This window comes from Devosia epidermidihirudinis, assembly GCF_000971295.1.
GTDB lineage: Bacteria > Pseudomonadota > Alphaproteobacteria > Rhizobiales > Devosiaceae > Devosia > Devosia epidermidihirudinis.
On record NZ_LANJ01000019.1, the window covers coordinates 1 to 56,662 of the forward strand.

Sequence of the window (56,662 nt, forward strand, 5' to 3'; positions counted from 1 at the left end):
ACCTGCTCCCGCCAGCCCCCCACCGCCGCCTGCGGCGTCACAATGTGAGAATGGCCGTGATCATCGTAGTCATGTCCATGATCATGGTGGTGGTCGTGATGGCGGTGATCATGGTCGTGCTCGCCCTCATGCAGATGCGCGCGCGCCTTCTCTGTCATGTCATGGCTGTGACTATGCCCCCAGCCAAAAATCTTGCGGGCAATCAGCCACAGGCCGAGCAGCGCCACCAGCGCATAGGAGGCAATACCGATCCAGTTGGCCGCGTCGCCCATGGCAATGCTGGTCATTCCGAGAATACCAGCGGCAATCAGCACAAACACCACCGCCACCAGCGACTGCATCATTGCCGACAGCACGCTGAGTGTTACGCCCCGGCGCAGCTGGGTTTCATTGGCCAGCACGTAGGACGAGATCACCACCTTGCCATGGCCCGGACCGGCGGCGTGGAACACGCCATAGAGGAAGCTCAACCCGCCCAGCAGCCAGAACGCCGTCCAGTCCTGCTTGAGCGAACCCAGCGCATTGTTCATCGCGCCATAAAAGTCGCGCTGCTGGTTTTGCAGCCAGCCAAAAAATCCGGTGCGCGGCAGGTTGAGACCCGGCTCCACCGGCGGCCCACCAAAGGGCATGGTTGGACGGGCCTGCGCCACCTCGGTCACAGCATCCAGCGCGGTCGTTGCGGCAACATGCGGCGCGGGGGCGACACTGCCATCGCAGGTCACGACGATCATACCCTGCGTGCCGCGCATCGCGGCGGCCAGATCGGGTGGCAGTTCGGTTACATCGGCGCCCAGCGCATAGAGGCGGTTTTGCAGCTCCTCGCTCATTTCCTGGGGCGGCACCAACGTCACGCCACACGCGTCCGGCGCGTTCTCCAGCGTCACATCACTTTTGTCGGCGACCGAAATGGCCACGTAATACTCAGGATCGTAAACGCCCAGCTCAAACGCCTTGCCCACGGGAATTGGGTTCACGGCCTTCAGCGAATAGCTCAGCGTGGTCTGCTCGTTTTGATAGACCATGCCCTGGTCACCCACCGGGGTGAAATCCATCATGTCGCCTTGCGAGCCGGCAAAGGTGTAAAAGCCGAACTCTCCCAAGCCGTCCATGTTTTCGTCAGCCAGCGGCTGCAGCTCTTCCGGGCTGGTCGTGCCGTCGCCATTGGTGTCCAACCCCTGTACGACCCAAGCCGAAAATGCGCGGTCAAAGCTCCAGTTCTGCCGGAGGCCGATGATGTCACCGGCATCGTCGAAAACGATGGTCACCTTGGCGTCGATGAAAATATGCGGGTGGGCAAAGGCGGGCGCGGTCAAGCCGAGCAGGCCAACAAGGGCGGCGCCGAAACGGCGTCCAACAGTCCGAAAATTCACAAGCTACCCCTAGCTAATCGGATGCGTCGCAAACCAGTCGACCAGATGGTCGATCAATGCCCGAACCTTGCCCGCGAGGTGACGGCGATGCGGGTAGACCGCCTGCAACGTCTGCCCTGTCGGCAAAAAGTCGGTCAGCACTGGCACCAGTTCGCCCGTCGCTACCATTGGGTCGGCCAGATAGGACGGCAATATGACAAATCCGAGACCCATCGTGGACGCCTTAAGCGCGGCCAGTGGAGAATTGACCCGCAGCGGGCCATTGACCGGCACCGAAATGGTTTTGCCATCTTCGATAAACCGCCAGTTCGATTGCCCCTGCAAATTGACGTCGATGATGCAGGGCATATGCCTGAGATCTTCGGGATGCTTTGGCGTGCCAATGCGCTTGAGCAGATCAGGCGATGCGCCGGCGATCACATGCATATCGGCGATCTTGCGGGCGATCAGCGAGCTGTCGGCCATGGTCGAGATGCGCAGGGCAACGTCGATGCCTTCATCTACGAGATCGACGTAACGATCCTCGAGCCGCAAATCGAGTGTCACCTTCGGATTCTTGGCGAGGTAATCAAAGATCGCCGGAGCCAGTGTCGACTCCCCGAAATTGCGCGGTGCCGACACTCGCAGCAAGCCACGTGGCTCAGCGGTCTGGTCGGTAATGGTCGCGTCGAGATCGTCAAGCTGCTGCAGCAGGGCGCTGGCTTCGCGATAGTAGGCTTCGCCCGCCTCGGTCAGGCTGAGCTTGCGGGTTGTTCGGTTCATCAGACGGACCCCGAGATAGTCTTCGAGGTCGGTTACATATTTGCTGAGCAACGCCTTGGAGCGGCCATGCTGGCGCGCCGCCGACGAAAATCCGCCGGAATCGAACACCTGAACGAAAGCACGAATGCGAGCGAGGTCCTGCGTCATGGGCACTTCCGTTCACGAGAGCATCGTAATCGACGCATAACTCATCTGCGCAAAGTGAACAATAACGCCCCTTGGTCGTTCCACGATTAACGATAGGATGGGATGACCAATCGACGAGACCAAGGAGTTCGGACTATTTTCCCGCCCATGTCCAAGCCCTCCTCGCGTTCCACGCTCTATCGGCTGATCGAAGCTGGCCAACTCGCCCACAAGGCGTTGCTGACGCCATTAGTCGAACGCGGCCTGGAACCGGGAGACGATGCCATCCTGTTCGAGCTTGGCCGTTCCGGCACGACAGAAGCCCAACTCGGCAATGAACTCGGCCTTAGCGACGAAGCTCTGGCCTGGCGCCTGTCGCGCCTAACCGAGCGCGGCCTCGTCACAGCCCAGGCCGTTGGCCCCGAGCTCGCGCCGGGCATTGCCCTGACCGAGCGCGGCGCCCGCATTCGCAACGGTCTGGCCGATCACTGGAACCAGTTGGAAGAAGCCCTGATGGGCGAATTGAAAAACAAGCAGCGCAAGAAACTCGGCGCTGCTCTCAAGCGTTTCGTTGATCTGCTGCGCCTGTGATGGGAACCTGACCGAACCATTCAGCTTCGGTTCATGCCAAAAGGTGTTTTCTCTCCTCACAGGCAATTAGTGCCCAACAGGGATAAGGAGATCAACAATGGCTTTGAGCAACAAACTCATGGCAGCTGGCCTCGCAGCTCTGGCGCTACTGGCGACCGCAGGTGCCGCAATGGCTGCACCAGCGTATGCCACCAGCAACGTCAATGTGCGTTCGGGCCCAGGAACCGGCTATGCGGCCATCGATACGCTGCGTCGCGGCGAACAGGTCGATGTGCAGTACTGCCGCGGCAGCTGGTGCTTCGTCGACAAGCGCGGCCCTTCGGGCTGGGTGTCCTCGAGCTACCTGCAGCGCGGTGGCAATCCAGGCTGGAATGACCAGCCAAACTGGAACAGCCCTCCAATCTGGAATGCGCCTCCGCGTCCTCCGGTGTGGAACCCGGGTCCCCCACCACGTCCACCGCACTGGAACCCAAATCCACGCCCGCCACACTGGAATCCCGGCCCACCACCACGGCCATATCCAACCCAGCCAGGCGGCAGTGTCTGCTTCAACGGTCCTAACGGCTATATCTGCATGGGCAACTAGCCCAAACAAAACGCCGCCCCTCGGGGCGGCGTTTTTCATTCGACAGTGAGACGATCCACATCAATGCCGCGCGCTTCCAGCGGCTCACGCATCCGCCGCGCCAGAAATTCGTTGAGGCCATAGGTCACGACGGCACCAACGACCATGGCAATGCCAAAGCCGCGCATGCCATCCTGTGTCGCTGCGACAATAGCCGAAAACAGCGTCACACCGGCCGCGCCCAACAGCGTCCAGCCCTTGCGCTCAGCCGCCACCCGCAGATTACGCGCCCCTGAATACAGCACATCGCGCAGTTCGCTGTCGCTCATTGCCGCAAGCGCCACATTGGTCCGCTCGCGCCGGATGGTTTCGATATAGGCATCGACCCGCCTAAGGGTCAGCGCCTCGCGTTGATCAGTCCGGCGGCCGCGCGACAACAGCGTCCAGCCGCCTCCAACGAGCAGCAATACCAGCGCCAGTTCGATCAGCCAGATCATCGTCACCTCCACACAGATGGCGTTGAAATGACCACAAACGCAGCCAAGTTCAAGACAAAGCGTCCGCTGATTACTGCCCGGGCATGGTTGGGTCGGCTACAATCCGCACCCGCTTGTGGCGTTCACGCGCCATCACCACCAGACCAGCCGCCACAATGATGGCGGCACCACCCAGGGAAATTGGGTCGATCAAGTGCCCGAACACCACCGCGCTCAAAACAATCGCCCACGGCAAAGAGAAATAGTTGAACGGCTGCACGACGCTGGCAGGCGCCATCGACAGGGCATAGATCATCACGCCATGGCCGGCGCAGGTGGTACCAGCAATCACCGCGACGAGCGCCACATCGCCCCAGCCCATCGGCTGCCAGAAGAACACGCCGACAGCAGCAGACAAGGCCAGCCCTATCACCGCAGTATAGAGCAGGCTGGTAGCCGCGCTATCGAACTGACTGACCTTGCGCGTGATCACAATATAGACGGCATAAAGCGTTGCCGAGAGCAGCGCGAAGCCCACGCCCCAATCGATCGGCAGCCCACCGGGCCGCACGATCACCAGCGCCCCGACAAAGCCAACGCCAACCGCAACAAAGCGGAACACGCCAACCTTCTCGCCCAGAATAGGGATGGCAAACAGCGTCACCAGCAGCGGATAAACCACCGTGATCGCCTGCAGCTCGCCCAGTGGCACGGTGCGCAGCGCCAGCCCGAAAAACCAGATGTCGGCCATCAGCAGAATGCCGCGCAAAATTTGCCACCACGGCACCCGCGATGCGAAGGCCGAGCGCAGCGGCGCCTGCCGCGCCACCAGGATCAGCGCAAAAACAGCAAAGCCCCAATAGCGCATCATGGTGATCTGGAACGGCGAATAGGTCTGAACCAGAACCTTGGAGATCGCGTCCTGAACGCCAAACACCCCAATGGTGATGAGCGTCAGCACAATGGCGAGGCTCACATTGTCGGTGCGCGAATGGGCAGTGGCGTCGGACATGGGACATTACAGCGCTTGAATAAGAAAACGCCCCGATCCGCTTGGGAACCGGGGCGTCCAATGCGCTATCGCAAAGCTCAGGACTTGGCCATAGCCGACTTCACAGCCCCGACTATTGCGGTGAGAATGCCGCCGCTGACGAGGCCCGTTGCGCCCTGCCCGACGAGTGCTCCAAGATCGATCCCGCCTGCGGCACCGCCGGTGGTGGCCGCCGCGCCGATCAGCGAGTCGAGGCCAGGGATCATGCTGGCCAACCAGGTGCCGGCCACGCCACCAAGCGCACCGACAATTGTATTGCCCGCAGGACCAAGATTGAGTGATTTGATGACCTGCGCCAGAACATTACCGCCGGCACCGCCAGCGATCAGTTGGACGAGAATAGGCACGATGGCTTCCATTTATGTCCCCCTTCCTGAAACACCGTGGGCAGCAGCCTCACGATTCCGTGACACGTTACTGCCGAACCGATTTCAACAAAAGGACAAGGCTGCTGTCTGAAACTGTCAGCATCACGCCCTAGATAGTGCTGAGATCTGACCTGTTGCGCGCCTGCGCGGCATTGAAGATGCCAGCCAAATCCGCCTATGGTCCCGACAAAGGCATAACATCGCCAAGCCATGACGAATCACACACATCCAGACCAAGCCAGACCCGTCGCCCTCGTAACCGGTGCCAGCGATCGCATCGGCGCTGCCATTGCGCGCACGCTCGCGCAGTCTGGCTATGCCGTGGTCATCCATTATCGCTCCGATGCCGATGGCGCGCGCGCCATGTGCGCTGAGATCACGACCGCTGGTGGTGATTGTGCCATCCTGCAAGCGGACCTTACCGACAGCCCCCAGCGCAACACGCTGATTGCCCGCGCAGGCGAGCCATTCGGCCCGCTGACGGTACTGATCAACAACGCCTCGACCTTCGACCCCGATAGCGCCCACGATGTGGATGAAGAGCTCTGGGACCAGCATTTTGCCATCCACGCCAAGGCGCCGGTGTTCCTCGCCCGCGACTTCGCCGCACAGCTGCCCGCTGGTACCGATGGCAATATCGTCAATATCGTCGACGAGCGCGTGCTGCATTTGTCGCCAGCCTATTTCAGCTACACGCTGTCCAAATCCGCCCTCTGGGCCGCCACCCGCACCCTCGCCCAATCGCTGGCACCGACCATCCGCGTCAATGCCATCGGCCCCGGCCCCGTACTCCCCCACTCCCGCCAGAGCCAGGAAGAGTTCGACCGTTCCGTCGCTGCCCTGCCCTTGCAGCGCAATGCCGGTCCGTCCGCCATCGCTGATGGCGTTCTTGTCCTGTTGCGGACCCCATCCATGACTGGCCAAATGCTGGCGCTGGATGGCGGCGAGCACCTCGAATATGCGCCCCGTCAGGCGCCGACACCGCGATCATGAGCGACACACCTCCCGCCAGCGGACACGAGGTCATCCGTGACTTCGTGCGCACCCTGCCCAATGCACCCGGCGTCTATCGCATGCTCGATGCGGAAGGCGAGGTCATGTATGTGGGCAAGGCCCGCAGCCTCAAATCGCGCGTCACCAATTACACGCGTCCCGATGGGCTTGAGGTGCGCCTGCAGCGCATGATCGCGGCCACCACGAGCATGGAGTTCGTGGTCACCGAGACCGAGTCCGAAGCGCTGCTGCTCGAAGCCAACATGATCAAGCGGCTCAAGCCGCGCTACAACGTGTTGCTGCGCGACGACAAGAGCTTCCCTTACATCCTGATTGCCACCGATCACGAAGCGCCCGAGCTGACCAAACATCGGGGCGCGCGTCGTCGGCCGGGCCACTATTTCGGCCCCTTCGCCTCGGCAACCGCCGTTGGCCGCACCATTTCGAGCCTGCAGAAGGCCTTCCTGCTGCGCAATTGTTCGGACAGCTTTTATGCTGCCCGCACACGCCCCTGCCTGCAATTTCAGATCAAGCGCTGCGCCGCCCCCTGCACTCGCGAAATCAGCCTCGAAGGCTATGGCGAGCTGGTCGACGACGCCCGTCAATTCCTGTCCGGCAAGTCGCAGGGCGTGCGCGATCACCTCCAGCGAGACATGAACGAGGCCGCCGAACAGCTTGATTTTGAACGCGCCGCACTCATCCGCGACCGCCTGTCTGCACTTGCGCTGGTCCAGTCGCAGGGCGACGGCACGGCCAAGACCGTGGAAGAGGCCGACGTATTCGCCATCCACCACGAAGGCGGTCAGTTCTGTGTTCAGGTGTTTTTCTTCCGCGCCTTTCAGAACTGGGGCAATTACCCCTATCGTCCACGCGCCGACGCCACCCTCACAGATGCCGAGGTGCTGGAAGCATTTATCGGCCAGTTCTATGAAAACCGCACGCCTGCCCGCCTCGTCCTGATCAGCCATGAACTGGCCGAGCCAGACGTGATGGAAGAAGCCCTCTCCAGCCGCGCCGGTCGCAAAGTCTACATTGAACAGCCCAAGCGAGGCGAAAAGCGCGATCTGGTCAATCACGCGCTCAACAATGCGCGCGAAGCACTGGGCCGTCAGCTGGCCGAAGGCGCCACCAACCGGACCCTGCTTGAGGGCGTCGCCGAAACCTTCGGCCTCAAGGAAGTGCCGCGCCGCATCGAAACCTACGACAACTCGCACATCTCGGGCACCAACATGGTTGGCGCCATGGTGGTAGCGGGCGAGGAAGGCTTTGCCAAAAAGTTCTACCGCACCTTCAACATCAAATCCGACATCGCCGCCGGCGACGATTTCGGCATGATGCGTGAAGTGCTGACGCGTCGCTTCACCCGTCTCGCCAATGAAAGCGACAACGACGCCGAAGACGACAACACAGGCATGCCCGATTGGCCCGACGTCGTCTTCATCGACGGCGGCGCCGGCCAGATGAGCGCGGTGCGCGGCGTCATCGACGAGATGAACCTGCCCAAGGAAGTGACCTTTATCGGCATCGCCAAGGGTGAGGAACGCGACGCGGGCCGCGAAAAATTCTTCATGGAGGGCCGCGAAGCCTTCATGCTGCCGCACCGTGATCCCGTGCTGTACTATGTGCAGCGGCTGCGCGACGAGGCCCACCGCTTCGCCATCGGTACGCACCGCGCCAAGCGCAAGAAAGACCAGATCAAGAATCCGCTCGACGAAATCGAAGGCATCGGCCCGACTCGCAAGCGCGCGTTGTTGCAGCATTTTGGCTCAGCCAAAGCCGTCGGTCGCGCCAGCCTTGTCGACCTGGGCAGTGTGTCAGGGATTTCGAGCCAGATGGCGCAGTTGATTTACGATCACTTCAATCGCAACGGTTGAGGCAAGTATTCGATTGCCCAAAAGTCGGAGTCGACAGACCCGGTTTCTCGAGCTACATATCATGCCATGATCCGTTCCATCGCCACCGTTTCGTTTTGGTTTAGCTATCCGCTCCCGGCGGAGGCTACCGCGCGCTTGATCTGATCTCACAAGGATACGACCAAACCCGAAGCCAGCCGCCCCCTACGAGGCGGCTTTTTTGTTGGCCCCCTCGCTCAAAATTCTCGAGGAGACCACAAGTGCTCAAGTCCACCGACGACCTTCGCATCACCGCCATTAAACCGCTGACGACGCCCATCGAGGTCATGCGCCAGCATCCGCGCACCGACGCTGCGACCCGCACCGTCATCAGCGCCCGCCACGACTTCCACAACATCCTGACCGGCACCGACGACCGCCTGGCCGTTGTCGTTGGCCCCTGCTCCATTCACGATCCAGCCGCCGCCGTGGACTATGCCCGCCGCCTGGTTACGCTGCGTGAACGTCTCGGCGATCGCCTTGAGATCATCATGCGCGTCTATTTCGAAAAGCCCCGCACCACCGTTGGCTGGAAGGGCTTGATCAACGACCCCAATCTCGATGGCAGCTTCGATATCGATCAGGGCCTGCACACCGCGCGCGCGCTGCTGCTCGACATCAACAATCTCGGCCTGCCTGCCGCCTGCGAATTCCTCGACATGACGACGCCGCAATACATTGCCGACCTCGTCAGCTGGGCCGCCATTGGTGCCCGCACCACCGAAAGCCAGATCCACCGCGAACTCGCGTCAGGCCTCTCCTGCCCGGTCGGCTTCAAGAACGGCACCGACGGCAACTTGCAAATCGCCCTGGACGCCGTGAAATCGGCTGGCCAGCCGCACCATTTCCTCGCCGTCACCAAGGACGGCCGCTCGGCCATTGCGGCAACCACCGGCAATGAAGACTGCCACGTCATCTTGCGCGGCGGCAAAGTGCCGAACTATGACGCCGCAAGCGTTGATGCCGCTGCCAAAGCCGCCGAAAAGTCCGGCGTTGCGCCGGCCCTGATGGTCGACGCCAGCCACGCCAACTCATCCAAGAAGCCCGAGAACCAGCCCATCGTTCTGGCTGAAATCGGCGCTCAGCTGGCCGCTGGCGATCGCCGCATCATTGGCGTCATGGTCGAATCCAACCTCGTCGCCGGTCGCCAGGATCTGATCCCCGGCAAGGAACTGGTCTATGGCCAGTCGATCACCGATGGCTGCATCGATTGGGACACGACTGTCGTAGCGCTCGAGGCCCTGGCTGACTCCGTCACCCAACGCCGCGCCGCAACCAACCAGCAGGTGGCGTAAACGCAGCACCGCCTCACCTCTCCCCTGAGGGGAGAGGTCGACCCAAAGGGTCGGGTGACGGGTTCAGAGGCTGAGGCAGCCGCAATGGCATAACCAACCTCTGACCCCCTCACCTTAGCCCTCTCCCCTCAGGGGAGAGGGGACGAAGGGACCAGCAGTCCGCCCCCACCAAACCCTTGACCCTCAACGTCCATTCCTGTTCTGTCACCTCATGGCCAAGAACCCACTGCTCCTCGTTCCCAACATGATCACCATCGCCCGTATTCTGGCGATCATCCCCATTGTCTGGCTGGTGATGCAGGGCGATCTCGTGCTGCGGGGCGTGGCACTGGCCATCTACATTGTGGCCGCTGCGAGTGACTGGGTGGATGGCTATCTGGCCCGTGCCTGGAACCAGTATTCCCCGCTCGGCCGCATGCTGGACCCGATTGCCGACAAACTGCTCGTCGGCATTCTGATCACCGCTTTGGCATGGGACGGCAGCCTTTCTGGTTGGGATATGATCCCGGTCTGCGCCATCCTGTTCCGTGAGTTCTTCATTTCCGGTCTGCGCGAATTCCTCGGCAACACCAAGGTCGTGCTGCCAGTCAGCCAGCTAGCCAAGTGGAAGACCACCATTCAGCTGGTGGCTTTGGCCATCATCCTGCTCGAACGCATCATACCTGGCCTTGGCCTCGTCAGCGACATCGTGCTTTGGGTCGCCGGTATCCTGACCCTCTGGACGGGCTGGCAATATCTGCGCGCCAGCTGGCCTCATCTTTCCAGCGACTCACCGTGAAAATCCTCTACTTCGCCTGGCTGCGCGAACGCCTCAATCGCGGTGAGGAAGAGGTCAGCTTGCCACCCGGAGTCGCGACCGTCGGCGACCTGATCGATTGGCTTGCATCCCGCGACGAAGCCGCCGAACTAGCCTTTGCCAAGCGCAGCCTGATCAAGGCAGCAGTCGATGCCAAGCTGGTCAATCATAGCGCTCCGATTGCAGGTGCAAGCGTCGTCGCCCTGTTCCCACCGATGACGGGAGGCTGAGATGGGTGTTCGCGTCTCCACCGGTGCCTTCGACCCCGGCGCCGAAACCAACGCCTTCCTCGCCGCCGGCAATGGCGCTGGCGCGGCCGTGACCTTCACCGGTGTCGTGCGCTCCAAACCCGACGCCCCGATCACGGCCCTGACGCTTGAGTGCTATCCGGATCTAGCCATCAACCAACTCACCGCCATCGTCGCCGCCGCCACCGAACGCTTCGGCCTGTTGGCCGCTACTGTGATCCATCGTTATGGCACGCTCGGCCCGGGCGAGCCGATCGTACAGGTGATGACGCTCTCCCCCCACCGCGACGCTGCCTTCAAGGGCGCAGAGTTCCTGATGGACTACCTCAAAACCGACGCCCCATTCTGGAAACAGGAAACTGGACCGACCGGAACCCATTGGGTCGAGGCGAAGGCTGAGGACGATGTGGCGAAGGCGCGCTGGGAGTAGCGCCCACCCTGCTCGCTCTCCCCCAAAAACAAAAAAGCCGGGCACTGGGCCCGGCTTTTTCAATTCATCGCCTTCAACTTATTCAGCTGCAGCGCGCTTGGGCTGAACTTCAGCCGAGTAGGCGTCGATCAGGGTGCGGCAGCCTTCGGCTGGCGTGAAGCGGTATTCACCGATCTCGCTGACAGGCGTCACTTCAGCGGCAGTGCCGGTGAGGAAGCACTCGTCGAACTGGCTCAGCTCTTCGGGCATGATATGACGCTCGGTAACCGTGTAGCCATTGCGCTTGGCAAGCTCAATCAGCGTCTGGCGCGTAATACCGTTCAGGAAGCAATCCGGCGTTGGCGTCGTGATGTCCTTGCCCTTGATGAAGAACACGTTGGCGCCAGTGGCTTCTGCCACATAACCACGATAGTCCAGCATAAGTGCGTCGGCATAGCCGTTGGCCATAGCCGCGTCCTTGGACAGGGTGCAGATCATATAGAGGCCAGCAGCCTTGGCCGAAGACGGAATCGTCTCTGGCGATGGGCGCTTCCACTTGCTCCACTCGAGACGAATGCCCTTGAGCTTCTCCTCGACCGAGAAATAGCTCGGCCAAACCCAGGCAGCGATCGCCAGATGCACGGTGTTGTTGCGCGCCGGAACGCTCAACTCTTCAGAACCGCGCCACGCAACAGGACGCAGATAAGCATCGACAAGGCCGTTCTTTTCCAGAACCTGGCGCTTGGCTTCCTCGATCTGCTCAACCGACCAGGGCATGGGCATATCAAGGGTAGCCGCCGAACGGATCAGCCGCTCGGTATGTTCGCGGGACTTGAAGATTTCGCCGCCATAGGCGCGCTCGCCTTCAAACACCGAGCTGGCATAGTGCAGCCCGTGCGTCAGTACGTGAACCTTCGCGTCCTTCCAAGGTTTGAACTCGCCATCAAACCAGATCCAGCCTTCACGCTGGTCCATAGGCACGCCTGCCATGATCCTCTCCCGGATACATATGATATAGGCTCACCGCTTCGGCGAACCACTTGGCGCCGATCATGCCCCAGGCCCAAGGCCTTGGCAAACCACAAAGGCTGAGGGATAAGACGAAACGGCGTCCCGATGGAAAGACAATGGCAGCCCACCAAATAAATGTCAACATAGCTGACATAAATTCCGCCTTGCCTGGCGACAAAGCCCTGCCACTCGACATCATGGGCTTGTTCTTTTTCGCCTATCGAGATTTTACCGGCGATGCCGACGCCATGCTGGAGCGTCAGGGATTTGGCCGTGCGCACCATCGTGTGCTGTATTTCGTCAATCTGCGGCCCGGCATGCCCGTGGCCGACCTGCTCGACATTCTCAAGATCACCAAGCAGAGTCTGGCGCGTGTGCTGCGCCAGCTGATCGACAACGGATATATCGAGCAAAAGACCGGTCATTCCGATCGTCGCCAGCGGCTGCTCTACGCGACCGACAAGGGGCGTGGGTTCTTTTCGACCCTGTCCGCGACCCAATCGAGCCGCATCAATGCCGCCATAGCCAGCTTGCCCCCGGACTCGCGGCAAATCGTGACCCGCTTTCTTGCCAGCATGGTCGATCCATCCGACCACACTGTGCTCGATCGCCTGAACCTGACCAACGGAATCTAACGCTAGACCGGCAATCCGGTCCGCGCCTTTACGGTGCGGATGCTCATGTTGGAATGGATGCGCGCCACACCCGGCAGACGCGCGCTCAGTCGCCGGTGCAGCCTTTCGAAATCGTCGTGGTCCTGGCAGACAACGCGCAGGATATAGTCGGATTGCCCCGCCATCAGGTGGCACTCGAGGACCTCGGGAATATCCTGCACGGCGGTTTCAAACGCTTCGAGCGCCGTCTCACTCTGGCTGGTCAGGCCAACCTCGATGAAAAACTGCATCGAGTAGCCGAGCTTGCCAGCGTTAAGCACGGCGCGATAGCCCTCGATCAGCCCCTGCTCTTCCAATGCTTTGAGCCGTCGGTGGCAGGCTGAGGCTGATAACCCGACGCCCTCTCCCAGCACCTGCACGCTCTTGCGACTATCCTCCTGCAAGGCACGCAAAAGCTTTCGATCCACGGCATCAATCTGCAAGGTCATCACGGCAAGTCGCCCATTCCTCGAACTTCGTTCGAAGAATTCGCGGAAACGGTCAATTTTTGCAACACCAATGATTATGGGCCCGGCCCAGATTGAACCGGGTCGGGCCCATTGGGGAGCCCTAGTAAACAAACAGCGTCAGCTGCGCGCCGGAGCGCTGCACCGCAAAGACACGATCGGCACCGTAGGACGTGCGTGACAATGATGCACTCGCCAGCACGTCATTGCGCAGAGCCCATTGCAGCTGGGCGCCATAGTTTGAGCCCTTGACCTGATTGGCCAACCAAGCCTTCACATCGGGGCACACGGCAACCTGCTGGATGGCCACATTAGACGCGCGCTGCCACGAGGCGTCGACGCGCGTTGAGCGGATCAGCTTGTCGATTTGTGCGACTGGCGTGCCAAGACATGGCGCGCTGTCAGAACCGGACGAACTGGCGCTACCGTTTCCACCGACAGCGGGGCCATTGCCGGGGCCGTTGCCGCCGCCACCACCGTTACCACCACCACCATTGCCAGGCCCCGGCCCGTTGCCGCCACCGCCGCCGCCGATACCGACACCAACATTGGCAAGACTACCGCCGCCGACCGACGCGTCAACGCGGACATTGTTGTTGAGCAACCCCACATTGGCACCCAACACACTGCCACTCGAACCACCCGACGAGACATTGGCCTTCACGACGGAATTGGAACCGCTGCCGCCAACATTGGCATCAACCAAATTGCCACCGCCACCACCGAGCCCGACATTGACAAGGCCGGAGCCAGACGCACTGCCTGATCCAATCGTGACCAGCGCTCCGCTATCCTTCCCGCCGATAATACCGAGCAGACTTCCTGCGAAAACAGATGAAGTAGCGCCGAACAGCAAGACGCCAGCGAGAACAGCTTGTGAAGCGATTTTCATGTCATACCTCCTATTAGCGACCACTATGGCCACATGGGAGATACGCCCCTCGCTTGGGATTGTTTCAACACACTTCAGCAACCGGTGAGTGTGCTGAAGGACGGGAAAACACAGCCCTTACGGTTTGATACGTATCATCAGAAAATGCTGTGTATCGGCCACGAAAAAGGGGCGCGAAACAGAGTTTCACGCCCCCACCGGAGACACCACAAAGGAGCGTCAGCCTCTGCAGCAGTCCACCGCTCGTTTAGCGCTCTGGAGGACATAAGCGCCAAAGTCAGTTCGGTTCAGGCTGCACCACGCGCCCTCCCGGTTCGATGAGACAACGGCGCCAAAGTCCATCGGTTCCCAACGATCTCATCTGTGATCGAAGGTTTTTGAGCGGGCTCGGTCTCGCCTGCATACGCCGCTTAGGAAAAATGCTAAGTGCCACTGCAGTATCGGCAAACAAGCAGGAGGTTGAACGTGAAGACCCACAGACTGCGCGGCTCTTTTTATGCCCTCGCCATCTTGGCAACGCTGACCGCTCCGGCACTGGCTGACGGACAGGAGCCAGACCGCGACCTCGCGGGCACCAAGTGGACGCTGGTGTCCCTCAGCGGCACGCCGACTGATCCAGCGACAACAACCACGCTCAACATCACCGCAGGCGGGGTCGGCGGCAATGGCGGCTGCAACACATATGGCGGCAAGCTGGTCTACACTGCAAACGGCATCGAAATCAGCGACGTGTTCTCGACCATGATGGCCTGCGAAGGCCTCTCGCAAGAACAGGCCTATTTCAAGGTGCTGTCCGACGCCACCGGCTACGTCATCGACGACGGCAACCTCCATTTGACCGACACCGAAGGCAAAACCCTCGCGGAACTTGCCCCGTCCGAGTAGCGGGGCCACGCACCTTGGCAAGCTTCGTTTTCAAGCGCTGTCAATGTTCACCATTGGCGGCGTTTGCGCATCGCAAGCATCGTCTGCTCAATATTTAGCCAAACTGAGCCAAATCCAACCAATTGATCGGCAGGCAAACCAGTGCACTCGCTGATCGTACTGGTTCAATCCGATCGATACTCATTTAATTCAACGCCTTATGCCGCCGCACAAGCGCTGGCACGGCCTTTGCATTTGTATCTGCATAGATTGAAAAGGCGCCCGACGGATGTCGGACGCCCTGGATGTGAGTTATGCAAAGCTGGCTTCGATTACTTGACGAGACCTGCGGCCTTACAATCATCGAGGTTGATTGTTTCGAGATCGAAAGTGGTGGTGCCCGAGTCTGTCAGGGCTGGAACGCTTTCGATATTGGCGTCGGCATCAGCGGAGGTCGTAGGGTCCTGAGCCTTGTCTTCGCTAGCTTCATCGCTATCGGTGGTCGAGATGGACTGGGTCTCAGCAGCATTGGCAATTACATTGCAACGCTCCTGAACTGCAGGCAGGTCAGCAGGAAGAACTTCTACCCCACCAAGTGTGGTCTGGGCAAAGGCAGCACCCGAAAAGGACATAGCAGCCGAAAGGGCAAATGCAGAAATAAGAACCTGAATACGCATGTTAAAATCCACTTCTTATATAATTGGGGAGCGCTTGCTCGCAGTAGGAACGCAGCTTCATGACTTTCGTTGCGGAAAAATATTCCAACGTTGTTGGTAACGACGCTGGGCCGGTCCGGATGCAGCGGGCGCGTGGCGACGGGAAGATTTCGACTAAAATGCGTGGTGATGCGACGCGCCTGGCGACGCTGTATCAGGATGGCTGCGCCAAAATTCGCCTGCCCCACACGCACAGCACCTCCCTTGAGGCCGTTTTGATCAACACCGCCGGCGGCCTGACCGGCGGCGATGAGATGCACTGGTTAGCCGATTTATCCGATGATGGAAGCCTGGTTTTGACCACGCAGGCCTGCGAGCGCATCTATCGTTCGATTGGTGGCCCGGCCCGCGTCAGGACGAAGCTCTCCGTCGGGAGCAATGCCCACCTCGATTGGCTACCGCAGGAAACCATCCTATTCGCCGCGAGCCAGCTGGACCGCCGGATCGACATTGACCTGGCCACTGGAGCAAGCCTGACGGCCGTCGAGGCGATCCTGCTCGGGCGCGACGCCATGGGCGAGCTGGCGCTCGATGCGCGCCTGCGTGACAACTGGCGCGTCCGGCGCAATGGCCGCTTGATCCACGCCGAAGCAACCCAACTGAACGGCACCCGAGCCGAGCGCGATGGGCTTTCCCTGCTCGCTGGCCGCCGCGCCCTCGCCACCGTGCTGCATATTGCGCCCGATGCTGACCAATGCGCGGCCCAACTCACTCGAGTTCGCGCGCTCCTGCCCCGTGACGGCCGCATCGCTGCAAGTGCCAATGGTGAGCGGCTAGTGGTTAGGGCTTTGGCAGATAGTGGGCTTGCACTGCGCCGCCTCATCGTTCCAATTTTGGCTGAACTCTCCGGCGCGGGCAGTTTGCCGCGCCTCTGGCATCTCTAGGACACGTCCATGAACCTGACGCCGCGTGAAAAAGACAAACTGCTGATCGCCATGGCGGCCATCGTTGCGCGCAAGCGCCTCGAGCGCGGCGTCAAGCTCAACCATCCCGAAGCCATTGCCTTGATCACAGACTTCGTCGTCGAAGGCGCCCGCGACGGCCGCCCGGTGGCCGAACTGATGGAAGCAGGTGCCCATGTCGTCACCCGCGCACAGGTCATGGATGGCATCGCCGAGATGATCCCCGACGTGCAGGTCGAGGCGACATTTCCCGACGGCGCCAAACTCGTCACCGTTCACGAACCGATACGGTGAGCCATGCTTGAACTGCGCCCCTCCTGCGAATGCTGCGACAAGGCCCTGCCCCCATCGGCGGCCGACGCCATGATCTGCAGCTTTGAATGCACCTTTTGCGCCGACTGCGTTGAGCAGAGGCTCGGCGGCAAATGCCCCAATTGCGGCGGCAATTTCGCCTCACGACCAATTCGCCCCGCAGGCAAGCTCGCCAACAACCCAGCCTCGGCTGTCCGCGTGTTCAACCCAGCGGGCTGCACCCCCGCCAATTCAGCGTGAGGACACCATGATCCCCGGCCAGGTCTTTCCCCAATCAGGCGACATCGAGCTCAATGTCGGCGCGCCCCAAATCACGCTCGAAGTCGCCAACACCGGCGATCGCCCCATTCAGGTGGGCTCGCACTACCATTTCTTTGAGACCAATGCCGGGCTGCGCTTTGATCGCGCCCAGGCGCGCGGCATGCGCCTAGATATCGCTGCCGGCACAGCCGTGCGCTTCGAGCCCGGCCAGACGCGCGAGGTGCGGCTGATCCCGCTTGGCGGCACGCGCACCGTCTATGGCTTCCGCCAGCAGATCATGGGACCACTGTGAGGCGCGCCCCAACACAGTCGGCATGGCGCGATGCGTCTCGAAATGCTTTAAGGGCCCCGATTTGCCTTTTCGGGGACCGGCCACATGACGACCGCGCAAGAAGACTTCAAGATCCGCTTTGCCAAGACACTGCAGCATATCGAGCAGGAAGGCAGCAAGGACCAGGAGACCATGTGGCTTCTGGGCAGCCTTGCAGCCGACTTGGCCGACACGACCGGACAGACCTCGTGGAGCGCCGCCAAGGCAACCATGGCGCCACAGGCCAGCCAAGCGTTGCTCAAGACCATCGTAGCAGAGGGCAACGAACATCAGGCGGGTGGTCGCCTCAAGGCAGCCTACGCCATTCAGGCGCTTGGCGCCTCGCTGATCGTCAGTACTCAGCGCAGCGACCCACACATGGTGACCGGCGAACAGTTGCTCGACGCCCTGATCGATCGGGCCGTTGCGGTCTATCGCACGTCGAAAGCCGCCACGGTCAACTAACCGCCGACCCCAGTTTTAGAACCTTCAGCATCCCGTCGCGCTATGCGCAGCGGGATGCTTTTGCACGCCCATATCGCCGCTCTTGGCCGCACGGAGCCTGATCATGCCCGCCCGCATTTCCCGCGCCACTTATGCCGACATGTACGGCCCCACCACCGGCGACCGTGTGCGCCTCGCCGATACAGAACTGATTATCGAGGTGGAAAAGGACTTCACCACCTATGGCGAAGAGGTCAAATTCGGTGGCGGCAAGGTGATCCGTGATGGCATGGGCCAGTCCCAGGCCACGCGCGCCGAAGGCGCTGTCGACACCGTCATTACCAATGCTCTGATTGTCGACGTCACCGGCATCTACAAGGCCGACATCGGCCTGCGTGACGGCCGCATCCACGCCATCGGCAAGGCGGGCAATCCCGACACCCAAAGCGGCGTCAACATCATCATCGGCCCTTCAACCGAGGCGATAGCCGGAGAAGGCAAGATCATCACTGCGGGCGCCATGGACGCCCATATCCACTTCATCTGCCCCCAGCAGATCGAAGAGGCCTTGATGAGTGGCGTCACCACCATGCTCGGCGGCGGCAGCGGCCCGGCGCACGGAACGCTCGCCACCACCTGCACGGGCGCTTGGCACATTCAGCGGATGATCGAGAGCTTCGACGCCTTCCCGATGAACCTCGCGCTCGCCGGCAAGGGCAATGCCTCCCGCCCTGCTCCGCTCGCCGAAATGATCCTTGCCGGGGCGTCCTGCCTCAAACTGCACGAAGACTGGGGCACCACCCCCGCCACCATCGACAATTGCTTGACCGTCGCCGACGAGTTCGACGTGCAGGTGATGATTCACACCGACACGCTGAACGAAAGCGGGTTTGTCGAGGACACGATCGGCGCCTTCAAGGGCCGCACAATTCACGCCTTCCACACCGAAGGCGCGGGCGGCGGCCACGCCCCCGACATTCTCAAGGTCGCGGGCCTGCCCAACGTCATTCCCTCATCGACCAATCCAACGCGGCCTTACACCAAAAACACCATCGCCGAGCATCTCGATATGCTGATGGTATGCCACCACCTCTCGCCGTCGATCCCCGAGGATGTTGCCTTCGCCGAAAGCCGCATCCGTAAGGAAACCATCGCGGCGGAGGACATCCTCCATGACATGGGCGCGCTCTCGATCATCTCGTCAGACAGCCAGGCCATGGGCCGCGTGGGCGAAGTGCTGATCCGCACCTGGCAGACCGCCGATAAGATGAAAAAGCAGCGCGGCAAGCTGGTGCAGGAAACTGGCGACAACGACAATTTCCGCGTCAAACGCTATATCGCCAAATACACCATCAACCCCGCCATCGCCCACGGCATGAGCCAGCACATCGGCTCAATCGAGGTCGGCAAGCGCGCCGATCTGGTGATCTGGGACCCTGCCTTCTTTGGGGTGAAGCCCGATATGATCCTGATGGGTGGCTCGATTGCCGCCGCCCCCATGGGTGATCCAAATGCCTCCATCCCGACGCCCCAGCCCATGCACTATCGGCCCATGTTTGCCGCCTATGGCAAACTGCTGACCAATTCCTCGGTCACCTTCGTTTCGCAGGCTGCCTATGACGATGGCCTGCGCAACAAACTCGGTGTCGCCAAGCGCATGCTGCCGGTTTCCAACACCCGCAGCGGCATCGGCAAGGCGTCGATGATCCACAATTCTGCGACGCCGAACATTGAGGTCGATCCGGAAACCTACGAGGTCCACGCCGATGGCGAACTGCTAACCTGCGAGCCCGCCACCGTCTTGCCGATGGCACAGCGCTATTTCCTGTTCTAAAGGTCCGCGCAGTTCGATTTCAGCATAGGCAGCCCAATGACGACGGACGTCACAACGCTTACTCAGGCGGTCCAGGCCGAACCGGACTCTGCTGGACCATTGGTTCAGCTGGGCAATGCGCTGTTGGCGAACAATCGCCCGGCTGAGGCGCTAACGTCGTTCGAGAAGGCACGCGACCTCCGTCCCAAGGACGGCGCAGTCCTGCGCGGCCTGGCGCAGTCGCAACTCGACGTCGGACTGCGCGACGACGCCCTGGCGAGCTTTCGTGCGCTCCATGCGCTCATCCCCTATGATCGCTACGCCACCTACATGATCGGCGCCCTATCGGGCTCAGCCGACGCCCGCGCCCAAAGCTACGTGCCAGACCTGTTCGACGCCTATGCGCAAACCTTCGACGAGCACCTGACCGGCCCGCTGCAATACCGGATCCCGGAAATCATCCGCGACACGCTCGCTGAGATACAGCCCATCGGCAGGGTGCTCGATCTCGGTTGCGGCACCGGTCTCGTCGGCGTGGCGCTGGAGGGTCTGGCGTCAGCGATAGACGGCATCGACATCTCATCCCAAATGGTCCGAAAGGCCGAAGAACGCGGCCTTTACCGCACGCTGCGATCTGGCGACATTGTAAGCGTATTAAACGCCGCCACCGAATTCGCTGGCCCCTATGAAGTTATCATCGCCGCCGATGTCTTCGTTTATGTCGGCCCACTCGACGCCGTCTTCACCACGGTTGCCGAACGCCTCGGGCCAGACGGGAAATTCATCTTCTCAGTGGAGGACCTTGTTATCGACGGCCTCACTGTGCGCTCCAGCGGGCGCTACGCGCATTCCGTGAGTTACATCACCCAGATGGCAGAACAACATGGTCTGGAAATCGTCGAACGCCAACCCGTCACAATCCGGCAAGAGCGCGATCAGCCCATCCCAGGCTCACTCTATTTGACGCGACGGGCTGGAACAGACAAAGATCGGTCGGCACTCGCATTGGAGACCGCGCCAAAGTGATTTACGTCGTCGCCACGTTCCACCTGCATCCGGGCAAGCTCGAACCCTTTGTGGTGGCCGCTCACGCCGCCATCGACGCATCGCGCCGCGAGACTGGCTGCTTCCTCTATGATTTGCATGCCAGCGTGACTGACCCTGACCGCGTCGTAATGTTGGAGCAATGGGAAACCCGCGAGGCGCTGGACCGGCATTTGAGTTCCAATCACATCGCCAACTTCACCCACACCAACAAGCCCTATGTGGTCTCGGTCAAAGTCGAAGTCATTCACCCGCAGCGCATTGAAGTGCTGTGACCCCAATTTCGCCGCGCGCCGATGTTCATCTCCGCGCAACGATCAACGGAGTCTAACCATGTCACCCAAGCTGCCCGCCGCCCTCGCCGCTCTGCTGCTCGCCACTGCTGGCGCCCACGCCGCACAATCCAGCTTGCAGCTTGAACTGAGCAGCGAAAGCGGTGATTTCGAGCGCCACACCATCCACTACGATTGCGGCACCGAAACCCCGATTTCGGTGAACTACATCAACGCTGCGCCGAACTTCCTCGCGCTGGTCCCCGTGGCCGATCAGCCGCAACCGCTGATCTTCACCGCCGTGATTTCGGCCTCCGGCGTGCGCTACGCTTCCGGCCAGTGGATCTGGTGGTCCAAGGGCGCCGACGCCAGCCTTTACGATGAAACGCTTGATGCAGATGCTGAGCCGGTCCTGACCTGCACCGAAGTCAACAACACGCCCTGATCGGCGCAGCCAGAGAGGCCTTGCCTATGCTCCGTGCCGTCGCCATTTTGCCGCCCGATCATGGTCAGGGAATTCCGTTCGATCTGATCGTGCTGCAGCATGACGAACGACGGCTGCGCCGCAAGCTGCTGGTGCTGCAGCACGGCGACGAAGTGCTGGTGGATTTTCCTCAGACCATCACGCTGCAACCCCGGAGCGCGCTGCAGCTTGAAGATGGCCGTCTGGTGGAAATCATCGCCGCCGAGGAATTGCTCTACGACGTGCGCGCCCGCGACACCGAACACCTGGTTCAGCTGGCCTGGCATATCGGCAACCGCCACACCTCGGCTCAACTGGAAGCCAAACGCATCCTCATCAAGCGCGATCACGTCCTCAAGACCATGCTGCTTGGCCTCGGCGCCACCGTCAGCGATGTCTGCGAGCCCTTTTTCGCCGAGCATGGCGCCTATCATAGCCACACCGACACCGGACATGCGCTCCTCGCCCGATGAGTACGCCCGGAGACCTGCAAAAGCTGCTGACCTGGCTGTCCCCCGCCTTTCCGGTGGGCGCGTTCGCGTGGTCTGCCGGCCTTGAGGCCGCCATTGCTTCGCGGACAGTGCATGATCGCATGACTACCCAGCAATGGGTCACCGGCGGGCTCCACCACGGCTCCATGCGCACAGACGCGATCCTCTTTGCTCACGCACACCGCAGCGCCAACGACAAAGCCGCCCTGCAGGACCTTGCTGATCTGTGCCTCGCACTGACGTCCGCACGCGAGCGGCACGACGAGACCACCATCACCGGCCATGCCTTCGTCAGCGCCGCGAAGGCATGGCCCACGCCCGTCCTCGACAACCTGCCAACGCCTTGCCCCTACCCCATCGCCGTAGGGGCGACTGCCGCCGGACATGCGATCGAGCTGCACTCTGCGCTGCTCGCCTGGCTTACCGCTGCGGTGCACGGGCAAGTCTCTGTCGCCGTGCGCCTCGTTCCCATCGGTCAATCCGACGGGCTCGCCATCATGGCTGCGCTCGAGAGCGATATCGCCACCATGGCCGATCTGTGCCAGCATGCCGCACTGGACGATATTGGCTCGGTCGCCTACGCCGCTGATATCGCCCAAATGTCCCACGAAACTCTGACGACGAGAATCTTCCGCTCATGAGCATGCTCATCGCCGCCTTCATGTTCATCGCCCTTCTGGCCGTGTCCTTCGCCCACTTCCTCTGGTCTATCGGCCGCACATGGCCCATCCGCAATGAAAAACTGTTGGCACAGACGGTGGTTGGAACCGCTGGCGTCGAGCGCATGCCGCCACGGCTCGCATCCTTTGGCATTGCCGTTCTGCTGTTGGTCGCGGGCGTCTTCGCTCTCGCTCTCGCGGACCACGACGGCGGCGGACAGCTGCTGACTGTCTGCGGCTTTGGCCTGGCATTGGTGTTCCTCGCGCGCGGCGTCGTCGGCTACACGTCCTGGTGGGCAGCTCAAACGCCGGAGCCAAACTTCCGGCTCAATGATCGCCGTGTCTATTCCCCGCTCTGCCTGTTTTTGGGCGTCGGCTTCGTCGCTCTCGCCATCATGAGGTTGCTATGAAATCACTCAACGGCCCCCTGCGCATCGGCATTGGCGGCCCCGTCGGCTCGGGCAAAACGACGCTCTGCGAAATGTTGCTCAAGGCGATGCGCGACCGTTACTCGATGGCCGTCGTCACCAATGATATCTACACTCGCGAAGACGCGCTGATCCTTGCACGCGCTCAGGCCATTTCCGAAGACCGCATAGTCGGCGTGGAAACCGGCGGCTGCCCACACACCGCGATCCGCGAAGATGCGTCACTCAACCTTGCGGCCATCAATGACCTCAACCGCAAATTTCCCGATCTCGACATTATCCTGATCGAAAGCGGCGGCGACAATCTGGCCGCCACCTTCTCGCCCGATCTGGCTGACCTGACCATCTATGTGATCTCGGTGGCCCAGGGCGAAAAGATCCCGCGCAAGGGCGGCCCTGCCATCTCCCGTTCGGACCTGTTGGTCATCACCCACACCGATCTCGCGCCCTATGTCGGCGCCAGCCTTGAGGTGATGGGGAGCGACACGCAAAAGGTGCGCGAGGGGCGTCCCTATGTGTTCACCGACCTGCTGCGCCGCGAAAGCCTCGACACCATCATCGCCTATATCGAGCGCTCTGGCGGGCTGGCCGATAGTGTGGCTGCGGAGTAGCCCGTGGCGTCAGACTACTTGCTGCTGCGCAAGCCGCTGGACACGCCCCTGCTCGCCCCTGTCTGGCCGGATGGCATAGCGCCCGCGCGCTTTGCCAACGTCGACTCAAGGGCCATCCACGCCGTGCTGGAGATTGCCTTCCCCGGCGGCCAAATCGCGGCCTTTGCCGACTGGTACGGCAACCTCACCACTGACTTTGAGTTCGACCCCACCCTGTGCGTCCCCGCTTTGGCGCAAGACGGCAGCGTCGCCGGTTTAGTTCAGTGCTGGACGTCTGACTTCATCAAGGACTTCGCTGTCGCGCCGGCCCATCGCGGCAAGGGGCTGGGTGAAGCGCTTATGCTCCACACCTTCGCCCTCTTCGCAGCGCGCGGCTCCGCTCATGTCGACCTCAAGGTCGAAACCAGCAATCAAACAGCGCGCCGCCTTTATGCTCGGCTAGGAATGATTGAGGTCTAAGACCTCAATTAGCTTCCGCCCGAACCAACGCCACTACCGAGCGCGGCGTCAGCGTTGCGGTGCCTTCCGAAAATCCGACCTCAGCCGAATTGTCCGACTGCAGCCCGACGGCCCAATGCCCTTCTGGCAGGCGTGCCACCACCGGCTCGACCTTGCGGTTAAACCAGATCAGCACTTCATCGTCCTTGTGACGCAACTGCATGCCCAGCACCGACGCGCCGGAATAGTCCCAGTCACCCTGATTCATTTCTCGCCCATCGGGGTGCAACCACACCACGTCGCGCACACCAGCTTTGTCCTGCCCTGTGAGGAAATGGTCATGCGTTAGCGCCAGATGCTCCTTGCGGAAATTCATGGCCGCTGCGACGAAGTCGACCAGATCGCCATCGCTGTTTTCCCAATCCAGCCAGGTGATTTCGTTGTCCTGCGCATAGGCATTGTTATTGCCACCCTGCGTGCGGAACATCTCATCGCCCTGCTGCAACAGCGGCACGCCGCGCGCAACGAACAGCGTGGCCAGCAGCGCCCGAACATCCCGCTTGCGGGCAGCGACGATGCCGGCGTCGTCGGTTTCACCTTCGACGCCGCAATTCCAGGATGCGTTGTGGCTGTGGCCGTCGCGGTTCTCTTCGCCATTGGCCTCGTTGTGCTTATCGGTGTAGCTGACGAGATCACGCAATGTGAACCCATCATGCACCGCCAGCATGTTGACGCCATGGCTTGGCTTACGGCCGTTGAAATTGAAGATTTCGGCCGAGCCGGCAACCTTGCCGGCGAGCGCGCCAATCTTGCCGTCTTCGCCGCGCCAGAACTCGCGCACATCGTCGCGGAACGTGTCGTTGTGTTCCTTGAATTCCTTGCCGAACTGGCCCAGCGCATAGCCGCCCGGACCTGGATCCCAGGGCTCAGCAACCAGAATGCATTTGCTCAGAACGGGATCGGCTTTGATCTTTTCGAGCATGATCGCGTTCGGATTGAACCCGGGGTCACGCCCCAGAACCGTCGCCAGATCGAAACGGAAACCGGATACACCCATTTCCTCGACCCAATAGCGCAGACTATCGATCACCAAGCGCTGCGTCGCGGGATGGTCGCAGCGCAGCGTATTGCCAGTGCCGGTGTCGTTGACCAGATGCTGCTTCCCGTCGACTTCGACGAAGCGATAGTAAGTCTTCGCGTCCAGTCCCATCAGGCTCAACATCGGACCGTTGGCGTCGCTCTCCCCGGTGTGGTTGTAGACCACGTCGAGGATCACCGAGATGCCGTTCTTGCGATAAAGGTCGGTCATGTTCCGCAGTTCCTGCGGGCCACGGGGCGCCAGACGCGGGTCAATGGCCGAATAGGCTACCGGGTTGTAACCCCATGCATTGGTCAACCCAAGCACCGGCAGGTGCCCCTCATCGATCCAGGCGGCCGTTGGCATCAGCTGCAGCGTATCAACGCCGATATATTTGAGGTGATCGATCACCCGCTGCGTCGTGAGTGCCGCGATAGTGCCGCGCAATGGTCCCTGCACGCTTGGGTGGCGCATGGTGTAGCCGCGCACGTTCATCTCATAGAACATGCCCGGTGCTTTCTTGCGCGGCAGGATGTTCTCGCCACTATCGCTGACGACGATGGCCTTGGGGATCAGCGGCGCGGTGTCGACTGCCTCGGCGCGATCCAGCCGGAGGCGGGGCGAGCGCACGAACACGCGATCCAGCCGCTTGGCATAGGGATCGACCAGCAGCTTCATTGGATCAAAGAAATAGCCCTGATCCGGATTGTACTCACCATCGGCCCGCAGCCCGTAGCGCGTGCCAGCACCAATGCCCTCGATCAGCCCGGCGCGGATATTGTCCTGATGCACATCGAGCTCGAAGCGGTCAGTTTCCTGATCCTGCTCGTCAAATAGCGACACCCAGATGGCGGTCGCGCTCTCCGAATAAACGGCGAAGTTTACGCCCACCTCGGTGAGCGTGGCCCCCAGATGTTGGATACTGCCCCCATTGGGGACCAGCGTAGGTTTCATGTTTTATCCGATATCAGGTGATGACGCTGGGAGCTTCACGCCCCGTCCGCTTTTTGATCCCTGAAAGCTCTTCAGCAAGGGCAATCAGCGGCTCAAGGGCAAGTTGTGTATCCAGATCATGACGGCCGTCGGCCGCCTCATACCGCTCCAGATACACTCGCAACGTGGCACCAACCGTGCCGGTTCCACTCAGGCGCACAACGATGCGAGAACCATCCGTAAAACCGATGCGAATGCCCTGCTTGGCGCTGGTCGAACCATCGATCGGGTCGAGATAGGTGAAATCATCAGCATAGGCGACCTGAAGGTCCTCGCCGAAGCTCTTTCCAGGCAACGCGGGAAGCTGCGCGCGCAGATCATCAACCAGCTTGCCTGCAATGGCAGCATCGACCTCTTCATAATCGTGGCGGGTGTAGTAGTTGCGCCCATAGGTCGCCCAATGCTCGCGCACAATCTGGTCAACGCTCTGCTTGCGCACCGCCAGAATGTTCAGCCACAGCAAAACGGCCCAAAGACCATCCTTCTCCCGAACGTGGTTGGAGCCTGTTCCTGCACTTTCCTCGCCACAAATGGTGACCCGGCCAGCATCGAGCAGATTGCCGAAGAACTTCCAGCCAGTCGGCGTCTCGTGCATTTCAATGCCGAGCTTTTCCGCAACCCGGTCTGCCGCAGCACTGGTTGGCATCGAACGCGCAATGCCTGCAATACCGCCAGCATAGCCGGGCGCCAGCGACGCATTGGCCGCCAACAGCGCCAACGAGTCCGACGGCGTCACAAAACGGTTCTTGCCGATGATCAGATTGCGGTCGCCGTCGCCGTCAGACGCAGCGCCGAAATCGGGGCCATCAGCGGTCATCAGCAGATCGTGCATGTCCTTGCAGTAGACCAGATTGGGATCGGGATGCCCGCCGCCAAAGTCTGGCGAGGGCGTACCATTGACCACCGTCCCCTTGGGCGCGCCCAGCGTGTCCTCAAGCAACACATGGGCATAAGGACCCGTGATGGCGTTCATGGCGTCGAACGTCATGCGGAACCCGCCGGCAAACAGGGCGCGGATTGCGTCGAAATCAAACAGCGTCGCCATCAGCGCCGCATAGTCTGCTACGGGGTCGATCACCTCGACCACCATGTCACCCACATGCTGCGTGCCGATCTGGCCCAGCGCAATATCGGGGGTATCGACCGTCTTGTAGCTGTCGATCACCTTGCTGCGGGCAAACACCGCATCGGTGATCTTTTCCGGCGCCGGCCCACCGTTGCCGATATTGTACTTGAGGCCGAAGTCGCCATCCGGACCGCCGGGATTGTGGCTCGCCGACAGTACCAGGCCACCAAAGGCCTTGTGATGGCGGATGACATGACTGGCCGCAGGCGTCGACAGCAGTCCGCCCTGCCCCACCAGCACGCGGCCAAAGCCGTTGGCCGCCGCAATGCGGATCGCCTTCTGAATCACGACGTCGTTGTAATAGCGCCCGTCGCCGCCAATGACCAATGTCTCACCGGCAAACCCGTCCAGACTGTCAAAGATCGACTGGATATAGTTCTCGACATAATTGGGCTGTGCGTAGACCGTCACCCGCTTGCGCAGGCCAGACGTTCCAGGCTTCTGGTCGTCATATGGCGTGGTCTTAATCGTTTGAATCGTCATCGGTTTTCAGCCCAATCAAGGATGCATAGAGATCGGCATAGCGCGCTGCGCTGGTCTCCCAGGAGACGTCCGATTTCATGCCTCGGCGTTGAATTTTCTTCCACATTTTGTCATCGGCATAGAGGTCCAGCGTGCGCCGAATGGCATCGCGAAGGGCCCCGGCGCTGGGTGGCGAAAACTGCACACCCGTTGCCACTTCCGCCTGCAGCGCTGCCACATTGGCGTCGATGACGGTATCGTTCAGACCGCCAACGCGGCTGACCAACGGCACACAGCCATAGCGCAAGGCATAAAGCTGCGTCAGGCCGCACGGCTCAAACCGCGACGGCACCATCATCACGTCGGACCCAGCCTGAATGAGGTGGCTCAGCGGCTCGTTATAGCCGGTGACGATGCCAACGCGGCCCGGATGACGCTGCGATGCGGCCCTGATCGAGTTCTCCAGATCGGTATCACCCGACCCCAGCACGGCCAGTTGCGCGCCATTTTCGACCATGTAGTCGATATTCTGCGCCAAAAGGTCGATGCCCTTCTGCCAGGTCAGACGACTGACCACGGCAAACAGCGGTCCACCGCCATCGTCGAGACCAAAGGCCTCTCGCACCGCAGCTTTGTTGATGCGGCGAAGGTGGATGGTATTGGGACCATAGCCTTGGCGCAGCGCCGGGTCCGTGGCCGGATCCCACGCCCCAAGATCAATGCCGTTCAGCACGCCATGGACCGTTTCCGAGCGGTTGTTCAGCAGACCCTCAAGGCCCATGCCAAACTCCGGCGTACGGATTTCCGAGGCGTAAGTCGGACTGACGGTCGTGACGACATCAGCGCATTCGACACCAGCCTTGAGATAGCCAACGCCACCATAATACTCGACGCCCTCGACCGAGAAGGCATGCGCAGGCAGACGAAGCTGCGAGAAAATATCAGCCCCGAATGTGCCCTGAAAGGCCATATTGTGGACGGTGATGACGGTCTTCAGCGTCGATGACGGCCCGTATTTCACATAGGCCGGCACAAGCCCGGCCTGCCAGTCATGGGCGTGGATAACCTGCGGGCGATAGCCCTCGACAAGGCCTAGGCCCAGTTCCGACGCCACCCAGCTCAATGCGGCAAAGCGCTTCCAGTTGTCCGGCCAATCGCGCCCTTCCGGCCCCACATAGGGATTGCCCGGGCGGTCATAAAGCGCCGGCGCATCAAGCACGATCAGATCGAGCCCGGCAACGCGCCCGGCAATCAGCCGGGCGTTGACGCCAAACAGGTCGGTAATTTCGGCCACGACACGACCACCGGTTACCTTGCTCATCACAGCAGGGTAGCCCGGGATCAGCGTCCGCATCGTCACGCCACTATCGCTTAGGGCGCCCGGCAGGGCACCTGCCACGTCAGCGAGCCCCCCCGTTTTGACCAGCGGGTAGAGCTCGGACGCAACCGAGAGAACTTCGATCATCGGCTTTCCAGATACTTATTGATCATCGGCTGCGTGATCAGGGTCACCCCCTCCTCACTGCGGCGGAACCACTTGGCGTCGAACTCGGGGTCTTCACCAACGACGAGCCCCTCTGGGATATTCACCCCTCGGTCGATCACCACTTTCTTCAACCGCGCACTGCGCCCGATCTCGCAATAGGGCAGCACCACCGCCTCATCAAGCACCGAATAGGAGTGCACACGCGAACCCGTGGACAGCAGCGTGCGCTGCAAATGACCACCGGAGATAATGCAGTCGCCCGAAACCAGGGAGTTCACCGCCGAACCACGGCGACCATCAAAGTCGTGCACGAACTTGGCCGGAGGCGTGATCTCGGCATAGGTCCAGATCGGCCAGTCGCGATCGTAAAGATCGAGTTGTGGCTTGATGTCGGTGAGATCGATCGAAGCCTTCCAATAGGCATCGATGGTGCCGACGTCACGCCAGTAGCTGACCTCTTCATTGCTCGACCGCACGCAGGAGCGTGGGAAGCGATGCGCCCAGGCGGTACCGTTCTTGACGATATAGGGAATGATGTCCTTGCCGAAGTCGCGGCTGGAGCCTTCGGTGGCAGCGTCGCGGCGCAGCTGTTCCATCAGGAAGCGCGTCTCGAACACGTAGATGCCCATCGATGCCAGTGCCATGTCTGGCTTGTCCGGAATGCCTGGAGGATCCTTGGGCTTTTCGACGAAATCGACTACGCGGTCGCGACCATCGACATGCATCACGCCAAAGCCAGAAGCTTCAGTGCGCGGCACTTCGAGACAACCGATGGTCACGTCTGCGCCCGTGTCGACATGCTGACGCAGCATGATTTCGTAGTCCATCTTGTAGATGTGGTCGCCCGCCAGAATGACGATATAGCGCGCGCCGTAATCCTCGATGATATCGATGTTCTGATACACCGCGTCGGCTGTGCCCGCGTACCACATGTCCTCGGCGACGCGCTGGCTCGCGGGCAGCACATCGAAGCTTTCGTTACGCTCCTGACGGAGGAAGTTCCAGCCGCGCCCCAAATGGCGGATCAGGCTGTGCGCCTGATACTGCGTGGCCACCGAGATACGGCGAATGCCCGAATTGATCGCGTTGGAGAGCGCAAAATCGATAATGCGCGACTTACCGCCGAAATAAACGGCAGGCTTGGCGCGCCGATCCGTCAATTCCATGAGACGCGTGCCGCGCCCACCGGCCAGAACGTACGCCATTGCCTCGCGGGCGAGCGGTGATGGAACCCTATAGTCTGCCATAATCATACCCTCCACTAATGCCCGGATGACTCCGGAACGTATCCCCTCAGAACCGGATCATTCCGGCTCGTATTTCAAAAACAGTGTCGACAGCGGCGGCAGGAAAACCTCGGCCTCCGCAGGCCAATGCTTGCCCTCAACAGCATAAGCCGTCACCGCACCCTGATTTCCGGTGTTGGACCCCGCATACCAGCCTGCATCAGTGTTGATCCGCTCAACCCATTTGCCGACCAGTGGCATCGGAATTTTGTAACCGGCACGTGGCACTGGCGTGAAGTTTGCAACAACCAGCACCGGATCGGCCCCTGGGGCCTTGCGCAACCAGGCAAAGACCGAATTGGTGTGGTCATTGCCAATCACCCACTCAAACCCCTCCGGCTCGCAATCCCGCTCATAGAGCGCGGGAAGCTGACGGTAGGCAGCATTGAGATCGGCTATCAGGCGACGCACCCCCTCGTGCATCGGAGATTCCAATAGGTACCAGTCGAGCGCCTTGCTATCGGCCCACTCGTCGCGCTGGGCGAACTCCTGGCCCATGAACAACAGCTTTTTGCCCGGATGGCCCCACATGAACGCGTAATAGGCACGCAGATTGGCAAACTGCTGCCAATCATCGCCGGGCATCTTCTCCAACAGCGACCCTTTGCCATGCACCACTTCATCATGGCTCAGCGGCAACACGAAGTTCTCCGAGAACGCGTAGACCGTGCCGAACGTCATGTCGTTGTGATGGTACTTGCGATGCACCGCCTCGCGGCTCATGAAGCGCAACGTGTCGTTCATGAAGCCCATGTTCCACTTGAAGCCAAAACCCAGCCCACCCGTATGCACAGGATGGCTGACGCCAGGCCAGGACGTGGATTCTTCAGCGATCATGAACGTGCCGGGGTGGAGCCGATAGGCCTCCGAATTGACGCGTTTGAGAAATTCAACCGCTTCCAGATTCTGGTTGCCACCATGCTTGTTGGGCACCCATTCGCCCGGTTGGCGGGAGTAATCGAGATAGAGCATTGAGGCCACAGCATCGACCCGCAGCCCGTCAATGTGGAACTTCTCTAGCCAGAACAGCGCATTGTTGACGAGGAAGCTGACGACTTCCTTGCGACCAAAATTGTAGATCGCCGTGTTCCAGTCCGGGTGGAAACCCTGTCGCGGATCCGCATGTTCGTAGAGCGCCGTGCCGTCAAAATGGGCGAGACCATGCGCGTCCGTCGGGAAGTGTGCAGGCACCCAATCCAGGATCACGCCAAGCCCAGCCTCATGCGCCGCGTTGACAAAACGCGCAAAGCTCGCCGGATCGCCAAAGCGCGACGTTGGTGCAAACATGCCCGTCGGCTGATAGCCCCAGCTTGGATCATACGGATGCTCGCTGATCGGCATCAGCTCGATATGGGTGTACCCCATGTCCGCAGCGTAAGGCACCAGCTGCTCGGCCAACTGATCATAGGTCAGGAACCCGCCGTCGGGCCGACGACGCCAGCTGCCGGGGTGAACCTCGTAAATCGACATCGGCGTGCGGCGCCAATCGCGTGTGCCCCGCTCTTCGATATATTTGTCGTCCGTCCAAACGAACGGCGTTGGATCGGGTACGACGGACGCCGTGCGTGGGCGCAGTTCAGACTGGCGCGCATAAGGGTCCGCCTTCAGCGGCTGCACGACGCCATCAGGCCCAACGATTTCGTATTTGTAGATCGTGCCAGTTCCCAGCACCGGGATGAACACTTCCCAGATGCCGTTCTCGAACCGATTACGCATCGGATGGCGGCGACCGTCCCACTCGTTGAACGCACCAACCACGCTGACGCGCTGTGCATTGGGCGCCCAGACCGCAAAATGGGTGCCATGAATGCCTTCGAATTCCATTTCGTGGGCACCAAGGCGGTCGAACAGTCTGAGATGGCTGCCTTCGCCCATGTAGTAGTCATCCATCGGACCAAGCACGGGCCCAAAGGAATAGGGGTCATACACATCCCACTCCCCGCCCGCATTTTTGGCGTGATAGCGGATCGGCTGGCGCTGATCGATCGAAACTTTACCCTCGAAAAACCCGCCAGCATGGCGTGGAAAGAGGTGCCCAAGCTCGGTCCCGTCGAGCTTGAAAGCAGTGACAGTTTCAGCATGCGGAATGAAGGCGCGCAGCACCCATTGTCCGTTGACGTTCTGCAGCCCCAAAAACGCAAAGGGGTTGGGATGGCGGCCGCCGACAACGGCTTCCACTTCCCGAGAATCTGCTTGCCACTCTTCTTTGCTCACAGGCACGTCCCCCCGAATGCAGCTCTGGACTGTATGCCCCAGCTGTTCGAATTCAAATGTGCGGCAGGCCTGATCTTGATCGCCAGGTTAGCCCCGCCGCTCTCAATCATTCCGCTGCGGCCGGAACACCCCAGATGTCTTGCGCATACTGGCGGATCGTCCGGTCAGAAGAGAAGAACCCAACCCGCGCCGTGTTACGGATAGCCATGGCGTTCCAGCGCGCTTTGTCGGTCCAGATCGCGTCGACTTCTGCCTGCGCTGTGGCGTAGGCGTCAAAGTCCCGCGCAACCATGAACCAGTCGTGGTCATAAAGGCCGCCGATCAGGTCACGATAACGATCCGGATCATCTGGCGAGAACACGCCCGACGAAATGGACTCCAGCGCTTCCTTGAGACGCGGCGACGCTTCGATGGCCGAACGCGGCGTTTCACCCTGGGCGCGCTTTTCGTTCACTTCCTCGGTCGTCAGGCCGAAGATAACGATGTTGTCGGCCCCCACTTCCTTGTGCATCTCCACATTGGCGCCATCCATCGTGCCGATGGTGATTGCACCGTTGGCCATGAACTTCATGTTGCCGGTGCCCGACGCTTCCATGCCGGCAGTCGAAATCTGTTCGCTGAGATCGGCAGCAGGCACGATCACTTCAGCCAGGCTCACATTGTAGTTCGGCAGGAACACAACCTTGAGCAATCCACGCACCGCCGGATCATTGTTGATGACCTTCGCCACATCGTTGATCAGCTTGATGATGAGCTTGGCATTCCAGTAGCCCGGCGCCGCCTTGCCCGCAAAAATCTTAACGCGCGGAACCCAATCCCGTTCCGGATGCGCGCGAATTTCATCATACAGCGCAACGGCTTGGATAATGTTGAGTAGCTGACGTTTGTATTCGTGAATGCGCTTGATCTGCACGTCAAACATGGCATCTGGCGACACCACGATATTGAGACGGTCTTTGATCAGGCGGGCCAACTTTTCCTTGTTGGCACGCTTCACCTGGGCGAACTGCCCCTGGAAAGTCGGGTCCTCGGCATGTGCATCGAGCCCACGCAGCAACTCGATATCGTCGAGGAATTCAGGCCCAATGGTATCGGTGATCAGCTTGGTCAGATCAGGGTTACACTGCATCAGCCAGCGGCGCGGGGTAATGCCGTTGGTCTTGTTGTTGATGCGGTCAGGGTAGAGCTTGTGCAGGTCCGAGAACACGGTCTGCTTCATCAGCTCGGTGTGTAGCGCTGATACGCCATTGATCGAGTGCGATCCTACAAAAGCCAGCTGGCCCATACGGACACGACGGCCACCAGCCTCGTCGATCAACGAAACATTGGCTATCTGGCTGTCGGTGAACTTGGCGCGCTGACGCGCTTCGGCCAAAACGTCGGCATTGATCTGATAGATGATTTGCATGTGGCGCGGCAGCAGCCGCTCCAACAGCGCAACCGGCCAGCTTTCCAGCGCTTCTGGCAGCAAAGTGTGGTTCGTGTAACCGAACGTGCCCTTGCACAGCTTCCAGGCCTCAGCCCATTTGAGCCCGTTGTCATCGACGAGGATGCGCATCAGCTCGGCAATGGAGATTGCGGGATGCGTGTCGTTGAGCTGGATCGCGACTTTGTCTGGCAGCGAACCAAGATCGCCATACTGTTGCAGGTGGCGACGAACGATGTCCTGCAATGACGCAGACGAGAAGAAGAACTCCTGCCGCAGGCGCAGCTCCTGCCCTGCCGCCGTCGAGTCTGCCGGGTAGAGAACCCGCGTAATGGCTTCGGCCCGCGCACTTTCGGCCAGTGCACCGATATGGTCACCGGAATTGAACTTGTCGAGCAGGATAGGATCGATCGGCTGCGCACTCCAAAGGCGCAACGTATTCACCCGCGCCCCGCGCCAGCCGACGATTGGTGTGTCATAGGCCACCGCCAGCAGATGATCGTTGGGGCGCCATTCCTGACGCACTTCACCATCAGGGTCAGTAACAGGCTCGACGTGACCGCCAAAGCCGATCTCATAAGCGCTTTCGCGGCGCTCGAATTCCCATGGATTGCCGTGGGCAAGCCAGTCTTCTGGCAGCTCAACCTGCCAGCCTTCGCTCATTTCCTGACGGAACAGGCCATGGACATAGCGAATGCCGTAGCCATAGGCCGGGATTTTCACCGAGGACATAGATTCCAGAAAGCACGCAGCCAGACGGCCAAGGCCGCCATTGCCCAAGGCCGCATCGGGCTCGAGATTGATCAGGTCACCCAGATCAACATTGAGGTTTTTGAGAGCGTCACGGACGGGTTCGATCAGGCCAACATTGCTCATCGCGTCGCGCATCAGCCGACCGATCAGGAACTCGAGGCTGAGGTAGTAGACCCGCTTATGCGAGGTCCGCCAAGTTTCGCGGGATGACTCCATCCAGCGATCCATGACACGGTCGCGCACCGCCATGATGGTCGCAGCGAGCCAGTCGTGTGGCCGCGCAACAATAGGGTCTTTCCCAACTGAATAGATCAGTCTTTCAAGGATTTCGGCCTGGATGGCTTCAACTGTGCTGGCACGGGGTTCGGGCGTAGGGGCGTCGTATACGATTGGCGTTTGCGGCATATCGCAATCCAGTTTTCATGACGATCAGTTCCCCTCTGATACTTAAGTCTTGCACTTTATTTGAGCATGCGGAAGCCCCTTCGCGCTTCTCCTTTCAAGCAGGGTGACCGGGTGCGGTACTTTTGGCGACTTGCTCTTCAACATCCTCTTCGGACACAGCCACACCGCCTTCACGCGCCTGTTCAACTGCGTTGCTGATCAGCAGGTCGCGCCCACCCGCGCGCAAGTCTCCGGCCATCTGCAACTCAAGCCGCTGACGGTCACGGTCACGCACGCCGTCGATGACCTCTTCCGCCTCCTCGGCCGTAGCCCCCAGCCGCTGGATAGCTTCGCCACCAAACGCCAAAGCTGATTCGAACACTTCGCGCAGCTGGTAGTCGACGCTGGCATTGATCAGTTCGATGGCATGACCACGGTCAAACGCACGGGCCATGACCCGAGCCAGTGGAAACTCATCGCGCAAAAGTTCGGCGATCCGCGTCGTCTGCTCTTTCTTGTCGGTGCAGATCAAAATCACCTCGGCCGTGCCTGCCCCCGCGGCCCGCAGAATATCGAGGCGCGTGCCATCGCCATAATAGACCTTGAAACCCAGCTGAGCAGCGACGCGCACCATCTCTGTGTCGTTGTCGATGATGGAAACGCTGTGGCGCATGGCCAGTAAGGGCTGGCTGGCAATCTGCCCAAATCGCCCGAATCCGATCAGCAACACCTTGCTGCTCAGGCCATTGGCGGTTTCGACGCCGTCCATGGACTGCTCAGCGGCCTTGGGCATGACGTAGCGTAGCCCGATGATGAAGAACGGCGTCAGCACCATCGAGACGATGACAGTCGCCGTAAAAATCGCATTGGTCGGGCCGTCGATTAGGCCGGCTGTCGCTGCAGTCGTATAGAGCACGAAGGCGAATTCGCCGCCCTGCCCCATAAGCACCGCGCGCTCCAGCGCCTCGCCATGGCTCGATTTGAGCAGGCGCGCGATCACATAGATCGCCAGCGCCTTGACCAGCATATAGGCCACCACGCTCATCGCGATGATCGCCCAGTTCTCGGCGACGATGCTCAAATTCAGCGACATCCCGACGGCAAGGAAGAACAGCCCGAGCAGGATGCCACGGAATGGCTCCACGTCAGCTTCGAGTTGATGCTTGAAGGTCGAGGTCGACAACAGCACGCCGGCAAGAAACGCGCCCATAGCCATGGAGAGCCCACTGGCCTGAAACAGCAGCGCCGCGCCCAGCACCACCAGCAGCGCCGCAGCGGTCATCACCTCGCGTAGCTTGGTGGAGGCCAGCAGCGCAAAAAACGGGTTCATGATGCGGCGGCCAAGGAAGATCAGCAGCAATATGGCGCCCAGCGCGATACCGAAACCAGCGAAACGGGTAAACAGGCTGTCCTCAGTGCCCGAGGGCGCGAGAATGGCCACCACCGCCAGCAAGGGCACGATGGCGAGGTCTTCGAGCAACAGGATGGACACCATCTTCTGCCCGCTATCGCTGGTCAACTCACCGCGTTCGCCCAAAATCTGCATGACAATGGCGGTCGAGGTCAGAACGAAGCCCATGCCAAAGATGAACGCCACCACCGGTGCAAAACCCAGCAACACCCCGACGCCCGTCAGCAGAGCGCCGCAGGTCGCCACCTGGACGACGCCCAGCCCAAAGATCTGCTTACGCAGCGCCCACAGCTTGGACGGCTCCATCTCGAGCCCGATGATGAACAAAAACATCACCACGCCAAGTTCTGCAGTCGTCAACACGGATTCCGGGTCGCTGATCAACCCAATCCCGGATGGCCCCAGCAGCAGACCCGCTGCCAGATAGCCCAGCACCGACCCCAGCCCGAAGCGCTTGAACAAAGGCACGGCAATAACCGCCGCGCCCAGCAACATCACAATCGGGAACAGGTCCACGCCATGTCCGGCCGCTTCCGCGGCATGCCCTACTACTTCACCTGCCACGATTGTCTCCACGCTCGTCTGAGCTGATCTATTTTTCCCTCCGTGTGACAGGCGTCAAGCGCCATCAATGCATGGAGGCCAGTCGCGCAGCGGATTTGATTTGAGGGCCTGCCTCGGAGCCCAGTCGACCACGCAAATATCGCGAGCTAGTGTGCTGGCAACTCGACTCGAACCTGCAAGGCCCTGCAATGCCCCGTAAAATCATTATCGACACCGATCCCGGTCAGGACGATGCCGTTGCCATTCTCTTGGCGTTGGCTTCCCCAGAGGAGCTGGACGTCATTGGCATTGTGGCCGTCGCGGGTAATGTCGGGCTGCACCACAATGCCAACAATGCCCGCAAAATCGTCGAGCTCGCCGGCAAGACCGATGTTCCCGTCTACGCTGGCTGCGCGCGTCCGATGCGCCGCCAGTTGGTGACGGCTGAGCACGTCCACGGCGACACCGGCCTTAACGGCCCCGACCTTCCCGATCCCACCATTCCCCTGCAGGTCCAGCACGGCGTCGACTATATCATCGACACCCTGATGGCCGCAGAGCCCGGCACCATAACGCTTTGCACGCTTGGGCCACTGACCAACATCGCCATGGCGCTGATCAAGCAACCCGCCATCGCCGAGCGCATCGCCGAACTCGTCATGATGGGCGGCGCTTATTTCGAGGTCGGCAACATCACCCCCGCCGCCGAATTCAACATCTATGTTGATCCCGACGCTGCCGACGTTGTCCTGCGCAGTGGCGTGCCGATCACCATGCTGCCGCTCGATGTGACCCACCAGATCCAGTCGACGCCCGAGCGTCTTGCCGCCATCCTCGGCCTAGGCAACAAGTCCGGCAAAGCCGTCTACGACATGCTGACCTTCTCGGAATCCTTTGATCTCAAGAAGTACGGCTGGGCCGGTGCGCCGCTGCACGATCCCACGGTCATTGCCTATCTGTTGCAGCCCGAGCTATTCGAGGGGCGCCAATGCAATGTCACGATCGAGACGGCCAGCGAGCTCACTATCGGTATGACCGTTGCAGATTATTGGCATGTCACCGGCAAGGTGGCGAACGCCAATTTCCTGCGCAACGGCAACGCGGACGGCTTCTACAAGCTCCTCACTGAGCGCCTTGCTCGTCTGCCCTAAGAGCCAATTGCCCATCGGTCCAACCAAGCGTAGTGTCCGCCGCAAATCAGGCGGACACGACTATGGACCTCTTCACTCTTCTCACCTTCACCATTGCATACGCCATCGCGGTTCTGGTCCCAGGACCAGGCGTCGCCGCAGTGGTCGCGCGTGCATTGGGCGGCGGGTTCAAGGGTGCTTTCCCCATGGTTCTCGGCATTCTGGCCGGTGACCTCGTCTACTTCGTCTTTGCTGTGTTCGGCCTTGCCGCCGTCGCCACCTATTTCGGCCCGGTGTTCACCATCGTCCGCTGGGCTGGCGCTGCCTACCTGCTTTATATCGCCTATCGCTTCTGGACCGCCCGTCCTGGGGCCGAGCAGATGAAGCCGAAAAACGAAGACCGCCTGAAGACGTTCCTCGCAGGCTTCTCCCTCACCATGGGCAATCCCAAGACCATCGTTTTCTATCTGGCCATCCTGCCAACGGTCATCCCGCTCGACCAGATGAACCCTGTCGCCTTTGCCGAACTGACCTTCATCGTGGTCATTGTTCTGCTGATCATCGGCTGTGGCTACGCATGGCTGGCCTCGGCGGCCCGCGAAATGTTCCAGAGCCCAAAGGCTCTCGGGCGCCTCAACAAGACTGCGGGCGCCATGATGGCAACTGCCGCAGGCTTCGTCGTCTGGCAGCACTAGAAGTAGATCACGCAAGGGCGCTTTCTCGGTCACGTCATCGGCCACTCTAGAATATCGCTCTGCAATCGTCGTAGATGACAGATCAAGTTTACCAGACGTGAACCTTAGGGTTTGCTGCTTTCTTAAACCAAGACCCCCTAGTCTATAGACCATGAGTGTCTATGGGCGCGGGGGCAGCCGGTTATGGTATCACTGAAATCTTTCCTATCTGCCGACACGGTCACGACGACTGCTGTCGCAGATTTGCGCGCCCAGACTGCTGCATTGACTGGCGAGCCATCAATGCTCTGCGTGTTCTATGACAGTGACCACCACGATGCCCCGATCACCGATTTTCTCGCAGAACGCTTCCCCGGCGTCCCCGTGCTGGGCGGAACCTCCTGCGACGGTGGCATGAACCAGCTGGGTCTAGGCGGCCGCGGCTCAATTGCCCTTCTCGCCATCACCGATCCCGAGGGCGATTATGGCACAGCCAGCGTCCTGCTTGATGGCGATGCTGCAACCTGCGCCGAGAAGGCACTTCATGCGGCATTGGACAATGCTGGTTGCCCCGGCGAACTGCCGGAGCTGATCTGGATTTACCAGGCGCCGGGCCATGAAGAAGAAGTCATCGCCGGGCTGCGCCGGGTGGTGGGCGACCGCTGCCCGATCATTGGTGGCAGTTCTGCCGACAACGATGTCTCCGGAAAATGGCGACAGCTCGGCAGCGACGGCGTCATGACGGACGGACTTGTGGTTGGCGTGTTTCTCTCGTCGGGCGGCGTCGGGTTTGCCTTTCAGGGCGGCTATGAACCTGCGGGCGCCAGCGGCGTCGTGACCAAGGTCGCCTATGCAACCAACGGCGCTACCGGTGTCGTCACCCAGGCGCGCGGGCGCCGCATCATTACCATCGACCACAAGCCTGCGGCCGAAGTGTACAACCGTTGGACCGATGGGCTGGTCAGCGGGAAACTCAGCACGGGCGGCAACATTCTGGCTGAAACCAGCATGCATCCCCTCGGCATTGACGCGGGAAAGATCGAGGACGTGACCCACTATCTGGTCGTCCACCCCGATCAAGTTCTGGAGGGCGGTGTTCTCTCCACCTTTGCCGAGGTTGAGGAAGGCACTCGCCTGTTCTCGATGCGCGGCGACAAAGCCCGTCTAGTGGAGCGCGCAGGCAAGGTCACCGCCGCCGCTGTGGCCAACATTCCGGGGGGCGCAGCCAATGTCGCCGGCGCCCTGATTGTCTACTGCGCCGGGTGCAAGATGGCGGTTGGCGAGCAGATGGAAGGCGTCGCTGATGCTGTTACCAAGAGCCTGCGTGGCGCCCCTTTTGTCGGATGCTTCACCTTTGGCGAACAGGGCGTGGTCTTGAACAAGAATGCCCATGGCAACCTGATGATTTCTGCGGTGGCGTTCGGTCGGTAAGCGTCATGGAAGGCAACGAAGAACTTCGCGAAACCCTGGTCGGCATGCGCCAGGAACTGGATAGTCTGCGCACCGAGGCCGCACATGCCACGCTGCTGCTGCAGGCCCTCGACACCCTGCTCGTGGTCAAGGAGAACGACGACCCATTCACCGGGGTTTTCGGTGCGCTCCTGCCGGTTTTTGAGGCCAGCCATGCCATCGTGCTTGTGCAAGCCGAAGAAGGCTCAGACGAGCTCGAGTGCACCGCGTCCAGCCACCCTGCGCTCCTCTCATTGCGCTGCAAGGCCGATGCCCTTTTGACCAAGGTGCTGGGGGGCCGCATCGTGACGACGCTGACCGACAGCGCCCTGCCCGATTGGTTGCTCGACACCTCAGATGACCTGAGCAAGTCCCAACCCGCGCTTTACCTTCCCCTGGGCGTGCGTGACCGGCGCGGGATGCTGGTCCTGCTGCGGCGCCCGGATCAGGACGGTTTCGATCGCGCCCATGTCGCGCTCGCCCGAAAGTTTTCGCTGCTGGCGTCACACGCCATGGCAGCCAGCCGCGCGCACCAGACCGAGGCGGAAAGCCATCGCCTGAAGCACCTGACCGATCAGCTGACCCAGAGCCAGAGCGCACTGGCTCATCGCGTCAATCACGACCAGCTCACTGGCCTTGCCAACCGCGCTTATGTGCAGGAATTGGTCGACAAGCGCTTGTCGACGAAGAAGGACGGCGAGCGGCTCGCCCTGGCCTTTATCGATCTCGACGACTTCAAGCGGGTCAACGATTTCTACGGGCACGCTGTGGGGGATGCCCTCCTCTGCGGTGTGGCAGAGCGAATCCAGTCGCAGTTGCGCATGACCGATATTCTGGGCCGTATCAGTGGTGATGAATTCGTCCTAGTTCTCGATCCATTCGTGGAGCGCCGTGAGATTTCGGTGCTGGTCAACCGCGTGCGCGACCTGCTGAAAAAACCCTTCGCCATCGAGGGTCTCAGCGTCAAATGCTCCGGCTCCGTCGGTGTGGCCATTTTTCCCACCCATGGCAGAGACTATGAAACTCTGCGCCGCAATGCCGACGCGGCCATGTACAGCACCAAAAGCACGGCCAAAGGCAATGTGACCTACTTCAGCAAGGCCATGGGCCAGCAGATGGACGAGCGCATGTCCCTTGAGGAGCGCTTGCGCAACGGCTTTGCCGAGCGGCAGTTCCGCTGCGTGTTGCAGGCCAAGGTCGACATGGGCACGCGGCGCGTTGTGGGCTTTGAAACCTTGGCCCGCTGGGTCGATAGTGAGGGGGTCGTGCACCCGCCTGCGACCTTCCTGCAACCTGCCGGTGAGTTGGGGCTGCTCGACGGCATTACCGGCATGTTGCTCGACGAGCTGATCCAGAAACTGCCCACCCTGAACAAGACCTTCGGGCGCGACATGCGCTACAGCGTCAATGTGTCGGCAGCCCAGGCGAGCCGCCCCGGCTTCATGCGTTCGATCGTGCGGCAGGTTCAGTCCAGCGGCAGTGCCGGCAATTTCATGCTGGAGCTGACCGAGGAATCCCTCATCACCGCCAGCGTGTTCCAGACCCAGACCCTGCCGATGATGCGCGAGGCCGGCGTCGGCATTTCCATCGATGACTTCGGCACTGGCTATTCCAGTCTGTCCACGTTGGCTGATATCACAGCGGACGAGCTCAAGATCGACCGCTCGTTCATCTCTTCGATCCATCTGCGCCCACGCAGCCAGTCCATTTTGCGCGCCATTGAATCTCTCGGCGCAGCGCTCGGAATTTATCTAGTCGCCGAGGGCGTCGAGACTGAAGAAGAGCTGCACTTTTTGCAGGACAATACGGCCATCACTCTTGGCCAAGGATACCTGTTCCACCGTCCCGAGTTTATCGATGATCTGGTGGCCAATAGCGGCCTTGGTGTCCACGCGGCATAGCAAGTCGGGGGCAGAGTTGTTTGGGAACGCAAGCTGTTGAGCCGCAACAATTCTGCCCCCAACCACGCCTTCTGGGGTGAAGAAGTCGGTGACTTTACCCGGGCCTAAACCCTGGTCGGGAGGTCCGACCATTCTCCGAGGGACGAATCAAAGATAGGTGCTAAGCGACTGATTCTTAATCGTAAGGTTTTCCCTTGCGGTTTTTTACCTCGGTACTTTTTCCAGTGGCGTTTGTATCCACCCCCCAATAATTTCAGATGCATGGTCGCGATTCTTCCTCAACGGGAAGGGCTTTCGCCAGTGGGGCAAAACCGGCAATGCTAGCGCTTGTAGAAGATTATTTGGCACGTACGCTTGCGGCGAAGGGCGATGAAGACATCGTCCTTGTCCTGGGGCAACTCGCTTCGAAACTCGGTTTCCGAAGCGGGTATCTGGTTGAGTACACGAGCACGCTACGGGCAGCTCTGCAGGTGCTCGACAGCGACCCCGGCCGCACCGAATGGTGGGACCGTTTCTTCGCCTACGGCGCCCGCTCCAACGCACTCTTTGATGCCCGACGTAACCCTGATGCGCTCCTGCATTATCTCGATGCGTCGCGTTTCCACCAACCCAACGATCCCGTTCTGACGCTGGCGCGCCAGATGGATATGATCAACACCCTTTTGCTGCCCATCGACTTCGACGGTGAGGTGGTTGGTTTGTTGGGCTTTTGTGGAGAGAAACGCCTGACGCCGGATCAGGAAATTGCGCTGCAGCTGATCGGTTATAACCTATTCTCGCAGACCCGTTCGTTCCGCGTTCCGGGCATCAAAACCTCTGCGACCAGCCTGACACCCCGCGAGCGTGAAGTGCTGGGCCTGTCGGCAAAAGGACTGACCTCACAAGAAGTGGCCGAGCGCCTGGGGATGTCGCCACGCACAGTCAATCACCACGTGGATAACGTGGCGATCAAGCTGGGCACCAGGAACCGCGTTCACACGGTTGCCGAGGCGATCCGGCGCGACCTGCTTTAGCGCAACAGCCCGCGCCGCATAGCTTCCGCGACCGCATGGACGCGATTGCGGGCATTGAGCTTACTGGACACATTATCGACATGCTGGTTGACCGTGCGCGGGGACATCCCCAGCTCGTTCGCAACCATTTCGGATGTGAGCCCAGCCGCGGATAACTCCATCACCTGATGCTCGCGCGGGGTCAGGGCGACGTGCGGGCGGGAGCTCGACGCCAGGTAATTTGCCTGGACCAGCAACGAGTAGCAGACGATCTCCAGCGCAACCTCGAAATCAGTGTGGTCCATCCGCTCGCCGGTGAAACAAACCATCCCGCGGAGTTGGGTGTCGAAGGTGACTGGGACGACGGTTACGGTGGTGAAGTCGTAGGTCGCCGCGTAGGGATAGCTCGCGTCGTCAGGCGATATTTCGACAAAGTGGATGCCGCTGAGCGCCATCCTGTCCGTGGCAGCGCGGACAGAGGATATCAGGGCACCCTCAGGGTCCCCATGCCACCAGATTGAGCGATTCCTGTCGCTGTCCCAAAGCCTTGTGGCCAGCGAACGATCTTGCGGAAAAACAACGAGAAATGCCCCCCGATACCCGAGGTGCTCGGCCAGGTGACCGAGCAGCAAATCGATATCGGCGCTTTCGCGTACATCGGGGATACGGCGCAATATTGCATCTACAAACGCATGCATTCAGAACGGCCCCCCTATTCATCTTGCACCACTAAGGTAAGCGATTTGCGGTAATCAATCCAGTGCGTCCGCCCGCCGCACGGCACTCACATGGTGTGAACATAGTGCGATAGGCGCGGTTAGCCGTATCGGGCGATAATGCGGGAGGTTCGGAAACACGCTCAAAAACGCCGGAAATTACTCATGCTCAACAGAAAATTCATCGCGCTCACCGACAGCGATGGACGCCGGGGCAATCATACCTTTTGATGACGCGATAATTTCTTGGGGGTGGGCAATGACGAATTACGAGCCAGGCGAGCAGCGGGTTGAGCTGCTGTTCCGCAACGGTACGGTCACCGTTGTGGGAATCGTTCTGGCATTCTCACTGGGCTTTCTAACTCAGTGGGCGAGCAACCCGATTCCCTGGACGATGGTTGACCTGCCCACCGTGGGACTGATCTCGCTGGGCATTACGTTGCAGACCATTGCGCTACTCAAACTGCTCCAACATACCTCGCTCGAACGAACCAAATTTGATCGCGCCACATCCCAGTTCGTGGCTGGCGTGGTGTCGACCGTGATCGGCGTGATCTCCGCCATCATCATCGACTTCATCCAGCTGGTGACCTAGCGCGCGATCAGCGTGATGTTGGGATGATCGCCAATGATCTCCAGCAGGATTTCAAAATAGGTTTGCCCCTCGCCCGCATCGAGCGCCGCAAGGTCGCGCTCGATACGCGCAGTGTCGAACCTGTCGGGATGGGATAGTTTGGCGCTCAGAAACCGTCGCGTCACATCCCGCCCCAGGCGATCCCTTGACCGCTCGAACTCGGTCCAGACCAGATCAATCGCCTCGTTCCCCTCAATGGCGCCAAACCCGCCATAGAGCAGATCGTTGAAGGCATCGAGGCTTTCACCCAGCTGCCAGTCGACACCTACCATGAACACGCGATTGATCTCGGCGTAGAACGAGCCAATGTCGTCTATGGCGCCGCCGTCGATGGTGATGGTCTTGCTCAACGCGCAACTCCCTGCCGTGTCGCCCAGCAATGCGCAGATGATTTCGACGATTTTCGGACAAATGAAAAACCCGACCTCCGTGAAGGTCGGGTTCCTGTTGCCTAGAGCGCTGTGACGCTCACGAGGCCCTCATCTTCAACAAGCTCCATGCGGTTGCGCAGTGGTTTGCCGAAGGCTGGGGCTTCGATGATGTATTCGTCGCCGGGTTCGGTTTTCACGGCGAAGGCGTAGCTCATGACGGCCGCGCCAAAGAAGTAGGCATGCAGATCGCCGGGGCGGCGGTGCATGGGGTAGCGGAAATGGTAGTGCTCCAGATTGCCGATGGAGTGCGACATGTGCGCTTCGCCCGACAGGAACTCCTCATCCCAGACCACTGCCCCATCGCGCACGATGCGTGAGCGCCCGCGCACTTCCTGCGGCAGCTCACCTATCAGCAGCTCAGGTCCGATCGAGCATGAGCGCAGCTTGGAATGAGCGAGGAACAGATAGTTCTCGCCTTCCGTCACATGGTCGGAATACTCGTTTCCGAGCGCATAACCGATGCGATAGGGCTTGCCGTCCGGGTCGTTGATATAGAGCCCGACGATCTCGGCCTCCTCAGCGCCCGCCTTGGCAAAGGCCGGCAGTGGCAGCGGCGCACCGGGCGGCACGACGCATGTGCCGACGCCCTTGAAAAACCACTCCGGCTGCACACCCAGCTGACCTGCTGCCGGCTTGCCGCCCTCAAGACCCATACGGAAGATCTTGAGCGAGTCAGACTCGTCGGCATCTTCGCCGTGGGTCAGCACATGCATCTTGTCGCGGGCATTAGCGCTGCCGGTATGGGTCAGGCCCGTGCCGGTGATGAGGAAACGCGCAGGCTCGTCATGATCGAGCGGCGCCAAGACGCGATTGTGCTGCAACAGCGCATCGTAATCGACGCTCTCCGTGGTGACGCGCTCCGTGACCACAGTGCTGAGCGCCACCTTGCGCGCAATGGCCGCTTCGGCCAGCTCGCGAACCGACTGCGTATCCTTGAGCGGGTGCAGGTGATTGCCGTCAGCCGAGACCTGGCCGACGCGGCGCTGGCCACTTTCGCTGAGATATTGAACGAGACGCATGGACAGGCTCATACCCAGCCTCCATCGACGATAAATTGCTGGCTGGTGCACATGCGGCTGTCGTCGGCCGCGAGAAACAGCGCCATGCGCGCAATATCAGACGGCTGCAAGCGATCTGGCAGGCACTGGCGTTCTTCGATCTGGCGTTCGCCTGCCTCGTTCAGCCACAAGCGAACCTGACGCTCGGTCATTACCCAACCGGGCACCATGCAATTGACGCGGATGCGCTCGGGACCGAGTTCGCGCGCCAGCGCACGGGTCATGCCATAGACGGCTGCCTTGGCCGTGACGTAGGCCGGGCAATCGGGATCGCCCACCATCCAGGTGATGGAGCCGAAATTGATGATCGAACCGCCGCCCTGCGCCTTCATGTGCGGGCGCACGGCCTGCGCGGCAAAGAACTGATGGCGCAGATTGACCGCCATGCGATCATCCCAATAGGCCACCGTCACATCTTCGGTCTGGTGACGATCGTCGCTGCCGGCATTGTTGCAGAGAACATTGATCGGACCATTTTCGGCCACGGCGCGGTCAACCGCGTCGCGCAGATCGTCGACATTGCGCAGATCGCAGGGGATGAACAGCGGCGCAGGATCGCCGGCGGCGGCGATGTCGGCCACCAGCTTCTGGGAAGCTTCCTCGGCAATATCGACAAAGGTCACGCGGCTCTTTTGCGCGCAGAAGTGGCGAACCAGGCTTTCCCCGATGCCGCTGCCGCCCCCGGTGATGAAGACACTCTTGCCTGCAAGGCTGGCATAGACTGCCGGATGGGTGATGTCGGTGCTCATAAGGCCCCTCCCTTAGTGCGAGTTTCGGGGGATGCCGGCATCGCGCCGCCCCACGAGAAAGTCGAAGTCGCAGCCGGCATCAGCCTGCAGCACCCGTTCGACATAAAGACTGCGATAGCCGCTGGCCGGAGGCTCGAGCGGCTTCCACTCGCGGCGGCGCAGCTCCAGCTCTTCGTCGGACACCATCAGCTCAAGGCGCCGTCCGGCCACATCGAGCTCGATGATGTCGCCATCCTTCACCAGCGCGAGATTGCCACCGGCGGCCGCTTCGGGCGCAACATGCAGCACCACCGTGCCATAGGCCGTGCCGCTCATGCGCGCGTCGGAAATGCGCACCATGTCGGAGACGCCCTGCTTGAGCAGCTTGGCCGGCAGGGGCATGTTCCCCACCTCGGCCATGCCGGGATAGCCTCGTGGCCCGCAATTCTTCAGCACCATCACCGACGTCGCGTCGATATCGAGCTCGGGATCATCGATGCGGGCGTAATAGTGCTCGATATTTTCGAACACCACCGCCTTGCCGCGATGCTGCATCAGCTCGGGCGTGGCCGCCGATGGCTTGATGACAGCGCCGCTGGGCGCAAGGTTGCCCTTAAGCACCGCAATGCCGCCTTCCTTGGTCAGCGGGTTGTCCCACTCGCGGATGACGTCCTTGTTGTAGTTGGGCGCATTGCGGATGTTTTCGCCGATAGTCTTGCCGTTGACGGTCAATTCATTGGCGTGAAGCATTCCGGCTTCATCGAGCGCCGACATCACCGTCGACAGCCCGCCAGCGTAGTAGAAGTCTTCCATCAGGAAGCGACCCGACGGCATCAGGTCGACAATGGTCGGCACGCCGCGCCCCAGGCGATCCCAATCACCCAGATCCAGTTCAACACCGATGCGACGCGCTATGGCGATCAGATGCAGCACGGCATTGGTCGAGCCACCGATGGCACCATTGACGCGAATGGCGTTCTCAAACGCGGCCTTGGTGAGGATCTGCGCAATCTTGACGTCCTTGCGCACCAGATCGACGATCTGGCGACCGGCCAGATGCGCCAGCACACCGCGTCGCGCATCAACCGCCGGAATGGCAGCGTTGTCGGGCATGCCAATGCCCAAAGCTTCAACCATGCTGGCCATGGTGGAGGCCGTACCCATGGTCATGCAGGAGCCCGCCGACCGGCTCTGGCCCTGCTCGGCCGACACGAAATCCTCTTCGGACATGCGCCCGGCTTTCACCTCTTCGGCGAACTTCCACACATGGGTACCCGAGCCGATATCCTGGCCGCGGAACTTGCCATTGAGCATGGGGCCGCCCGAAATGGCGATTGTTGGCAGATTGGCCGAGGCCGCGCCCATCAGCAGGGCCGGCGTGGTCTTGTCGCAGCCAACCAGCAGGATGACGCCATCGAGCGGATTGCTGGTGATGGATTCCTCAACGTCCATGCTGGCGAGGTTACGGAACAGCATGGCCGTGGGGCGCATATTGCTTTCGCCCAGCGACATCACCGGAAATTCCAGTGGCAAGCCGCCAGCTTCATAAACGCCGCGCTTCACATGCTCGGCGATGCCGCGCAGATGGGCGTTGCAGGGGGTCAGCTCGGACCAGGTATTGCAGATGCCGATCACCGGACGCCCATCAAAGGCATCGTCGGGCAGACCCTGGTTCTTCATCCAGCTTCTATGCATGAAGGCGTTTTTGCCATTGCCGCCGAACCATGCGGTGGAACGGAGGCGACGTTTTTCGTCGGTCACGGCTTGTGTCCTTGACTAGGGGTGCGCGCCTCGATCCAGCGCCGCACGTCTTGTTCTGCATTGTCGATGAGCACCAGCATCGCGTCGCGCGCGCCGGTCTCGTCGCCAGCTTCAATTTTTTCAGCCACCGCCCGGTGGAGCGGCAGGGAGTGGCCCTGCCCTTCCGGGTTGTCATTGGACAGGCGGAAGCTGAGGATGAGTGCGGTTTCAATCAGAGCCGCCAGCGAGCCAATCAGCTCATTGCCGGTCATCCGCAAAATCGTCTGGTGGAACACCAGGTCGGGCTCGGCGAAACGATCGCTGTCGTCGCCAACCTCTTCCATGCGCTCCAAAGCGGTATTGAGCTGGGCCACCTGCACCGGGCTTGCCCGACGCGCCGCCAGCGCTGCCGACATCGGCTCGATGGCCCGACGCAATTCGAACAGCGCGTTGACATCGTCCGGATTGCCCACGCTGGCGTAACGCCATGACAGCACGTCCGGATCGAGGAAATTCCAGTCGGCACGGGGGCGAACCCGCGTCCCGGTCTTGGGGCGGGACTCGACCAGCCCCTTACCCGCCAGAACCTTGATTGCTTCGCGCAACACCGTGCGACTGACGCCCATCATCTCGCTGGTTTCGTCCGCCGTTGGCAGCGTCTCACCGGGCTGGAAATCACCCGCCACAATACGTCGGCCAATCTGGCTGACCACCGTGTGATGCAGGCTCACGCCTGGGGCCTGGGGACCACCCGAAACGACTGGACGGGCAGTGCTGAACGCTTTCACAATCTTATTCTTCATATGATATGAATTATACCTGAAAGGCAGATGCGTCAACAATTTGGACGCCCGCGATTGTCGTTTACCGGCCGACTTGCCGCGCTCGACAGTATTCCCCGAGCGCCGCAAATTGTCCGATGGTGGCTGTTGGCAAAACTTCTCTATCGAGCAGAGAAGCTGAACACCATCGTATGATGATAATGCTCGCCTGGGTGCAGCTCACAATCGGGGAAGTGCGCATTATTGGGCGCATCCGGGAACTTCTGCGTTTCCAGCGTAAAACCGGCATATTTGCAGAGTTTCAGGCCCTGCTTGCCGACGATGTCGGTGTTGAGATAGCCGCCAGTATAGAACTGCACGCCAGGCTCGCTCGTTTCCAGCCGCATCACGCGACCTGAGGCCGGATCAAACGCCTCGGCGCAGGGGCGCAGGCTCTGGCCGGCATTGTCGAGGCACCAGTTGTGGTCATAGCCACCGCCCTCGCCAAAGATGCCGCTGCCAACCGATTCCAGCTTGGCGATTTCCCCGCCGATGGGGCGCAGGGTGCGGAAGTCGTATGGCGTATTGGCGACTGACAGGATTTCCCCGGTCGGCATCAGTTCATCATCGATTGGGGTGAAAAAGCGGCTGTTGAGGTGGATCTGCTGATCGAGCACCGAGCCCGACCCCTGACCCGCCAGGTTGAAATACGAGTGGTGCACGAGGTTGAGGATGGTGTGTTTGTCGACATCGCCTTCCATGTCGATCCGCAGCACATTGTCCTCGCCCAGCGTATAGGTAGCGCGCAGCTCGGCCTTGCCCGGAAAGCCCATCTCGCCATCGGGCGAGACGCAGGTGAAGGCGACGCTATTGGCGGCCTCGTTGATTTCGAAGGCCCAGTTCTTGCGGTCCAGCCCGTCAACGCCACCATGCAGATGGTTCGGCGCCTCGTTCACGTCCAGCTGAATGGCCTCGCCTTCGAGCGAGAACTGGCCATTGGTGATGCGGTTGCCATAGCGGCCACAGGTGGCACCGAAAAAGGTGTCGGTGGCCACGTAGCTGTCAACGTCATCAAAGCCGAGCACAATGTCAGCCAGCGCGCCGTTACGGTCGGGCACCCACAATTCGGTGAGGCGCGCGCCATAGGTGATGAGCTTGGCCTTCACGCCATTCTTGTTGCTGAGGATGATCGCGGTAACGGCCTCGCCGCCGAGTGCGCCAAATACTTCCTGGGTAATCATTATCTTACTCTATGCTTTGAAATCAGTGATTTAGGAGCGGCCCAACCCACGGCGGGCGAAGATGTTGAAGGCAACGGCCAGCACGATGATCAGCCCGACAATGATCTGCTGCCAGTAGACGTTGACGTTGAGCATCACGAGGCCGTTGAGCAGAACACCGATCAACAACGCGCCGATGACTGTGCCGCCAATGCCGCCGACGCCGCCAAAAAGGCTGGTACCACCGATGACCACGGAGGCGATGACGCGCAGCTCAAACCCGGCCCCGGCCACCGCTTCGGACGAGCCGAGGCGCGCGCTGAGCAGGAACCCGGCAAGCCCGGCCAGAAGGCCCGAAATCAGGTAGACCCATGTGATGGTGCGATCGACATTGAGACCGGCGAGACGGGCCGCCTGGGCGTTGCCGCCCACGGCATAAACGTCACGGCCAAACTTGGTGTAGCGCAGCGTGAGATGGGCCAGCAGGGCCACCACGATAAAGATCACCACCGGGGTCGGCACGGTGTCGAAAAGGACGCGGCCCTGCCCCCACCAACGGAAGGCCGGATCGGACGTGGCAATCGGGCCGCCGCCGCTGATGACCAGTGTGGCGCCGCGAAACGCCGACATGCCGCCCAGCGTCACGACGAACGCCGGCACGCGCAGCTTGGTGGTGGCCAGACCCTGAAGCCCGCCGCAGGCAGCGCCCACAGCCAGAGCCGCAAGAAACGCCGCCGCCCAGCCGAAACCCTGCGCCGCAGCGCCATCGATGCTGAACGAGCTCATGGTGCCGCCGGTCAGCACCACGGCAGCCACCATGCCGGCCAGTGCCAGAATGGAGCCAACGGACAGATCGATCCCCGCTGCGAGAATGACGAAGGTCGCGCCCACGGCCATCAGGCCGAAGACGGAGACTTCATTGGCGATGTTGAACAGATTGCGCACGCTGAAGAAGCGCTCGTTCATCAGCCCGAAAAACACCACGATGACCAGCAGGAACAGCAATGGCGCGAGCTTGATCGCCCGGCTGGCCAATGCCCCCTTGGTATTGCTGCCAGCGCTGCTCTTGATGGCCTCGGCCATCCCCTCCGAACTGCTCACCTGTGTTCTCCTCCATTATTCTGCTTGCTGCATATCCCCGACCTGCCCGGCGGCCTCTGCCAGCCCGGACGGCGGTGTTGTTCTGAATTCAGTGTGTGGCGCCGGGCAGCATGAGACGCGCAACGTTGGTTTCGTTCGCGGCCTCGCCCTCCAGTTCGCCGGTAACGCGGCCCTCGCACATCACAACAATGCGGTCGCTGACTGCCAGAATCTCCGGCAGCTCCGACGAAATGACGATGACCGAGACGCCCTCGTCGGCGATGGCACAGAGCAAGGCATGAATCTCCGCCTTCGCCCCGACATCAACGCCGCGGGTCGGCTCATCCACGATCAGAAGGCGCGGCTTCAGCGCCAGCCAGCGCGCAAGAATGATCTTCTGCTGATTGCCGCCCGAGAGATTGCCGACAAGCTGGTCGGACGACGACACCTTGATGGCCAGCTTTTTGCGGAAGTCCTGAAACAGCCGCTTTTCCTGCCGCTCGCGCACCCAGCCGAACCAGCCGGTGAGCCCCGACAGCGTCGTGACCGACAGGTTGGTGCTTGAGCTGAGATCGAGAAACAGCGCTTGCTGCTTGCGATCCTCAGGCACGAGCCCAATGCCGGCGGCGATGGCGTCGCGAGGCGAGGCAATAGTTGTGGCGTGACCATCAAGCTTGATGGTGCCCCTGGAGGGCAACTCGGCGCCAAAGATCAGCCGCGCCAACTGCGTGCGCCCCGCCCCGACCAGCCCGGCGATGCCCAGCACTTCGCCGCGACGAACTTCCAGATTGATATCGTGCAGGCTGATGGCATCGGCGCCATGCCCGGCATAGCTGAGATTTTCCACCCGCAGCAGCGGTGAGGCAGCATCGGCCTTGCGTGCTGCGCGCTTGAAGGTTGGCGCGCTTTCGCGCCCGACAATGCTGGCCACCAGCCTGGCCACGGACGTGTCGGCAACCCGCCCCGCCCCAACCAGCCGCCCATCGCGGAGCACTGTGTAGGAGTCGCAGACATCCATCACCTCGGACAGGCGATGGCTGACGAAGATGATGGTGACGCCGTCTGCGCGCAGCGCGCGCATCAGTTCGAGCAGACGCGTCACTTCCGGACCACTCAATGCGGCGGTCGGCTCGTCCATGATGATCAGGCGCGCGTCCATCGACAGCGCTCGACTGATCTCCACCAGCTGCTGGTCGCCCACGCTGAGATCACGCACGATGGCGCGCGGATCGAGTGTGCGGCCAACGCGGCGACAGATATCGCCGGCCAACTGGATCATGCGATCCCAATCGACCACGCCATTGCGCAGCGGCTGGCGGCCCAGAAAGATATTTTCCGCGACGGTGATGTCGGGGATAAGGCTGAATTCCTGATAGATCGTCACGATGCCGGCGCGCTGGGCAGCAATCGGGCTGGAGGGCTCATAGCTCTCTCCGGCGAAGGTGATCGCCCCGCTGCTGGCTGATTGAGCGCCCGACAGGATCTTGAGCAGGGTCGACTTGCCCGCGCCATTTTCACCCAGAAGGGCATGAATTTCCCCTTCCGGCACTTCCAGATCGACACCACCCAGAGCGATGACGCCGGGAAACATCCGGGTGAGATTCTCAACTTTGAGCAGCGGTGCATGCATGGTCAGTTTCCTGCTGGCAGACGGTTCCGGGCGCTCGCGCTGGCAAGCGCCCGGCTCGGCAACTACTGGACTTCACCCAGGCGTTCGGCCTTATCCAGATTGGCGGCGTCGATCGCGAAGGGCTTGAACACGCGGTCTTCCTGCGGCTCGTTGGTCTTGAGGTGAGCCACCATCAGGCGCAGGGCCTCGCGGAACTGCTCGCCGAACTCCATTTCGATGGTGGCATCGAGTTGGCCGTCGCGAATGCTGGCGAGTGCTGGTGGCAGGGCATCAAAACCGATCACTGCAACCTTGCCGCTGAGATTGGCCGCTTCGAGTGCCTCGATGGCACCCAGCGCGCTATCGTCGTTGGCGGCCACGATCACATCAGGTGGGGTATCGAGGCTCTGCAGTACGTTCTGGGTGACTGTCAGACCGTCGGTGCGCAGGAAATTGGCAGTCTGCTCGGCCACGATTGGATACTTATCCGACATGGCGTCGAGGACATTGTGAATGCCACGGTTGCGATCGATGGCTGGGCTCGAACCGGGCTGGCCCTGCAGATGCAGCACGCGTGCGCCATCTGGGAACTTTGCCACGATCCAGTTGGCCTGCGCCTCGCCACCGGCGACGTTATCAGCACCGACAAAGGCCAGCAGGTTATCGACATTCTCAACGCGGCGATCGACGTTGATCACCGGAATGCCTTCGCTGATGGCACCCGAGGTCACCGACGTCAGAGCATTGACGTCGATGGGCGACAGCAGGATGCCATCAACGCCCTGAACGATCATGGTCTCGATATCGGCGACCTGCTTGGGCGAGCTGTTCTGCCCGTCGAGCTGGATAATTTCGACATCACCGATAAGGCCAGCCTCTTCCACCACCGAGTTCAGTGCGTGAACAAAGATGGGAAAGCCCAGGAAGGGTACAGAGACGGCGATCTTGTAGGTTTCGGCCTGCGCAACAGAGCCAGAAGCAAGCGCGAACGAGGCAGCAGCAGCCAGCACTGCCAGACGCGGATAGCGTTTTTGCATGGATAGTCTCCTCCGGGAGTTTTTCTTGTTTTTCGTGTCGAGCCCAGCCTCCCCGCCGGAGACACGACACACCCTCCATCGCCCACTCAACCCGGGCGATAAATATAGCTTGCACGCTTTCAGCCCAGGCTATTTCACCGGAGCCGAATTACTTCAGATCAGTTCAGTCACATGAAATGCAGATTGCACTACAACTCGATCATCCAGAAATATTGACGCAGTTGAACACCCATCAAAAACGTCAGCCTCATCAAAGAGGAGCGTTTAAATTAGATGCTAGCCGTCATGTTTTCTGAGTGATGCCGCCCTCCTCCAAGAGAACTGCGAGAAAAAATGCCCCTCTACATATTTTCATATCTTATGAATAATAGGGGTGATGGGAGCTGTCAATCGGCTTTGACGAACTTGGCCATCCACCGAGCGTCTGGGGAAAACCGGCGCAAGACCGCCGAAATCAGGGCGAAACAGGACGCATCATCGGCTTGAGGCAGCTTTCTTCCCGGCCCAATTGCGCCGTGGAGCGATGCACCATAGGGAAAGTGCCAGACAACGAGACCCGCCATGACTCAAGCCACCACTGCTCTGGCCGCCGCCCTGCAGGATGACCCCTTCTATCGCGCCGTCACCATCACCGCGGAAAACGAGGCCGCGCGGCTGGATATGCTGGCGCAGTATTTCGACCATGCGCTGGAGGAAGCGCGCCATGTGGGCGACGTCCAAATTGCCGGAGATGATGGCGCCGCCATCTGGGTGACCGATATCGCTGATGCGGCGACGGTTGCCGCTGAGTCCGCGCGCCGCACCGCTGCGCTTGGCGTTGTTCTGGGAGATAAGGGTGTTGCGGCCTATGCCGAAATCGGGGCGGCGATGGAGGCTCTGGTGCCAGACCACCTTGCGGACAGCTGGTATCTATCCATTCTGGGTGTGCGGCCCGAGGCGCGCGGGCGCGGCATTGCTCGCGATCTGTTGGCGCCAACGCTGGCCAAGGCTGATATCGCGGGCGCCACGAGCTTTCTGGAAACCTTCAATCCCCTCAGCTTGCCGTTCTACCAGCGGCTGGGATTTGTCGATCAGATCGCCCTGCATGAGCCGGTCACCGACCGGCCCTATTGGCTGATGTGGCGCCAGCGCTAGGCGTGCTTGGCCGCGGCTGGCTGGGCACGAAACGCTACACCTAGTCGATTATAGGCATTCATCAAGCCAATGGCGAAGGTGAGGTCGGCAAGTTCCTTATCGCTGAACGCGGCGGATGCGGCAGCATAGTCGACGTCGGGCACATTGGTTTCCGCAACACGGGTCACGACCTCCGCCCAGGCCAGCGCTGCCCGCTCACGTTGGTCAAACACGGCTCCGGCTTCACGCCACACTGGCACCAGCACCAGCTTGTCCACCGACAGGCCCGACTTGATCAGGTCGCGCGAGTGCATGTCGATGCAATAGGCGCAGCCATTGATCTGCGAGACGCGCAGATAGACCAGGTCGATCAGTGGCTTGGGCAGGCCAGAAGCGTCGATGGCGGCATGAACGGCGCCAAAGGCTCGGTACACTTCGGGCGAAACCTTGGCATATGCAATGCGGTCACTCATGACGACTCCTATGGATTTTCGACGCTGTCATCGGCCGTTCCGCGCCCAAACCCAAGCCAGAAAACACTGCACACTCTGTCGTCAGGAAGCGCCCTAATCGCTGTTCGCGTTAAGCTGGGCGGCGAGGCGCGCGACGATTTCGGCAGCGGGCAATGCCTCGGCACGCCCTACACCCGTGCCAGACCACTGCGCGCCATAACCACCCTCGCCGGCCGCCTTGGCCGCCTGATTGAGCGCCTTTCCGGCATCGTATGTCCGGGGATAATCCGGCGCGACGAGCCGCGTTTGTGCGCCCCATGCGGTAAAGCGATTGACCACGCAGCGCGCCGGGCGGCCCGAAATCGCTGTCGTCATGACAGTGGTATCAGCCCGGGCCATCGCCGCGCGGTAAAACGCGTCTGCGCTGCTCTCGGGTGACAGCACAAAAGCCGTGCCCAATTGTGCGGCGACCGCACCGGCATCGAGCGCCGCCCGGATATCGCGCCCGTCCATCAACCCACCGGCCGCGATGACCGGCAGCCGCGTCGTGTCCGTGAGCAGCCGCACCAGCGCAAGCGCGCCCAATTGTTCGTCGCGCGCATGGGGATCGAACATGCCGCGATGGCCACCGGCCTCATAGCCCTGCGCCACAATGGCATCGATGCCCGCCACCTCAATGGCACGGGCCTCTGCCAGATTTGTCGCCGTCGCCAGCAGGACGCAGCCGACATCCTTGAGGCGCGATATCACCGCGGCATCAGGCAGGCCGAAATGAAAGCTGA

Annotated in this window: 59 protein-coding genes (1 of these 59 cut by a window edge); 31 read left to right on the plus strand and 28 right to left on the minus strand. The window is 60.9% G+C overall.

The window, feature by feature from the left end:
- Both WH87_RS19055 and WH87_RS11730 read right to left on the minus strand, forming a co-directional pair.
- The coding region (locus WH87_RS19055) for a HoxN/HupN/NixA family nickel/cobalt transporter (RefSeq protein WP_052952324.1) at positions 1 to 1,370 on the minus strand (1,370 nt) is incomplete at its 3' end.
- A gap of 9 nt (positions 1,371 to 1,379) precedes the next feature.
- The gene (locus tag WH87_RS11730; RefSeq protein ID WP_046137572.1) at positions 1,380 to 2,279 is read right to left on the minus strand and encodes a LysR family transcriptional regulator; all 900 of its coding nucleotides are present in this window, start codon (positions 2,277 to 2,279) and stop codon (positions 1,380 to 1,382) included.
- 147 nt (positions 2,280 to 2,426) lie between these two features.
- Here WH87_RS11730 and WH87_RS11735 point away from each other — a divergent pair, with 147 nt between their 5' ends.
- Both WH87_RS11735 and WH87_RS11740 read left to right on the plus strand, forming a co-directional pair.
- Positions 2,427 to 2,849, plus strand: coding sequence for a helix-turn-helix domain-containing protein (locus WH87_RS11735; protein WP_046137571.1), 423 nt, complete (start codon positions 2,427 to 2,429; stop codon positions 2,847 to 2,849).
- A 97-nt stretch (positions 2,850 to 2,946) separates the two neighbouring features.
- The gene (locus tag WH87_RS11740) at positions 2,947 to 3,435 is read left to right on the plus strand and encodes an SH3 domain-containing protein (protein WP_046137570.1); all 489 of its coding nucleotides are present in this window, start codon (positions 2,947 to 2,949) and stop codon (positions 3,433 to 3,435) included.
- A gap of 35 nt (positions 3,436 to 3,470) precedes the next feature.
- Here WH87_RS11740 and WH87_RS11745 read toward each other — a convergent pair whose 3' ends face one another.
- The 3 genes from WH87_RS11745 to WH87_RS11755 form a co-directional block, all read right to left on the minus strand.
- The gene (locus tag WH87_RS11745) at positions 3,471 to 3,911 is read right to left on the minus strand and encodes a hypothetical protein (protein WP_046137569.1); all 441 of its coding nucleotides are present in this window, start codon (positions 3,909 to 3,911) and stop codon (positions 3,471 to 3,473) included.
- A 70-nt stretch (positions 3,912 to 3,981) separates the two neighbouring features.
- Positions 3,982 to 4,902, minus strand: a complete 921-nt coding sequence (locus WH87_RS11750) for a DMT family transporter (RefSeq protein ID WP_046137568.1) — start codon at positions 4,900 to 4,902, stop codon at positions 3,982 to 3,984.
- A gap of 77 nt (positions 4,903 to 4,979) precedes the next feature.
- Positions 4,980 to 5,300: a hypothetical protein gene (locus WH87_RS11755; protein WP_046137567.1), complete on the minus strand. Its 321-nt coding sequence runs from the start codon at positions 5,298 to 5,300 to the stop codon at positions 4,980 to 4,982.
- A gap of 219 nt (positions 5,301 to 5,519) precedes the next feature.
- Here WH87_RS11755 and WH87_RS11760 point away from each other — a divergent pair, with 219 nt between their 5' ends.
- The 6 genes from WH87_RS11760 (at position 5,520) to WH87_RS11785 (ending at position 10,963) form a co-directional block, all read left to right on the plus strand.
- Positions 5,520 to 6,302: an SDR family oxidoreductase gene (locus WH87_RS11760; RefSeq protein WP_046137566.1), complete on the plus strand. Its 783-nt coding sequence runs from the start codon at positions 5,520 to 5,522 to the stop codon at positions 6,300 to 6,302.
- Positions 6,299 to 8,176, plus strand: a complete 1,878-nt coding sequence (gene uvrC, locus WH87_RS11765) for an excinuclease ABC subunit UvrC (protein WP_052726197.1) — start codon at positions 6,299 to 6,301, stop codon at positions 8,174 to 8,176. Before WH87_RS11760 ends, uvrC begins: the two co-directional genes overlap by 4 nt.
- A gap of 239 nt (positions 8,177 to 8,415) precedes the next feature.
- The gene (locus tag WH87_RS11770; protein ID WP_046137564.1) at positions 8,416 to 9,489 is read left to right on the plus strand and encodes a 3-deoxy-7-phosphoheptulonate synthase; all 1,074 of its coding nucleotides are present in this window, start codon (positions 8,416 to 8,418) and stop codon (positions 9,487 to 9,489) included.
- Between the two features lie 211 nt (positions 9,490 to 9,700).
- Positions 9,701 to 10,267, plus strand: a complete 567-nt coding sequence (gene pgsA, locus WH87_RS11775) for a CDP-diacylglycerol--glycerol-3-phosphate 3-phosphatidyltransferase (protein ID WP_046137563.1) — start codon at positions 9,701 to 9,703, stop codon at positions 10,265 to 10,267.
- Entirely contained in the window at positions 10,264 to 10,515 is a 252-nt protein-coding gene (gene moaD / locus WH87_RS11780) for a molybdopterin converting factor subunit 1 (RefSeq protein WP_046137562.1), read from the plus strand. Before pgsA ends, moaD begins: the two co-directional genes overlap by 4 nt.
- A gap of 1 nt (position 10,516) precedes the next feature.
- The gene (locus WH87_RS11785; protein WP_046137561.1) at positions 10,517 to 10,963 is read left to right on the plus strand and encodes a molybdenum cofactor biosynthesis protein MoaE; all 447 of its coding nucleotides are present in this window, start codon (positions 10,517 to 10,519) and stop codon (positions 10,961 to 10,963) included.
- A gap of 78 nt (positions 10,964 to 11,041) precedes the next feature.
- Here WH87_RS11785 and WH87_RS11790 read toward each other — a convergent pair whose 3' ends face one another.
- A complete protein-coding gene (locus WH87_RS11790) occupies positions 11,042 to 11,932 on the minus strand; it encodes a branched-chain amino acid aminotransferase (protein ID WP_046137560.1) in 891 nt (296 codons plus the stop codon).
- Positions 11,933 to 12,069: 137 nt separating this feature from the next.
- On the opposite strand from WH87_RS11790, the gene WH87_RS11795 reads away from it, so the two are divergent.
- Positions 12,070 to 12,588: a MarR family winged helix-turn-helix transcriptional regulator gene (locus tag WH87_RS11795; protein ID WP_407060042.1), complete on the plus strand. Its 519-nt coding sequence runs from the start codon at positions 12,070 to 12,072 to the stop codon at positions 12,586 to 12,588.
- Between the two features lie 2 nt (positions 12,589 to 12,590).
- On the opposite strand, the gene WH87_RS11800 is transcribed toward WH87_RS11795, so the two are convergent.
- Both WH87_RS11800 and WH87_RS19060 read right to left on the minus strand, forming a co-directional pair.
- On the minus strand, positions 12,591 to 13,055 hold the full coding sequence (locus tag WH87_RS11800) for an Lrp/AsnC family transcriptional regulator (RefSeq protein ID WP_046137559.1): 465 nt from the start codon (positions 13,053 to 13,055) through the stop codon (positions 12,591 to 12,593).
- A gap of 121 nt (positions 13,056 to 13,176) precedes the next feature.
- Positions 13,177 to 13,965, minus strand: coding sequence for a hypothetical protein (locus WH87_RS19060; RefSeq protein WP_052726196.1), 789 nt, complete (start codon positions 13,963 to 13,965; stop codon positions 13,177 to 13,179).
- 465 nt (positions 13,966 to 14,430) lie between these two features.
- Here WH87_RS19060 and WH87_RS11810 point away from each other — a divergent pair, with 465 nt between their 5' ends.
- Positions 14,431 to 14,850: an META domain-containing protein gene (locus tag WH87_RS11810; protein WP_197410795.1), complete on the plus strand. Its 420-nt coding sequence runs from the start codon at positions 14,431 to 14,433 to the stop codon at positions 14,848 to 14,850.
- A gap of 311 nt (positions 14,851 to 15,161) precedes the next feature.
- Here WH87_RS11810 and WH87_RS11815 read toward each other — a convergent pair whose 3' ends face one another.
- Entirely contained in the window at positions 15,162 to 15,506 is a 345-nt protein-coding gene (locus tag WH87_RS11815) for a hypothetical protein (RefSeq protein WP_046173250.1), read from the minus strand.
- Between the two features lie 59 nt (positions 15,507 to 15,565).
- Between WH87_RS11815 and WH87_RS11820 the strand changes: the two genes are divergently transcribed.
- From WH87_RS11820 to WH87_RS11885, 14 genes are all read left to right on the plus strand, one after another.
- Complete coding sequence (locus WH87_RS11820) at positions 15,566 to 16,429, plus strand: urease accessory protein UreD (RefSeq protein WP_046137557.1); 864 nt, start codon at positions 15,566 to 15,568, stop codon at positions 16,427 to 16,429.
- 9 nt (positions 16,430 to 16,438) lie between these two features.
- Positions 16,439 to 16,741, plus strand: coding sequence for an urease subunit gamma (locus tag WH87_RS11825; protein ID WP_046137556.1), 303 nt, complete (start codon positions 16,439 to 16,441; stop codon positions 16,739 to 16,741).
- Positions 16,742 to 16,744: 3 nt separating this feature from the next.
- Positions 16,745 to 16,999 carry a DUF1272 domain-containing protein gene (locus WH87_RS11830; RefSeq protein ID WP_046137555.1) on the plus strand — a complete coding sequence of 85 codons (255 nt, stop codon included), beginning with the start codon at positions 16,745 to 16,747 and terminating at the stop codon, positions 16,997 to 16,999.
- Between the two features lie 7 nt (positions 17,000 to 17,006).
- Positions 17,007 to 17,312: an urease subunit beta gene (locus WH87_RS11835; protein WP_046137554.1), complete on the plus strand. Its 306-nt coding sequence runs from the start codon at positions 17,007 to 17,009 to the stop codon at positions 17,310 to 17,312.
- Between the two features lie 84 nt (positions 17,313 to 17,396).
- Positions 17,397 to 17,795 carry a hypothetical protein gene (locus tag WH87_RS11840; protein ID WP_046137553.1) on the plus strand — a complete coding sequence of 133 codons (399 nt, stop codon included), beginning with the start codon at positions 17,397 to 17,399 and terminating at the stop codon, positions 17,793 to 17,795.
- 103 nt (positions 17,796 to 17,898) lie between these two features.
- Positions 17,899 to 19,608 carry an urease subunit alpha gene (gene ureC, locus WH87_RS11845; RefSeq protein ID WP_046137552.1) on the plus strand — a complete coding sequence of 570 codons (1,710 nt, stop codon included), beginning with the start codon at positions 17,899 to 17,901 and terminating at the stop codon, positions 19,606 to 19,608.
- Positions 19,609 to 19,644: 36 nt separating this feature from the next.
- On the plus strand, positions 19,645 to 20,613 hold the full coding sequence (locus WH87_RS19065; protein ID WP_052726194.1) for a methyltransferase domain-containing protein: 969 nt from the start codon (positions 19,645 to 19,647) through the stop codon (positions 20,611 to 20,613).
- Positions 20,610 to 20,906, plus strand: a complete 297-nt coding sequence (locus tag WH87_RS19815; RefSeq protein ID WP_046137551.1) for a putative quinol monooxygenase — start codon at positions 20,610 to 20,612, stop codon at positions 20,904 to 20,906. Before WH87_RS19065 ends, WH87_RS19815 begins: the two co-directional genes overlap by 4 nt.
- Positions 20,907 to 20,964: 58 nt before the next feature.
- The gene (locus tag WH87_RS11860) at positions 20,965 to 21,348 is read left to right on the plus strand and encodes an MliC family protein (RefSeq protein WP_046137550.1); all 384 of its coding nucleotides are present in this window, start codon (positions 20,965 to 20,967) and stop codon (positions 21,346 to 21,348) included.
- Positions 21,349 to 21,374: 26 nt separating this feature from the next.
- Positions 21,375 to 21,839 carry an urease accessory protein UreE gene (locus WH87_RS11865; RefSeq protein ID WP_046137549.1) on the plus strand — a complete coding sequence of 155 codons (465 nt, stop codon included), beginning with the start codon at positions 21,375 to 21,377 and terminating at the stop codon, positions 21,837 to 21,839.
- Positions 21,836 to 22,498 carry an urease accessory protein UreF gene (locus WH87_RS11870; protein WP_046137548.1) on the plus strand — a complete coding sequence of 221 codons (663 nt, stop codon included), beginning with the start codon at positions 21,836 to 21,838 and terminating at the stop codon, positions 22,496 to 22,498. Before WH87_RS11865 ends, WH87_RS11870 begins: the two co-directional genes overlap by 4 nt.
- A complete protein-coding gene (locus WH87_RS11875; RefSeq protein WP_052726193.1) occupies positions 22,495 to 22,926 on the plus strand; it encodes a DUF3995 domain-containing protein in 432 nt (143 codons plus the stop codon). The genes WH87_RS11870 and WH87_RS11875 overlap by 4 nt, the downstream gene beginning before the upstream one ends.
- The gene (gene ureG, locus WH87_RS11880) at positions 22,923 to 23,555 is read left to right on the plus strand and encodes an urease accessory protein UreG (protein ID WP_046137547.1); all 633 of its coding nucleotides are present in this window, start codon (positions 22,923 to 22,925) and stop codon (positions 23,553 to 23,555) included. The genes WH87_RS11875 and ureG overlap by 4 nt, the downstream gene beginning before the upstream one ends.
- A gap of 3 nt (positions 23,556 to 23,558) precedes the next feature.
- Positions 23,559 to 24,014 carry a GNAT family N-acetyltransferase gene (locus WH87_RS11885; RefSeq protein ID WP_046137546.1) on the plus strand — a complete coding sequence of 152 codons (456 nt, stop codon included), beginning with the start codon at positions 23,559 to 23,561 and terminating at the stop codon, positions 24,012 to 24,014.
- 4 nt (positions 24,015 to 24,018) lie between these two features.
- Here the strand turns inward: WH87_RS11885 and glgX are convergent, their stop codons facing one another.
- From glgX to WH87_RS11920, 7 genes are all read right to left on the minus strand, one after another.
- Positions 24,019 to 26,025 carry a glycogen debranching protein GlgX gene (gene glgX, locus WH87_RS11890; protein WP_046137545.1) on the minus strand — a complete coding sequence of 669 codons (2,007 nt, stop codon included), beginning with the start codon at positions 26,023 to 26,025 and terminating at the stop codon, positions 24,019 to 24,021.
- Positions 26,026 to 26,038: 13 nt separating this feature from the next.
- On the minus strand, positions 26,039 to 27,673 hold the full coding sequence (locus tag WH87_RS11895) for an alpha-D-glucose phosphate-specific phosphoglucomutase (RefSeq protein ID WP_046137544.1): 1,635 nt from the start codon (positions 27,671 to 27,673) through the stop codon (positions 26,039 to 26,041).
- A complete protein-coding gene (glgA, locus tag WH87_RS11900) occupies positions 27,654 to 29,114 on the minus strand; it encodes a glycogen synthase GlgA (RefSeq protein ID WP_046137623.1) in 1,461 nt (486 codons plus the stop codon). Before glgA ends, WH87_RS11895 begins: the two co-directional genes overlap by 20 nt.
- Positions 29,114 to 30,385 (minus strand): glucose-1-phosphate adenylyltransferase, encoded by a 1,272-nt coding sequence (glgC, locus tag WH87_RS11905; protein WP_046137622.1) that lies wholly within the window; start codon positions 30,383 to 30,385, stop codon positions 29,114 to 29,116. Before glgC ends, glgA begins: the two co-directional genes overlap by 1 nt.
- A gap of 57 nt (positions 30,386 to 30,442) precedes the next feature.
- Entirely contained in the window at positions 30,443 to 32,644 is a 2,202-nt protein-coding gene (glgB, locus tag WH87_RS11910) for a 1,4-alpha-glucan branching protein GlgB (RefSeq protein WP_407060043.1), read from the minus strand.
- A gap of 100 nt (positions 32,645 to 32,744) precedes the next feature.
- Complete coding sequence (locus WH87_RS11915) at positions 32,745 to 35,222, minus strand: glycogen/starch/alpha-glucan phosphorylase (protein ID WP_046137542.1); 2,478 nt, start codon at positions 35,220 to 35,222, stop codon at positions 32,745 to 32,747.
- Between the two features lie 94 nt (positions 35,223 to 35,316).
- Positions 35,317 to 37,107 (minus strand): monovalent cation:proton antiporter-2 (CPA2) family protein, encoded by a 1,791-nt coding sequence (locus WH87_RS11920; protein ID WP_046137621.1) that lies wholly within the window; start codon positions 37,105 to 37,107, stop codon positions 35,317 to 35,319.
- Positions 37,108 to 37,364: 257 nt separating this feature from the next.
- Between WH87_RS11920 and WH87_RS11925 the strand changes: the two genes are divergently transcribed.
- The 5 genes from WH87_RS11925 to WH87_RS19820 all read left to right on the plus strand — a co-directional run bounded on the left by WH87_RS11925 (position 37,365) and on the right by WH87_RS19820 (position 43,322).
- Positions 37,365 to 38,306 carry a nucleoside hydrolase gene (locus WH87_RS11925; RefSeq protein WP_046137541.1) on the plus strand — a complete coding sequence of 314 codons (942 nt, stop codon included), beginning with the start codon at positions 37,365 to 37,367 and terminating at the stop codon, positions 38,304 to 38,306.
- A 62-nt stretch (positions 38,307 to 38,368) separates the two neighbouring features.
- A complete protein-coding gene (locus WH87_RS11930) occupies positions 38,369 to 38,980 on the plus strand; it encodes a LysE family translocator (RefSeq protein WP_046137540.1) in 612 nt (203 codons plus the stop codon).
- A gap of 183 nt (positions 38,981 to 39,163) precedes the next feature.
- Positions 39,164 to 40,390 (plus strand): FIST signal transduction protein, encoded by a 1,227-nt coding sequence (locus tag WH87_RS11935; protein ID WP_046137539.1) that lies wholly within the window; start codon positions 39,164 to 39,166, stop codon positions 40,388 to 40,390.
- A gap of 5 nt (positions 40,391 to 40,395) precedes the next feature.
- The gene (locus WH87_RS11940; RefSeq protein WP_046137538.1) at positions 40,396 to 42,309 is read left to right on the plus strand and encodes a putative bifunctional diguanylate cyclase/phosphodiesterase; all 1,914 of its coding nucleotides are present in this window, start codon (positions 40,396 to 40,398) and stop codon (positions 42,307 to 42,309) included.
- A gap of 341 nt (positions 42,310 to 42,650) precedes the next feature.
- A complete protein-coding gene (locus WH87_RS19820) occupies positions 42,651 to 43,322 on the plus strand; it encodes a helix-turn-helix transcriptional regulator (protein WP_197410796.1) in 672 nt (223 codons plus the stop codon).
- Here the strand turns inward: WH87_RS19820 and WH87_RS11950 are convergent.
- The gene (locus tag WH87_RS11950) at positions 43,319 to 43,975 is read right to left on the minus strand and encodes a helix-turn-helix domain-containing protein (RefSeq protein ID WP_197410797.1); all 657 of its coding nucleotides are present in this window, start codon (positions 43,973 to 43,975) and stop codon (positions 43,319 to 43,321) included. The two genes, WH87_RS19820 and WH87_RS11950, sit on opposite strands and share 4 nt — an antisense overlap.
- Before the next feature lie 301 nt (positions 43,976 to 44,276).
- On the opposite strand from WH87_RS11950, the gene WH87_RS11955 reads away from it, so the two are divergent.
- Positions 44,277 to 44,612, plus strand: coding sequence for a hypothetical protein (locus WH87_RS11955; RefSeq protein ID WP_046137536.1), 336 nt, complete (start codon positions 44,277 to 44,279; stop codon positions 44,610 to 44,612).
- On the opposite strand, the gene WH87_RS11960 is transcribed toward WH87_RS11955, so the two are convergent.
- The 9 genes from WH87_RS11960 to WH87_RS12000 form a co-directional block, all read right to left on the minus strand.
- A complete protein-coding gene (locus WH87_RS11960; RefSeq protein ID WP_046137535.1) occupies positions 44,609 to 45,001 on the minus strand; it encodes a barstar family protein in 393 nt (130 codons plus the stop codon). The genes WH87_RS11955 and WH87_RS11960 overlap by 4 nt on opposite strands.
- Positions 45,002 to 45,102: 101 nt before the next feature.
- Positions 45,103 to 46,101 (minus strand): AraD1 family protein, encoded by a 999-nt coding sequence (araD1, locus tag WH87_RS11965; protein ID WP_046137619.1) that lies wholly within the window; start codon positions 46,099 to 46,101, stop codon positions 45,103 to 45,105.
- Positions 46,102 to 46,109: 8 nt separating this feature from the next.
- The gene (locus WH87_RS11970) at positions 46,110 to 46,889 is read right to left on the minus strand and encodes an SDR family NAD(P)-dependent oxidoreductase (protein ID WP_046137534.1); all 780 of its coding nucleotides are present in this window, start codon (positions 46,887 to 46,889) and stop codon (positions 46,110 to 46,112) included.
- A gap of 12 nt (positions 46,890 to 46,901) precedes the next feature.
- Positions 46,902 to 48,629, minus strand: a complete 1,728-nt coding sequence (locus WH87_RS11975; RefSeq protein WP_046137533.1) for an IlvD/Edd family dehydratase — start codon at positions 48,627 to 48,629, stop codon at positions 46,902 to 46,904.
- On the minus strand, positions 48,626 to 49,396 hold the full coding sequence (locus tag WH87_RS11980; RefSeq protein WP_245622397.1) for a FadR/GntR family transcriptional regulator: 771 nt from the start codon (positions 49,394 to 49,396) through the stop codon (positions 48,626 to 48,628). Before WH87_RS11980 ends, WH87_RS11975 begins: the two co-directional genes overlap by 4 nt.
- Positions 49,397 to 49,551: 155 nt before the next feature.
- Entirely contained in the window at positions 49,552 to 50,610 is a 1,059-nt protein-coding gene (locus WH87_RS11985; protein WP_046137531.1) for an aldose epimerase family protein, read from the minus strand.
- 30 nt (positions 50,611 to 50,640) lie between these two features.
- Positions 50,641 to 51,672 carry an ABC transporter permease gene (locus WH87_RS11990; RefSeq protein WP_046137530.1) on the minus strand — a complete coding sequence of 344 codons (1,032 nt, stop codon included), beginning with the start codon at positions 51,670 to 51,672 and terminating at the stop codon, positions 50,641 to 50,643.
- 106 nt (positions 51,673 to 51,778) lie between these two features.
- Entirely contained in the window at positions 51,779 to 53,299 is a 1,521-nt protein-coding gene (locus WH87_RS11995; protein ID WP_046137529.1) for a sugar ABC transporter ATP-binding protein, read from the minus strand.
- Positions 53,300 to 53,361: 62 nt separating this feature from the next.
- Positions 53,362 to 54,315: a substrate-binding domain-containing protein gene (locus WH87_RS12000; protein WP_046137528.1), complete on the minus strand. Its 954-nt coding sequence runs from the start codon at positions 54,313 to 54,315 to the stop codon at positions 53,362 to 53,364.
- 561 nt (positions 54,316 to 54,876) lie between these two features.
- On the opposite strand from WH87_RS12000, the gene WH87_RS12005 reads away from it, so the two are divergent.
- Positions 54,877 to 55,449, plus strand: a complete 573-nt coding sequence (locus WH87_RS12005; protein WP_046137527.1) for a GNAT family N-acetyltransferase — start codon at positions 54,877 to 54,879, stop codon at positions 55,447 to 55,449.
- On the opposite strand, the gene WH87_RS12010 is transcribed toward WH87_RS12005, so the two are convergent.
- Both WH87_RS12010 and WH87_RS12015 read right to left on the minus strand, forming a co-directional pair.
- The gene (locus WH87_RS12010; RefSeq protein WP_046137526.1) at positions 55,446 to 55,901 is read right to left on the minus strand and encodes a carboxymuconolactone decarboxylase family protein; all 456 of its coding nucleotides are present in this window, start codon (positions 55,899 to 55,901) and stop codon (positions 55,446 to 55,448) included. The two genes, WH87_RS12005 and WH87_RS12010, sit on opposite strands and share 4 nt — an antisense overlap.
- A gap of 93 nt (positions 55,902 to 55,994) precedes the next feature.
- Positions 55,995 to 56,662 carry the 3' portion of an NAD(P)H-dependent flavin oxidoreductase gene (locus WH87_RS12015; protein ID WP_046137525.1) on the minus strand. Its footprint extends 382 nt past the window's final position, so 668 of the gene's 1,050 nt are visible here — the last part of the coding sequence; its start codon lies off the right edge, out of view; its stop codon occupies positions 55,995 to 55,997.

Bases quoted from the DNA above. Each gene is read 5' to 3' on its own strand.
- WH87_RS11790 (WP_046137560.1), bottom strand. From the start codon at position 11,932: ATGGCAGGCGTGCCTATGGACCAGCGTGAAGGCTGGATCTGGTTTGAT.
- WH87_RS11955 (WP_046137536.1), top strand. From the start codon at position 44,277: ATGACGAATTACGAGCCAGGCGAGCAGCGGGTTGAGCTGCTGTTCCGC.
- glgC (WP_046137622.1), bottom strand. From the start codon at position 30,385: ATGGCAGACTATAGGGTTCCATCACCGCTCGCCCGCGAGGCAATGGCG.
- WH87_RS11920 (WP_046137621.1), bottom strand. From the start codon at position 37,107: ATGTTGCTGGGCGCGGCGGTTATTGCCGTGCCTTTGTTCAAGCGCTTC.
- WH87_RS19065 (WP_052726194.1), top strand. From the start codon at position 19,645: ATGACGACGGACGTCACAACGCTTACTCAGGCGGTCCAGGCCGAACCG.
- ureC (WP_046137552.1), top strand. From the start codon at position 17,899: ATGCCCGCCCGCATTTCCCGCGCCACTTATGCCGACATGTACGGCCCC.
- WH87_RS11895 (WP_046137544.1), bottom strand. From the start codon at position 27,673: ATGACGATTCAAACGATTAAGACCACGCCATATGACGACCAGAAGCCT.
- WH87_RS11995 (WP_046137529.1), bottom strand. From the start codon at position 53,299: ATGCATGCACCGCTGCTCAAAGTTGAGAATCTCACCCGGATGTTTCCC.
- WH87_RS11800 (WP_046137559.1), bottom strand. From the start codon at position 13,055: ATGACCTTGCAGATTGATGCCGTGGATCGAAAGCTTTTGCGTGCCTTG.
- ureG (WP_046137547.1), top strand. From the start codon at position 22,923: ATGAAATCACTCAACGGCCCCCTGCGCATCGGCATTGGCGGCCCCGTC.
- WH87_RS12010 (WP_046137526.1), bottom strand. From the start codon at position 55,901: ATGAGTGACCGCATTGCATATGCCAAGGTTTCGCCCGAAGTGTACCGA.
- glgX (WP_046137545.1), bottom strand. From the start codon at position 26,025: ATGAAACCTACGCTGGTCCCCAATGGGGGCAGTATCCAACATCTGGGG.
- WH87_RS11740 (WP_046137570.1), top strand. From the start codon at position 2,947: ATGGCTTTGAGCAACAAACTCATGGCAGCTGGCCTCGCAGCTCTGGCG.
- WH87_RS11785 (WP_046137561.1), top strand. From the start codon at position 10,517: ATGGGTGTTCGCGTCTCCACCGGTGCCTTCGACCCCGGCGCCGAAACC.
- WH87_RS11745 (WP_046137569.1), bottom strand. From the start codon at position 3,911: ATGATCTGGCTGATCGAACTGGCGCTGGTATTGCTGCTCGTTGGAGGC.
- uvrC (WP_052726197.1), top strand. From the start codon at position 6,299: ATGAGCGACACACCTCCCGCCAGCGGACACGAGGTCATCCGTGACTTC.
- WH87_RS19060 (WP_052726196.1), bottom strand. From the start codon at position 13,965: ATGAAAATCGCTTCACAAGCTGTTCTCGCTGGCGTCTTGCTGTTCGGC.
- WH87_RS11990 (WP_046137530.1), bottom strand. From the start codon at position 51,672: ATGGCCGAGGCCATCAAGAGCAGCGCTGGCAGCAATACCAAGGGGGCA.
- WH87_RS11930 (WP_046137540.1), top strand. From the start codon at position 38,369: ATGGACCTCTTCACTCTTCTCACCTTCACCATTGCATACGCCATCGCG.
- WH87_RS11935 (WP_046137539.1), top strand. From the start codon at position 39,164: ATGGTATCACTGAAATCTTTCCTATCTGCCGACACGGTCACGACGACT.
- WH87_RS11815 (WP_046173250.1), bottom strand. From the start codon at position 15,506: ATGCGTATTCAGGTTCTTATTTCTGCATTTGCCCTTTCGGCTGCTATG.
- WH87_RS11755 (WP_046137567.1), bottom strand. From the start codon at position 5,300: ATGGAAGCCATCGTGCCTATTCTCGTCCAACTGATCGCTGGCGGTGCC.
- WH87_RS11840 (WP_046137553.1), top strand. From the start codon at position 17,397: ATGACGACCGCGCAAGAAGACTTCAAGATCCGCTTTGCCAAGACACTG.
- WH87_RS11750 (WP_046137568.1), bottom strand. From the start codon at position 4,902: ATGTCCGACGCCACTGCCCATTCGCGCACCGACAATGTGAGCCTCGCC.
- WH87_RS12000 (WP_046137528.1), bottom strand. From the start codon at position 54,315: ATGCAAAAACGCTATCCGCGTCTGGCAGTGCTGGCTGCTGCTGCCTCG.
- WH87_RS11925 (WP_046137541.1), top strand. From the start codon at position 37,365: ATGCCCCGTAAAATCATTATCGACACCGATCCCGGTCAGGACGATGCC.
- WH87_RS11835 (WP_046137554.1), top strand. From the start codon at position 17,007: ATGATCCCCGGCCAGGTCTTTCCCCAATCAGGCGACATCGAGCTCAAT.
- WH87_RS11730 (WP_046137572.1), bottom strand. From the start codon at position 2,279: ATGACGCAGGACCTCGCTCGCATTCGTGCTTTCGTTCAGGTGTTCGAT.
- WH87_RS11970 (WP_046137534.1), bottom strand. From the start codon at position 46,889: ATGAGCACCGACATCACCCATCCGGCAGTCTATGCCAGCCTTGCAGGC.
- WH87_RS11825 (WP_046137556.1), top strand. From the start codon at position 16,439: ATGAACCTGACGCCGCGTGAAAAAGACAAACTGCTGATCGCCATGGCG.
- WH87_RS11795 (WP_407060042.1), top strand. From the start codon at position 12,070: ATGGCAGCCCACCAAATAAATGTCAACATAGCTGACATAAATTCCGCC.
- WH87_RS11940 (WP_046137538.1), top strand. From the start codon at position 40,396: ATGGAAGGCAACGAAGAACTTCGCGAAACCCTGGTCGGCATGCGCCAG.
- WH87_RS11865 (WP_046137549.1), top strand. From the start codon at position 21,375: ATGCTCCGTGCCGTCGCCATTTTGCCGCCCGATCATGGTCAGGGAATT.
- WH87_RS11735 (WP_046137571.1), top strand. From the start codon at position 2,427: ATGTCCAAGCCCTCCTCGCGTTCCACGCTCTATCGGCTGATCGAAGCT.
- pgsA (WP_046137563.1), top strand. From the start codon at position 9,701: ATGGCCAAGAACCCACTGCTCCTCGTTCCCAACATGATCACCATCGCC.
- WH87_RS11875 (WP_052726193.1), top strand. From the start codon at position 22,495: ATGAGCATGCTCATCGCCGCCTTCATGTTCATCGCCCTTCTGGCCGTG.
- WH87_RS11985 (WP_046137531.1), bottom strand. From the start codon at position 50,610: ATGATTACCCAGGAAGTATTTGGCGCACTCGGCGGCGAGGCCGTTACC.
- WH87_RS11820 (WP_046137557.1), top strand. From the start codon at position 15,566: ATGACTTTCGTTGCGGAAAAATATTCCAACGTTGTTGGTAACGACGCT.
- WH87_RS11830 (WP_046137555.1), top strand. From the start codon at position 16,745: ATGCTTGAACTGCGCCCCTCCTGCGAATGCTGCGACAAGGCCCTGCCC.
- WH87_RS11760 (WP_046137566.1), top strand. From the start codon at position 5,520: ATGACGAATCACACACATCCAGACCAAGCCAGACCCGTCGCCCTCGTA.
- araD1 (WP_046137619.1), bottom strand. From the start codon at position 46,101: ATGCGTCTCGTTCAATATCTCAGCGAAAGTGGCCAGCGCCGCGTCGGC.
- WH87_RS11860 (WP_046137550.1), top strand. From the start codon at position 20,965: ATGTCACCCAAGCTGCCCGCCGCCCTCGCCGCTCTGCTGCTCGCCACT.
- WH87_RS12005 (WP_046137527.1), top strand. From the start codon at position 54,877: ATGACTCAAGCCACCACTGCTCTGGCCGCCGCCCTGCAGGATGACCCC.
- WH87_RS11870 (WP_046137548.1), top strand. From the start codon at position 21,836: ATGAGTACGCCCGGAGACCTGCAAAAGCTGCTGACCTGGCTGTCCCCC.
- WH87_RS11915 (WP_046137542.1), bottom strand. From the start codon at position 35,222: ATGCCGCAAACGCCAATCGTATACGACGCCCCTACGCCCGAACCCCGT.